Annotated in this window: 55 protein-coding genes and 2 tRNA genes (2 of these 57 only partly in view); 33 read left to right on the forward strand and 24 right to left on the reverse strand. The window is 68.0% G+C overall.

Annotation, left to right across the window (positions count from 1 at the left end; translation table 11 throughout):
- The 6 genes from BN948_RS05390 to BN948_RS05415 all read left to right on the forward strand — a co-directional run.
- Window positions 1-253: the final stretch of a phosphotransferase gene (locus BN948_RS05390; protein WP_009519225.1), read on the forward strand. It extends 833 nt beyond the left edge of the window; the window shows 253 of its 1,086 coding nt (coding positions 834-1,086); its start codon lies off the left edge, out of view; its stop codon occupies window positions 251-253.
- Window positions 254-287: 34 nt separating this feature from the next.
- Complete coding sequence (locus BN948_RS05395; RefSeq protein WP_009519224.1) at window positions 288-1,547, forward strand: acyl-CoA dehydrogenase family protein; 1,260 nt, start codon at window positions 288-290, stop codon at window positions 1,545-1,547.
- Between the two features lie 14 nt (window positions 1,548-1,561).
- A complete protein-coding gene (locus BN948_RS05400; protein ID WP_009519223.1) occupies window positions 1,562-2,266 on the forward strand; it encodes a glutathione binding-like protein in 705 nt (234 codons plus the stop codon).
- Window positions 2,267-2,342: 76 nt separating this feature from the next.
- A tRNA-Pro gene (locus BN948_RS05405) sits at window positions 2,343-2,419 on the forward strand.
- A 62-nt stretch (window positions 2,420-2,481) separates the two neighbouring features.
- Window positions 2,482-2,558 (forward strand) — tRNA-Arg (locus BN948_RS05410).
- A gap of 79 nt (window positions 2,559-2,637) precedes the next feature.
- The gene (locus BN948_RS05415) at window positions 2,638-3,555 is read left to right on the forward strand and encodes a LysR substrate-binding domain-containing protein (protein ID WP_009519222.1); all 918 of its coding nucleotides are present in this window, start codon (window positions 2,638-2,640) and stop codon (window positions 3,553-3,555) included.
- On the opposite strand, the gene BN948_RS05420 is transcribed toward BN948_RS05415, so the two are convergent.
- From BN948_RS05420 to BN948_RS05440, 5 genes are all read right to left on the reverse strand, one after another.
- On the reverse strand, window positions 3,536-4,444 hold the full coding sequence (locus BN948_RS05420; protein ID WP_081921883.1) for an NAD(P)-dependent oxidoreductase: 909 nt from the start codon (window positions 4,442-4,444) through the stop codon (window positions 3,536-3,538). The two genes, BN948_RS05415 and BN948_RS05420, sit on opposite strands and share 20 nt — an antisense overlap.
- A gap of 11 nt (window positions 4,445-4,455) precedes the next feature.
- Complete coding sequence (locus BN948_RS05425) at window positions 4,456-5,454, reverse strand: Bug family tripartite tricarboxylate transporter substrate binding protein (protein ID WP_009519220.1); 999 nt, start codon at window positions 5,452-5,454, stop codon at window positions 4,456-4,458.
- Window positions 5,455-5,480: 26 nt separating this feature from the next.
- Window positions 5,481-6,959 carry an aldehyde dehydrogenase gene (locus BN948_RS05430; protein WP_009519219.1) on the reverse strand — a complete coding sequence of 493 codons (1,479 nt, stop codon included), beginning with the start codon at window positions 6,957-6,959 and terminating at the stop codon, window positions 5,481-5,483.
- A gap of 111 nt (window positions 6,960-7,070) precedes the next feature.
- Window positions 7,071-8,174 carry a flavin reductase gene (locus tag BN948_RS05435; RefSeq protein ID WP_009519218.1) on the reverse strand — a complete coding sequence of 368 codons (1,104 nt, stop codon included), beginning with the start codon at window positions 8,172-8,174 and terminating at the stop codon, window positions 7,071-7,073.
- Window positions 8,171-8,485, reverse strand: a complete 315-nt coding sequence (locus BN948_RS05440; protein ID WP_035620732.1) for a hypothetical protein — start codon at window positions 8,483-8,485, stop codon at window positions 8,171-8,173. The genes BN948_RS05435 and BN948_RS05440 overlap by 4 nt, the downstream gene beginning before the upstream one ends.
- 118 nt (window positions 8,486-8,603) lie before the next feature.
- Here BN948_RS05440 and BN948_RS05445 point away from each other — a divergent pair, with 118 nt between their 5' ends.
- The 13 genes from BN948_RS05445 (at window position 8,604) to BN948_RS05505 (ending at window position 22,803) form a co-directional block, all read left to right on the forward strand.
- A complete protein-coding gene (locus BN948_RS05445) occupies window positions 8,604-9,965 on the forward strand; it encodes an LLM class flavin-dependent oxidoreductase (RefSeq protein ID WP_009519217.1) in 1,362 nt (453 codons plus the stop codon).
- A 14-nt stretch (window positions 9,966-9,979) separates the two neighbouring features.
- Window positions 9,980-11,362, forward strand: a complete 1,383-nt coding sequence (locus BN948_RS05450; protein WP_009519216.1) for an acyclic terpene utilization AtuA family protein — start codon at window positions 9,980-9,982, stop codon at window positions 11,360-11,362.
- Window positions 11,359-11,670: a DUF4387 domain-containing protein gene (locus tag BN948_RS05455; RefSeq protein WP_009519215.1), complete on the forward strand. Its 312-nt coding sequence runs from the start codon at window positions 11,359-11,361 to the stop codon at window positions 11,668-11,670. The genes BN948_RS05450 and BN948_RS05455 overlap by 4 nt, the downstream gene beginning before the upstream one ends.
- Window positions 11,671-11,690: 20 nt before the next feature.
- Complete coding sequence (locus BN948_RS05460) at window positions 11,691-13,097, forward strand: MmgE/PrpD family protein (RefSeq protein WP_009519214.1); 1,407 nt, start codon at window positions 11,691-11,693, stop codon at window positions 13,095-13,097.
- Window positions 13,098-13,208: 111 nt separating this feature from the next.
- The gene (locus BN948_RS05465) at window positions 13,209-14,120 is read left to right on the forward strand and encodes a LysR family transcriptional regulator (RefSeq protein ID WP_009519213.1); all 912 of its coding nucleotides are present in this window, start codon (window positions 13,209-13,211) and stop codon (window positions 14,118-14,120) included.
- Window positions 14,121-14,302: 182 nt separating this feature from the next.
- On the forward strand, window positions 14,303-15,475 hold the full coding sequence (locus BN948_RS05470) for an ABC transporter substrate-binding protein (RefSeq protein WP_009519212.1): 1,173 nt from the start codon (window positions 14,303-14,305) through the stop codon (window positions 15,473-15,475).
- Between the two features lie 41 nt (window positions 15,476-15,516).
- A complete protein-coding gene (locus BN948_RS05475) occupies window positions 15,517-16,386 on the forward strand; it encodes a branched-chain amino acid ABC transporter permease (RefSeq protein ID WP_009519211.1) in 870 nt (289 codons plus the stop codon).
- Between the two features lies 1 nt (window position 16,387).
- Complete coding sequence (locus BN948_RS05480) at window positions 16,388-17,377, forward strand: branched-chain amino acid ABC transporter permease (RefSeq protein WP_009519210.1); 990 nt, start codon at window positions 16,388-16,390, stop codon at window positions 17,375-17,377.
- Window positions 17,374-18,156 (forward strand): ABC transporter ATP-binding protein, encoded by a 783-nt coding sequence (locus BN948_RS05485; RefSeq protein WP_009519209.1) that lies wholly within the window; start codon window positions 17,374-17,376, stop codon window positions 18,154-18,156. Before BN948_RS05480 ends, BN948_RS05485 begins: the two co-directional genes overlap by 4 nt.
- The gene (locus tag BN948_RS05490) at window positions 18,143-18,853 is read left to right on the forward strand and encodes an ABC transporter ATP-binding protein (protein WP_009519208.1); all 711 of its coding nucleotides are present in this window, start codon (window positions 18,143-18,145) and stop codon (window positions 18,851-18,853) included. The genes BN948_RS05485 and BN948_RS05490 overlap by 14 nt, the downstream gene beginning before the upstream one ends.
- Window positions 18,854-18,855: 2 nt before the next feature.
- Window positions 18,856-19,902: an amidohydrolase family protein gene (locus BN948_RS05495; RefSeq protein ID WP_009519207.1), complete on the forward strand. Its 1,047-nt coding sequence runs from the start codon at window positions 18,856-18,858 to the stop codon at window positions 19,900-19,902.
- Window positions 19,903-19,933: 31 nt separating this feature from the next.
- Window positions 19,934-21,523 carry an MFS transporter gene (locus BN948_RS05500; RefSeq protein ID WP_009519206.1) on the forward strand — a complete coding sequence of 530 codons (1,590 nt, stop codon included), beginning with the start codon at window positions 19,934-19,936 and terminating at the stop codon, window positions 21,521-21,523.
- Between the two features lie 23 nt (window positions 21,524-21,546).
- Window positions 21,547-22,803, forward strand: coding sequence for a CaiB/BaiF CoA transferase family protein (locus BN948_RS05505; protein ID WP_009519205.1), 1,257 nt, complete (start codon window positions 21,547-21,549; stop codon window positions 22,801-22,803).
- A 7-nt stretch (window positions 22,804-22,810) separates the two neighbouring features.
- On the opposite strand, the gene BN948_RS05510 is transcribed toward BN948_RS05505, so the two are convergent.
- The 9 genes from BN948_RS05510 to BN948_RS05550 all read right to left on the reverse strand — a co-directional run bounded on the left by BN948_RS05510 (window position 22,811) and on the right by BN948_RS05550 (window position 32,502).
- Window positions 22,811-24,040: an amidohydrolase family protein gene (locus BN948_RS05510; protein WP_009519204.1), complete on the reverse strand. Its 1,230-nt coding sequence runs from the start codon at window positions 24,038-24,040 to the stop codon at window positions 22,811-22,813.
- Between the two features lie 69 nt (window positions 24,041-24,109).
- Complete coding sequence (locus BN948_RS05515) at window positions 24,110-25,651, reverse strand: acyl-CoA synthetase (protein ID WP_009519203.1); 1,542 nt, start codon at window positions 25,649-25,651, stop codon at window positions 24,110-24,112.
- Window positions 25,648-26,847 (reverse strand): CaiB/BaiF CoA transferase family protein, encoded by a 1,200-nt coding sequence (locus tag BN948_RS05520; protein ID WP_009519202.1) that lies wholly within the window; start codon window positions 26,845-26,847, stop codon window positions 25,648-25,650. The genes BN948_RS05515 and BN948_RS05520 overlap by 4 nt, the downstream gene beginning before the upstream one ends.
- 3 nt (window positions 26,848-26,850) lie before the next feature.
- Entirely contained in the window at window positions 26,851-27,825 is a 975-nt protein-coding gene (locus BN948_RS05525; protein WP_009519201.1) for a Bug family tripartite tricarboxylate transporter substrate binding protein, read from the reverse strand.
- A 40-nt stretch (window positions 27,826-27,865) separates the two neighbouring features.
- On the reverse strand, window positions 27,866-28,717 hold the full coding sequence (locus tag BN948_RS05530) for a MaoC/PaaZ C-terminal domain-containing protein (protein ID WP_009519200.1): 852 nt from the start codon (window positions 28,715-28,717) through the stop codon (window positions 27,866-27,868).
- A gap of 11 nt (window positions 28,718-28,728) precedes the next feature.
- Window positions 28,729-29,709, reverse strand: coding sequence for a Bug family tripartite tricarboxylate transporter substrate binding protein (locus BN948_RS05535; protein WP_009519199.1), 981 nt, complete (start codon window positions 29,707-29,709; stop codon window positions 28,729-28,731).
- Entirely contained in the window at window positions 29,706-30,893 is a 1,188-nt protein-coding gene (locus BN948_RS05540) for an acyl-CoA dehydrogenase family protein (RefSeq protein ID WP_009519198.1), read from the reverse strand. The genes BN948_RS05535 and BN948_RS05540 overlap by 4 nt, the downstream gene beginning before the upstream one ends.
- Window positions 30,894-30,919: 26 nt before the next feature.
- Complete coding sequence (locus BN948_RS05545) at window positions 30,920-32,107, reverse strand: lipid-transfer protein (RefSeq protein ID WP_009519197.1); 1,188 nt, start codon at window positions 32,105-32,107, stop codon at window positions 30,920-30,922.
- Window positions 32,104-32,502, reverse strand: a complete 399-nt coding sequence (locus BN948_RS05550; RefSeq protein WP_050980689.1) for a Zn-ribbon domain-containing OB-fold protein — start codon at window positions 32,500-32,502, stop codon at window positions 32,104-32,106. Before BN948_RS05550 ends, BN948_RS05545 begins: the two co-directional genes overlap by 4 nt.
- Window positions 32,503-32,801: 299 nt before the next feature.
- Here BN948_RS05550 and BN948_RS05555 point away from each other — a divergent pair, with 299 nt between their 5' ends.
- Entirely contained in the window at window positions 32,802-33,476 is a 675-nt protein-coding gene (locus BN948_RS05555) for a TetR/AcrR family transcriptional regulator (protein WP_009519195.1), read from the forward strand.
- A 65-nt stretch (window positions 33,477-33,541) separates the two neighbouring features.
- Here the strand turns inward: BN948_RS05555 and BN948_RS05560 are convergent, their stop codons facing one another.
- The gene (locus BN948_RS05560; RefSeq protein WP_009519194.1) at window positions 33,542-34,138 is read right to left on the reverse strand and encodes an ATP-dependent Clp protease proteolytic subunit; all 597 of its coding nucleotides are present in this window, start codon (window positions 34,136-34,138) and stop codon (window positions 33,542-33,544) included.
- A 55-nt stretch (window positions 34,139-34,193) separates the two neighbouring features.
- Between BN948_RS05560 and BN948_RS05565 the strand changes: the two genes are divergently transcribed.
- From BN948_RS05565 to BN948_RS05580, 4 genes are all read left to right on the forward strand, one after another.
- Window positions 34,194-34,979, forward strand: a complete 786-nt coding sequence (locus BN948_RS05565; protein ID WP_009519193.1) for an RNA polymerase sigma factor — start codon at window positions 34,194-34,196, stop codon at window positions 34,977-34,979.
- Between the two features lie 121 nt (window positions 34,980-35,100).
- Window positions 35,101-35,427 carry a DUF1330 domain-containing protein gene (locus BN948_RS05570; protein WP_009519192.1) on the forward strand — a complete coding sequence of 109 codons (327 nt, stop codon included), beginning with the start codon at window positions 35,101-35,103 and terminating at the stop codon, window positions 35,425-35,427.
- Window positions 35,428-35,562: 135 nt separating this feature from the next.
- Window positions 35,563-36,018 carry a fasciclin domain-containing protein gene (locus tag BN948_RS05575; protein WP_009519191.1) on the forward strand — a complete coding sequence of 152 codons (456 nt, stop codon included), beginning with the start codon at window positions 35,563-35,565 and terminating at the stop codon, window positions 36,016-36,018.
- 62 nt (window positions 36,019-36,080) lie between these two features.
- Complete coding sequence (locus tag BN948_RS05580) at window positions 36,081-37,607, forward strand: cryptochrome/photolyase family protein (protein ID WP_009519190.1); 1,527 nt, start codon at window positions 36,081-36,083, stop codon at window positions 37,605-37,607.
- A 48-nt stretch (window positions 37,608-37,655) separates the two neighbouring features.
- Here BN948_RS05580 and BN948_RS05585 read toward each other — a convergent pair whose 3' ends face one another.
- A complete protein-coding gene (locus BN948_RS05585) occupies window positions 37,656-40,028 on the reverse strand; it encodes a catalase (RefSeq protein ID WP_009519189.1) in 2,373 nt (790 codons plus the stop codon).
- Between the two features lie 128 nt (window positions 40,029-40,156).
- On the opposite strand from BN948_RS05585, the gene BN948_RS05590 reads away from it, so the two are divergent.
- The 6 genes from BN948_RS05590 to BN948_RS05615 all read left to right on the forward strand — a co-directional run bounded on the left by BN948_RS05590 (window position 40,157) and on the right by BN948_RS05615 (window position 45,333).
- Window positions 40,157-40,645, forward strand: a complete 489-nt coding sequence (locus BN948_RS05590) for a flavodoxin domain-containing protein (RefSeq protein ID WP_009519188.1) — start codon at window positions 40,157-40,159, stop codon at window positions 40,643-40,645.
- Between the two features lie 121 nt (window positions 40,646-40,766).
- Window positions 40,767-41,954, forward strand: coding sequence for an ABC transporter substrate-binding protein (locus tag BN948_RS05595; RefSeq protein ID WP_035620736.1), 1,188 nt, complete (start codon window positions 40,767-40,769; stop codon window positions 41,952-41,954).
- Window positions 41,955-42,021: 67 nt separating this feature from the next.
- Window positions 42,022-42,885 carry a branched-chain amino acid ABC transporter permease gene (locus BN948_RS05600; RefSeq protein ID WP_009519186.1) on the forward strand — a complete coding sequence of 288 codons (864 nt, stop codon included), beginning with the start codon at window positions 42,022-42,024 and terminating at the stop codon, window positions 42,883-42,885.
- Entirely contained in the window at window positions 42,882-43,865 is a 984-nt protein-coding gene (locus BN948_RS05605) for a branched-chain amino acid ABC transporter permease (RefSeq protein ID WP_009519185.1), read from the forward strand. The genes BN948_RS05600 and BN948_RS05605 overlap by 4 nt, the downstream gene beginning before the upstream one ends.
- Window positions 43,862-44,623: an ABC transporter ATP-binding protein gene (locus tag BN948_RS05610; RefSeq protein WP_009519184.1), complete on the forward strand. Its 762-nt coding sequence runs from the start codon at window positions 43,862-43,864 to the stop codon at window positions 44,621-44,623. Before BN948_RS05605 ends, BN948_RS05610 begins: the two co-directional genes overlap by 4 nt.
- Window positions 44,623-45,333 carry an ABC transporter ATP-binding protein gene (locus BN948_RS05615; RefSeq protein ID WP_009519182.1) on the forward strand — a complete coding sequence of 237 codons (711 nt, stop codon included), beginning with the start codon at window positions 44,623-44,625 and terminating at the stop codon, window positions 45,331-45,333. Before BN948_RS05610 ends, BN948_RS05615 begins: the two co-directional genes overlap by 1 nt.
- 619 nt (window positions 45,334-45,952) lie before the next feature.
- Here BN948_RS05615 and BN948_RS05620 read toward each other — a convergent pair.
- Window positions 45,953-46,729, reverse strand: coding sequence for an IclR family transcriptional regulator domain-containing protein (locus BN948_RS05620; protein ID WP_009520461.1), 777 nt, complete (start codon window positions 46,727-46,729; stop codon window positions 45,953-45,955).
- 145 nt (window positions 46,730-46,874) lie between these two features.
- Between BN948_RS05620 and pobA the strand changes: the two genes are divergently transcribed.
- Both pobA and BN948_RS05630 read left to right on the forward strand, forming a co-directional pair.
- Window positions 46,875-48,062 (forward strand): 4-hydroxybenzoate 3-monooxygenase, encoded by a 1,188-nt coding sequence (pobA, locus tag BN948_RS05625; RefSeq protein ID WP_009520460.1) that lies wholly within the window; start codon window positions 46,875-46,877, stop codon window positions 48,060-48,062.
- Between the two features lie 83 nt (window positions 48,063-48,145).
- Window positions 48,146-49,036 carry a CoA transferase gene (locus tag BN948_RS05630; protein ID WP_009520459.1) on the forward strand — a complete coding sequence of 297 codons (891 nt, stop codon included), beginning with the start codon at window positions 48,146-48,148 and terminating at the stop codon, window positions 49,034-49,036.
- Between the two features lie 60 nt (window positions 49,037-49,096).
- On the opposite strand, the gene BN948_RS05635 is transcribed toward BN948_RS05630, so the two are convergent.
- Together BN948_RS05635 and BN948_RS05640 are read right to left on the reverse strand one after the other, a co-directional pair.
- Window positions 49,097-49,699 carry an ATPase gene (locus BN948_RS05635; protein WP_009520457.1) on the reverse strand — a complete coding sequence of 201 codons (603 nt, stop codon included), beginning with the start codon at window positions 49,697-49,699 and terminating at the stop codon, window positions 49,097-49,099.
- On the reverse strand, window positions 49,696-50,046 hold the full coding sequence (locus BN948_RS05640; protein WP_009520455.1) for a TA system antitoxin ParD family protein: 351 nt from the start codon (window positions 50,044-50,046) through the stop codon (window positions 49,696-49,698). Before BN948_RS05640 ends, BN948_RS05635 begins: the two co-directional genes overlap by 4 nt.
- 101 nt (window positions 50,047-50,147) lie before the next feature.
- Between BN948_RS05640 and BN948_RS05645 the strand changes: the two genes are divergently transcribed.
- Window positions 50,148-50,822, forward strand: a complete 675-nt coding sequence (locus tag BN948_RS05645) for a DUF1294 domain-containing protein (RefSeq protein ID WP_009520454.1) — start codon at window positions 50,148-50,150, stop codon at window positions 50,820-50,822.
- 21 nt (window positions 50,823-50,843) lie between these two features.
- Here BN948_RS05645 and BN948_RS05650 read toward each other — a convergent pair whose 3' ends face one another.
- The 5 genes from BN948_RS05650 to BN948_RS05670 form a co-directional block, all read right to left on the reverse strand.
- Complete coding sequence (locus BN948_RS05650; RefSeq protein ID WP_009520453.1) at window positions 50,844-53,171, reverse strand: YgiQ family radical SAM protein; 2,328 nt, start codon at window positions 53,169-53,171, stop codon at window positions 50,844-50,846.
- A gap of 121 nt (window positions 53,172-53,292) precedes the next feature.
- Window positions 53,293-53,874: a GAF domain-containing protein gene (locus BN948_RS05655; RefSeq protein WP_009520451.1), complete on the reverse strand. Its 582-nt coding sequence runs from the start codon at window positions 53,872-53,874 to the stop codon at window positions 53,293-53,295.
- 27 nt (window positions 53,875-53,901) lie between these two features.
- Window positions 53,902-54,363: a MarR family winged helix-turn-helix transcriptional regulator gene (locus BN948_RS05660; RefSeq protein ID WP_009520450.1), complete on the reverse strand. Its 462-nt coding sequence runs from the start codon at window positions 54,361-54,363 to the stop codon at window positions 53,902-53,904.
- The gene (locus tag BN948_RS05665) at window positions 54,353-54,550 is read right to left on the reverse strand and encodes a hypothetical protein (RefSeq protein ID WP_009520449.1); all 198 of its coding nucleotides are present in this window, start codon (window positions 54,548-54,550) and stop codon (window positions 54,353-54,355) included. Before BN948_RS05665 ends, BN948_RS05660 begins: the two co-directional genes overlap by 11 nt.
- Window positions 54,547-55,335, reverse strand: the end of a protein-coding gene (locus tag BN948_RS05670) for an FAD-dependent monooxygenase (RefSeq protein WP_009520448.1). The gene runs 804 nt beyond the window's last position; the window shows 789 of its 1,593 coding nt (coding positions 805-1,593); its start codon lies beyond the right edge, outside the window; it ends in the stop codon at window positions 54,547-54,549. The genes BN948_RS05665 and BN948_RS05670 overlap by 4 nt, the downstream gene beginning before the upstream one ends.

Genomic DNA, 55,335 nt, shown 5'->3' on the forward strand with positions numbered 1-55,335 from the left:
CTCGCTGGGCATCCCCAGCGAGCAGGACTACATCGCCCGCTATTGCGAGCGCACCGGCTTCGCCACGCCCGCGCAACTGCAGACCGACTGGTCCTTCTACCTCGCCTACAACATGTTCCGCCTCGCCGCCATCCTGCAAGGCATCGCCAAGCGCGTCGAAGCGGGCACCGCCTCCAGCGCGCAGGCCGTGAAGTCGGGCGCCGGCGCGCGCCCGCTCGCGGAAATGGCCTGGCGCTTCGCCAACGGCCACTGAGCCGCCCTGCCCCACACACCCCCCAGGAGATCACATGGAATTCGACTACAGCGACAAGGTCAAGGGCCTGCGCGAGCGCCTGCTCGCCTTCATGGACGAGCACATCTACCCCAACGAGGCGCGCTTCTTCCAGGAGATCGAGGCCAATCGCGCCAAGGGCAATGCCTGGGTGCCCACGAAGCTCATCGAAGAGCTCAAGCCCAAGGCACGCAAGGCCGGGCTGTGGAACCTCTTCCTGCCGCGCAGCCCGCGTGCGCCCGAAGGCCTCTCCAATCTGGAATACGCGCCGATGTGCGAGATCATGGGCCGCGTGCCCTGGGCGCCCGAGGTCTTCAACTGCTCGGCGCCCGACACCGGCAACATGGAAACGCTGGAGCGCTACGCCAGCGAGGCCCTGAAGGACCAGTGGCTGGAGCCGCTGCTCAAGGGCGAGATCCGCTCGGCCTTCCTGATGACCGAGCCCGAGGTGGCCTCCAGCGACGCCACCAACATCCAGTGCCGCATCGAACGCGATGGCGACCACTACGTCATCAACGGCCGCAAGTGGTGGTCCTCCGGTGCGGGTGACCCGCGCTGCGCGGTCTACATCGTGATGGGCAAGACCAACCCCGACGCGCCGCGCCACTCGCAGCAGAGCATGATCGTGGTGCCGTCGAACGCGCCGGGCATCACCGTGCTGCGCCCGCTCTCCGTGTTCGGCTACGACGATGCGCCGCACGGCCACATGGAGGTGGTGCTGAAGAACGTGCGCGTGCCGGCCGAGAACATCCTGCTTGGCGAAGGCCGCGGCTTCGAGATCGCGCAAGGCCGCCTGGGCCCGGGCCGCATCCACCACTGCATGCGCTCCATCGGCGCGGCCGAACGCGCGATGGAATTGATGTGCCAGCGCCTCAACAGCCGCGTCGCCTTCGGCAAACCGGTGTCGGCGCAGTCCGTCTGGCATGAGCGCATCGCCGACGCGCGCTGCCGCATCGAAATGGCGCGCCTGCTCACGCTCAAGGCGGCCTACATGATGGACACCGTGGGCAACAAGGTGGCCAAGGCCGAGATCGCGATGATCAAGGTGGTGGCGCCCAACATGGCCTGCGACGTGATCGACATGGCGATCCAGGCGCACGGTGGTGGAGGCGTGAGTGGGGACTTTCCTTTGGCCTACAGTTACGCCAGCCAGCGCACCCTGCGTCTGGCCGACGGGCCCGACGAGGTGCACCGCCAATCCATCGCCAAGCTCGAACTCGCCAAGCACATGGCCGTGCCCGGCGAGGTCGAGATGCCCATCACACGAGGCAGTTGAAAGGATCCCCGCCGATGATCGACGTCCACTCCTGGGCCACGCCCAATGGTCACAAAGTCCACATCATGCTGGAGGAATGCGGCCAGCAACTGGGACGTGACTGGCAGGTGCACGCGGTCAACATCGGCGCGGGCGACCAGTTCAAGCCCGACTTCCTGGCCATCAGCCCGAACAACAAGATCCCGGCGATCATCGACCCCAACGGCCCAGGCGGCCAGCCCATCAGCCTGTTCGAATCGGGCGCGATCCTGGTGTACCTGGCCAGCAAGTTCGACCGCTTCCTGCCCAAGGGCGACCGCGAGCGCTTCAAGGTGCTGGAGTGGCTGATGTTCCAGATGGGCGGCGTGGGCCCCATGCTCGGCCAGGCGCACCACTTCCGCCTGTACGCGCCCGAAAAGATCGAGTACGCCATCAACCGCTACACGAATGAAGCGAAGCGCCTGTACGGCGTGATGGACCGCCAGCTCGCGGGCCAGGAGTGGATCGCGGGCAACGAGTACACCATCGCCGACATCGCCATCTTTCCCTGGCTGCGCAGCTGGCAGAACCAGGGCATCGACTGGGCCGACTTCCCGAACCTGAAGGTGTGGTTCGACCGCATCGCCGCGCGGCCCGCGGTGCAGCGCGGCGTGGCCGTTCTGGCCGACGCGCGCAAGCCGCTCACCGACGACAAGTCGCGCGACATCCTGTTCGGCAAGACGCAGTACGAGAAGCGCTGAAGCGCGCCCCGCCAGAGCCTGGGCCGCATGCTCGCCAAAAGCGGGCCGGGTTCTGCGGGTAGAATCCGCGCCTTGTCGGAGCGTAGCGCAGCCTGGTAGCGCATCTGCTTTGGGAGCAGAGGGTCGCGAGTTCGAATCCCGCCGCTCCGACCATTTCACGAAACGAACAAAGGCCCACCCCCGTGGGCCTTTTTTCCAGCGGCAGCCGCACCGCACTGCCCGTAGCTCAACTGGATAGAGCAGCTGCCTTCTAAGCAGCAGGTCGGGGGTTCGAGTCCCTCCGGGCAGGCCAGAATCCCATTTGAATTCAACCGCTTACGTGCAGCCCGACATTGAGGCTGCAGAATCTTGCCTCCGAGGAGACAAGCGTCATGGATATCAAGCAACTTCGCTACTTCGTCATGGTGGCGGAGGAGTTGAGCTTCAGCAAAGCCGCGACGCGCCTGCACATGTCTCAGCCGCCACTGTCTCAGCAGATCAAGGCGCTCGAAGAGGAAATGGGCGTCGAACTCTTCGTACGAAATCGTCGGGCGGTCAGGCTGACCGAGGCCGGACAGGTTTTCCTGAGGGAATCCCGCGTCCTGCTCGATCAGTTCCGTACTGCGGTCAACGTGGCCATCAACGCCAGTCGCGAAAATGTGGGCACCCTGCGCCTGGGTGTCGCCACCTCAGGGCTGTTCAGCGTGCTGCCCACGCTGCTGGCGCTGATCCGCGCCGAGTACCCCAAGGTCGATGTGCAGCTCAGCGACATGCAGTCCGAGGCGCAGATCCAGGCCTTGTCCCAGGGCATGCTCGATCTCGGTATCGTGCATGTGAGCCCACAGAAGCTGAGCCTCACGCGGCACCCCGTGCACAGTGAGAACCTGAGCCTGGTCATGCCAGCTTCGCACCGGCTGGCCGCCAGCCCGGATGTGCCTCTGTCCGAGTTCGCGGACGAACCCATGGTGGCCCTGTCCCGCATCCATGCGCCCACGGTGTTCGACGCCGCCATCGCGTGTTGCGCCGAGGCGGGCTTCAGCCCGCTCATCAAGCACACGGCGCGCAGTCCGTTCACCATCTTCCAGATGGTCCGCATGGGGTTCGGCGTCGCCCTGGTGCCGCGCTCCTACCGCTTTGGCGACTACCCGGGCGTCGTGTTTCACGATCTGCCCGCCAGCGACCTGGGGCGCATCCGCATGGAGCTGGTGTGGGACGAGCGCCGCGGCGCCTCGCTCGCCCGCACCTTGGCGCAGCGGCTGGCGCCTCGGTTGGCCGAGGCGCTCGGCACGCTCAGGCCGCCGGCCCCTTGACGCGCCCGTCCACCAGTTGCACCAACACCGGGTGGTAGTTCAGGCCGAAACCCGCGGCCTTCACCTGGCCGAGCATGTCGTGCGTGTAGGTGGCGATGTGGGGTTCGAAGCCCCCCTCGCGCGCCAGCGCCAGCGCCAGCGACGCATCCTTGATCGCGTAGTCCACCGGGAAGATCTTCTCGGGGAAGGTATCGGGCACCATGTATTTCATGCCGTGGTTGCGCAGCACGAAGCTGTCAGCCGATCCCTTGGACAAGGCCTCGAAGAGCGCCTTGCCGTCCATCCCGGCGCGCCGCCCGATGGTGATGACCTCCGACAGCGCGTTCACCGTCATCATCACCGTGATGTTGTTGAGGATCTTCACGATCTGGCCACAACCGGTCTCGCCGCAATGCAGCACGTCGCTGCCCATGTGGGACAGCAATGGCAGCAGGCCATCGAACAGGTCTTGCGTGCCGCCCACGGTGATGAACAGCGTGCCCTTGACCGCGGCCTCCGCGGTACGCGCCACGGGTGCGTCCACGAAGGCCACGCCAGCCGCTTCGAGTTTCTTTGCGAGGGCGCGAGTGCGCGCCACTTCGCTGGTGCTCATGTCGACGATCAGGCGCGGCCGCGGGTTCGCGGCCAGCAGTTCCTCGCACACGCTCTCCACCTGAACGATGGAGGGCAGCGAGAGGAACACGATGTCGGCGCTGGCGCCCACGCCCGCGATCGAACCGGCGTCGCGCGCGCCCGCTGCCACGGCGGTCGCCACGGCCTCGGCGGAGCGGTCATTCACGTGGACGGGCAAGCCCGATTTGCGCACGAGGTTGGCGCACATGGGGCTTCCCATGACGCCGAGGCCGATGAAGCCGATGTTCTTGGGGGGAAACAGGTCTTTGGTGTTCACGGTGTGCTCCTTCACTCGTTCACGCGGATCTTGGCGGTCGCAATGACCTCCTTGTAAATCGCCACTTCATTGCGGATGAATGCGCTGAACTCCGCGGGCGAGGACACCACCGGCTGGAAGAACATGGCGCCCAGGCGCGACGTCACGGCCGGGGCCTGCATCGCTGTTCGGATCTCGCCGTTGAGGCGATCGACCACCTCCTTGGGCGTGCCGGCGGGCGCCCAGAAGCCGTACCAGCTGGGCATGTCGAAGCCGGCGTAGCCGCTCTCGGCCACGGTCGGCAGATCGGGCAGTTCGGGCAGGCGCTTGGCCGTCGTGACGGCCAGCGCTTTCAAACGGCCGGCTTTCACGTGCGGGTAGCCCGAAGCCATCGGTTCGACCATGGCCGCCACGTGCATGCCGATCAGGTCCGTGAGCGCCGGGCCACCGCCCTTGTACGGAACGATGGGCATGTCCACCTTCGCGCGCATCTTGATCACCTCGGCCGCCAGGTGCCCCGCCGCGCCATAGGCGGCAGTGGCCCACTGCACGCGGCCCGGGCGCTGCTGGGCGTCGCCCAGCAGATCCTTCAGGCTGTTGTAGGGGCTCTGGGCGGACACCAGCACCAACTGGGGCAAGGCACCGAGGTAAGTGATCGGCGTGAAGTCCTTCTCGAGGTCGTAGGTCGGCGTGCCCATGATCATGGGGTTCACCACCTGCAGAGAGGCATTGAGCAGGATGGTGTAGCCGTCGGCGGGCGCGCGCATGGCCGCCTGTGCGTCCAGCACGCTGCTGGCGCCTGGCTTGTTCTCGATGATCACCGGCTGGCCGAGCTGTTGCTGCAAGGTCGGCTGCAGGGCGCGCGCCACGGTGTCCACCGAACCACCGGGCGGAAACGGCACCACGAGCTTGATGGTCTTGGCGGGATAGGCCTGAGCCCAGGCGCTGCCGATCGAGCAAGCCAGGGCGCCTGCCGCGCCCGCCAGGACAGAGCGGCGCCGAAGATTCGCTGATGGGGCGTAGTGATTCATGTCTGTCTCCTGTGTTGTCTCGTCCATTAGTTCTTGATCGCGAACGGATCGCGTTCGGCGTCGGAAAAATCGATCATCACGTTGCGCGTGGTGAGGTACTCGTGCAAGCCAGCCTCGCCGCGTTCGCGGCCGATGCCCGACTCCTTGAATCCGCCGAAGGGCGCCTGGGCCGCCAGCGCGCGGTAGGTGTTCACCCACACGCTGCCCGCCTGCATTTCCCGGCTCACGCGCATCACGCGTCCGATGTCGCGCGACCAGATGCCCGCGGCCAGGCCGTAGCGGCTGTCGTTGGCGAGCCGGGTCGCCTCGGCCTCGGTGTCGAAGGGAATGATGGCCAGCACCGGGCCGAAGATCTCTTCCTGCGCCAGGTGGCTGTCGTTGCTCACGTCGGCGAACACCGTGGGCTGGATGAAGTAGCCGCTGTCCAGGCCGGGGCCGGTGGCGCGCGCGCCACCGGTGACGAGCCGCGCACCCGCAGCCTTGGCGTTCTCGATCGCGGCGAGGATGCGGCGAAACTGCGGCTCGTTGGCCACGGTGCCCATCTCGGTCGCCGAGTCCAGCGGGTTGCCGAGCTTGATCATCCCGGCCCGCTCGGCCACACGGCGCACCACTTCGTCGTACACCCCACGCTGCACCAGCAGCCGTGAGCCTGCAACACAGGTCTGCCCGGTGGCGCCGAAGATGCCCGCCAGGGCGCCGACGACGGCCTTGTTGAGGTCGGCGTCGTCAAAGATGATGTTCGGCGACTTGCCGCCCAGCTCCAGCGTGACCGGCACCAGGCGGCGGCCTGCGGCGGCCGCGATCTCGCGCCCCACGCCCGGGCTGCCCGTGAAACTCACACGCGCCACTTCGGGTGCATTGACCAGGGCGCGGCCAACCTCGGCGCCACCCGTGACCACGTTGAAGACGCCCGGCGGGAAGCCCGCCTCTTTGACCAGTTCGGCGAACTCCAGCGTCGACACCGAGGCGTGCTCCGAGGGTTTCACCACCACGCAATTGCCCGCCGCCAACGCGGGCGCCAGCTTGTTGGCCAGCAACGAGAGCGGCGAATTCCAGGCGGTGATCAGGGCCACCACGCCATAGGGCTCGTACACCATGTAGTCGAGGGTGTCGCGTTGGTCCAGGGGAATGTGCTGGCCATAGAGCTTGTCGGCGTAACCGGCGAAGAAGCGCAACTGGCGCCCAACCCATTTCATCTGCGAATGGGTTTCTCGCACGATCTTGCCGTTGTCCGTGGACTCGATGTCCGACATGCGCTTGGCCGATCCTTCGATCAACTCCGCGAGACGGATCATCAGCGCCGCGCGCTGCACGCCCGAGGTCTGGCGCCAGTGTTCGCGGTAGGCGCGGCTGGCCGCCCGGACCGCCGCCTGCACGTCGGCTTCACTGGCGTCGGGCACCTCGGCCCACACCGCACCGGTGTAGGGGTTGACGCTGGGCATCATGCGGCCGCTTCGCGGTGCGACGGATTGGCCGTCAATATGCAGGCTGTACTGCTTGGTCACTGGGTCTCCTTCTGAAATGTCTGCCTGAGGCAGTGGGCTGTTGGCCGCCCGGAATGCGCCCCACTCTAGGAGGCCGCGCCGGCACCGTCCAATATCGATTTCGTCCTTCTGCTATTCGGTTTTGATTGCCTGTACCGCCGCCACCGGTGAAGTGGTATGCCCCATGCGCGCAGACAGCCGCCGCGCGGCGCCCAGCAGGGCGCAGGGCACCTCGCCATACCAGTCCGAGCGCAACCGGTCGGCCTGGCAGGTGGTGGACAAGGCCATCACCATGCGTCCCTGGGCATCGAACACCGGCGCACTGAAGGCGTTCACGGTGACCTGGTGCCGCTGCGAGGGCGCCTTGCCAATGGCTCGGGCCAGACCATGCTGGCGCGCCTCAGCCACCCGGCGCTCGAAGTCGCCCGTATCGGCGTTGCTGGCCGCGCGGCGCAAACTCAACTCCTCTTCGATGCGCCGCTTCACCTCGGGCGAATCGGAGAACGTGGCGAACGCCAGGCCGGTGGCGGACTGCGTGAGGCTGACCACCACGCCGGTCTGCAGATAGGGGCTCACAGGGTTTTTCGAGGGCTCCCATCGCACCATCGTGGGCCCGTGAGAACCCCAGACGGCCAGGCCCAGGGTGCGCTGGCCGATCTCCTCGCACACCTGCGCCAGAGCGGCGCTGCCGAGCCGGACGGCTTCGATCGACGCAAGGTTGCAGACACCGTTGTCGACGCCGACAGTGCCGCCCAGGTCGTGCGCGAAGGTCACCATATATTTGCCCTGGGCAAACGCCAGCGAGCCACGGTCGGAGCGCTTGAAGCGCTCGATCAGCCCGATGAAGATGGTGTGGTCGCCTCCGGGGTAGGCCGCCACCTTCAGGCACTCCAGGCTGGCCGCGGTGCCATCGATCACCGGCACGCCGCCCAGGCCGGCGTGGGTGGTGATGTCCTTGAACTTGTCGATGCCTGACCTGGCGAACTGGTTGGCCACCCGCACCTGATCGTCCGCCATGATGTTGACCACGAAGCGCTCGGCGTCGCGAAACGCCGCGTGGCTGCTGGAGGTATTGGACTGGCTCCAGAGGATCAGCGGCGGATCCAGCGACACCGAGCTGAACGAATTGGCGGTGACGCCATAGGCCTGACCCGCGGCGTCGATGGTGGTCACCACGGTGACGCCAGTGGGGAAGGCGCCCAGCACCTGGCGCAGTTGCTTGCTGTCGAAGTTCATGCCATCAACCCCCGGAACGCCAGCCGCATGTCGCGTTCGTGGCGGCGAAGGCGCTCGGCCTCATCGGTCACCGGGGGCCGCGGCGCCCACGCATCGCGGGTCACGAGCGGATCCCCGCGGCGCCGGCGAGATACCGCCTTGCCGGCGACGGTGGATCGGAAATCCTCTGCTTGGGCCTCTGCTTCTGCACGCTGCACTTTGCACTCCTGGGTGACGACGGGGCGCAGTGTGGAACGCGCACTGGCCAGCAACAAATCGCGCGCATCAATGGAGCTATACGCGGCAGCAATGAATGCCTCGATCGGCCGCACTTATTTGCTCGGCCAATAGGTTCATCAGGGTCGAGAAATTGCCTTGGCTGGGCGGCCACCGAATACTTGCCCGCACCCGCCAACCGGCGAGTCAACACACCACGCAGGAAGACAAGCAATGTCGAAACCCTCTCGTCAGATGACGCTCATCGCGTTCATGCAGGCCCAGAACTGCACCAACTACGCCGGCTCCTGGCGTCACCCGTCGAGCATGACGGACTACCTGACACCCGAGTACTACCAGCGCGTCGCGCGCACGCTGGAAGAAGGCAAGTTCGACATGGCGTTCTTCGACGACCGCCTGGCCATCCCCGACATCTACGGCGGCAACCACCGCGACACCGTCAAGTACGGCGTGCGCGCCTTCAAGCTGGAGCCGACCTCGGTGCTGATGGCCATGGCCATGGCCACCTCGCGCCTGGGCCTGGGTGCCACCTACTCAACCAGCTATTACGAGCCCTTCCACATCGCCCGCCTGTACGCGACCCTGGACCTGATGACCAAGGGCCGCGTGGCCTGGAACGTGGTCACATCGATGAACGACTCGGAGGCATTCAACTTCGGCAAGGAAGACCACCTGGAACACGACCTGCGCTACGACCGCGCCGACGAATTCATGGAAGTGGTCATGGGGCACTGGGACACCTGGGAGGACGACGCGATCAAACCCGACAAGGAAGCGGGCACATTCGCCAATCCGGACAAAGTCCATCGCCTGGACCACGTCGGCCAGTACTTCAAGTCGCGCGGCCCCTTGCCCGTGCCGCGCTCGCCCCAGGGCCATCCGGTGATCCTGCAGGCCGGCCAGAGCGGCCGGGGCCTGGCCTTTGCCGCGCGCTGGGCGGAGGTGGTGTTTTCCAAGTACCCGACGCTGGACAACGGCAAGAAGCAGTACCAGGCGCTGAAAGACGGCGCGTCCAATGCGGGCCGCGACCCGGGCACGCTGAAGATCGCGCCGGAGTTGAAGATCATCGTGGGCGAGACGGAGAGCATCGCCAAGGAAAAGCGCGAGCTCATCGCCAGCCTCTCGCGCCCCATCGACGGCCTGACCATGATGGGCGAGACGCTCAACATCGACTTCTCGGGCCGGCCCTACGAGCAGCCGTTCACCGACGCCGAGCTGGCCGCCATGTCCTGGCAGAGCCTGCGCGACAAGGTGGTGCAGGTCAGCGGCAAGAAGAACCCCTCGGTGCGCGACTTCGTCGAGGCCTCCGGCCGTGGAACGCTCAATGACGGACCCGTGTTCTGCGGCACCGGCACCCAGGTGGCGGACCAAATGGAAGAGTGGTTCAAGACCGCCTGCGACGGCTTCGTGCTGTCGGGCACGACGGTGCCGGGCACCTACGAGGACATCGTGCGCCTGGTCGTGCCCGAGTTGCAAAAGCGTGGCCTGTTCCGCAAGGAATACGCCGGCAATACCTTGCGTGAAAACCTGGGCGTGCGCCGGCCGTACGCCGGCGACTGGAAGCGCAAGGCCTGATGGGATCCGACGCCATGAGCCAAGCCACCCCTGAAGTGCGCATGATGTCGGCCAGCGGCATCCTGGGCTACGGATTCCCCGAAGCCTCACTGGAAGCCGCGCTGGCCCGCGAGCCCCACATGATCGGCGTCGACGGCGGCAGCTCCGACCCCGGCCCCCACTACCTGGGCTCGGGCAAGACGCTGAACTCGCGCCTGGCGATGAAGCGCGACCTGTCCCTGCTGCTGCGCGGCGCCATCCGCAAGGGCATTCCCATGATGGTGGGCACCTGCGGCGGTGCCGGCGGCGAGCCCCACCTGCAGGTGTGCGCCGACATCATCCGCGAGGTGGCGCGCGAACACGGCCTGAGCTTCAAGATGGCACTGATCCACGCCGAGCAGGAGAAAGGCTTTCTGCTGGAGCAACTCGCGGCGGGCAAGATCCGCCCCCTGGGCGGCGCGCCCGCGCTGCAGGCCAGCGACATCGAAGGCGCCGAGCGCATCGTCGGCATGATGGGCCCGGAGCCCTACCGCCAGGCCCTGGCCGCGGGCGCGCAGGTCATCCTTGGCGGCCGGGGCACCGACCCGGCGCCCTGGGTGGCGCTGGCCATGCACCACGGCCTGCCGGCCGCGCCAGCCTGGTACGCCGGCAAGATGCTCGAATGCGCCTGCAACGCCGCCATCCCCAAGAAGCACGACTGTCTGCTGGTCACCGTGGGCGAGGACTTCGTGCAGGCCGAGCCGATGAACCCCGAGCTGCGTTGCACGCCGATGTCGGTGGCGGTGCAGGCGCTGCACGAGAACGCCAGCCCGGTGACCCGCTACGAGCCGGGCGGCATCGTCGACAGCCAGGACTGCGAGATCAGCGCGGTGAACGAGCGCGTGGTCCGCATCACGGGCATGGACTGGAAGCCCGCGCCCTACTCCATCAAGCTCGAGGGCGCGCGCCGCGTGGGCTTCAGCGCCTTCACCGTGGCAGCCACGCGCGACCCGGGCCTGATCGGCCAGATCCACAGCTTCCTGGAGTTCGTGCGCGAATCCACCGCCACCAAAGTGCGCGCACTGGGCATTGCGACCGAGGACTACCGCCTGGTGCTGCGCGTGTACGGGCAGGACGGCGTGATGGGCGAGTGGGAGCCGGTGAAGGACACCCAGGCCCTGGAGCTGTCCATCCTGGCCGAAGTGGTGGCCTCGACGCAGGAGGTGGCCAACGCCGTGCTCTCGCTGGCACGCGTGACCTTGTTGCACTCCGACTTTCCGGGCCGCATGTGCCGCGAGGGCAACATGGCCTTTCCCTTCTCGCCCTCGGACATCGAGCGCGGCGCGATCTATGAGTTCATGCTCCAGCACGTGCTGGACATCGACGACCCGCTGCGCATGTTCCCCATCGAATACGAAACCGTCGGAGCCACGCAATGACACGCCTGAAGGACATCGCCAAAGCCTGCAAGAGCAAGAACGCCGGGCCCTTTCACGTGACACTGGACATCATGTTCGACGACGCCACCCTGTTCGAGCGCGTGCGCCGCACCGGCACCATCCGTGCCGAACTGATCGCCTCGCTCTATGGGGTGCCGCTCGATCAGGTCCAATTCACCGAGTACCCGCCCGCCCTGGCCTGGAAGGCCACCATTCCCCGCCGCATCCCCTCGGGCGCCATCGGCGACACCGACATCTACGGCGCGCAGCAGCACGCCCCGTTGCTGGACATCGACGTCGCCATCTGAGCCCGCCCCAAGAGACCCGCATGTCCAAGCTCCCCGACACCCCCGTCACCTTCCCCAACATTGCCGAGCAACTGGCGCGCTTCGCCACCGACCTGCGTGGCGAGGAATTGCCCCCCGCCGTGTGGGCCAAGTCGGTGCACCACATCGTCGATGCCATCGGCCTGGGTTTTGCCTCGCACCACTTTCCCTTCGCAGCGCCCGGCCTGGCCGGCATCGCGGCGGCCGGCGCCACGGGCGAAGCCTGCGTCATCGGCAGCCCGCTGCGCCTGTCGGCGCGCGACGCCGCCATGGCCAACGGCTACCTCATGCACGGCCTGGATTTCGACGACACCCACCCGGCCAGCATCGTGCACCCCACGGTGGCCTGCCTGCCGGCCGCGCTGGCGCTGGCCGAGACGCGCGACCTGAGCTGGGGCGAACTGCTCGCAGCCTACGCGGGTGGCATGGAGACCTGCATCCGCCTGGGCCAGTCGGTCAACGGCGGCTTTCACCACGCGGGCTTTCACGCCACCGGACTGCTGTCGCATTTCAGCGCGGCGGTGGTGGCCAGCCGCCTGCTGGGCCTGTCCGCCGAGCAGTGCATCGGCGCGCAGGGCATCGCGGCCAGCACAGCCTCGGGCGTGCAGGTCTTTCTGGAGAACGGCGCATGGACCAAGCGTCTGCACCCCGGCTGGGGCGCCATGGCCGGCATCAGCGCCGCGCACCTGGTGCAGCAGGGCTTCAAGGCGCCGCTGCGTCCGTACGAAGGCAAGTTCGCCTTCTTCGAAACGCACATGCAGACGCACGTGGGAGAGGTCGACTTCGCGTCCATCGCCAAGGGCCTTGGCGAGCGCTGGACCCTGCTCGACACCGCCATCAAGCCCTACCCCGTGTGCCACTTCATCCACGGCTGCGCCGAGGCCGCCCTGCAACTGCACGCCGAACTGCTGACCCGAGGGCCGGTCGCACGCATCACCTGCGAGCTGCCCGAGGCCACGCTGCCCATCGTGGCCGAGCCGGCGGCCGCCAAGGCCGTGCCGCGCAGCGACTACGAAGCCAAGTTCAGCGCGCCCTTCGTGGTGGCGGCCTGCCTGCTCAAGGGGCGCTTCGGGCTCAAGGAGCTGGAAGACGACAGCCTGGTGGACGCCGAGACCCTGGCGCTCACGCAGCGCGTGCGCTGCATCAAGGAAGAAGGCTCGCCGTTTCCCAAGTATTTCTCCGGCGCGCTCACGGTCGAGTTCGAGACCGGCGAGGTGCTCACGCGCCGCGTGCCGGTCAACCTGGGCAGCGGCGAACGCGCGCTCACGCGCGAGGACATCGTCACCAAGTTCAAGGGAACGGCCGGCATCGTGCTGGCGCCCACGCGCCTGGACGCCGTGCTCGGCGCCCTGCTCGAGGCCAGGCCGGACACGCCGGTGCGCGCCATCACCCGCCTGCTGGGCCAATAGCCATTCACACCGTGGCGCGCGCCGCCCTGGTGTAAGCTCCGCCCGGCTTTGCAGCCCCCAACGCACGCCCTCCGGCGTGCGTTGTCGTCTGGGCTGAAGCGCCAGGCTCCCTTGAACAGACACCCGCAGCTGCGTTTCCATTTACCCGAACTCGAGACCTTCCTGGTCGTGCTCGAGGAGGGCAGCTTCAGCCGCGCCGCCGAACGGCTGTGCGTCTCCCAACCCTCGGTCTCCAGTCGCGTCAAGCGGCTGGAAGACGTGCTGCGGGTCAAGCTCATCGAGCGCACCACACGCAGCGTGCAGGCCACCGAAGACGGCGAGCTGCTGCGCAACGCCGCGCACGAAGCACTGGCGGGCCTGTACGCCGTGCTGGGCCAGTTCCGCGACCGCTCCGAGGCAGCGCGCAATCGCGTGGTGATCGCAGCCACGCCCATGCTGGCGGCCACCTACCTGCCAACGATCATCCACTCGTACAGCGAGCGCTTCCCTGACGTGCAAGTGGTGCTTCGCGACATGCCCTTCGATGCGCTTCTCAAGGCAGTGGGCGACGGCTCGGCGGACATCGGCGTGACCGCCGTTGATGGCGACTACGACAACCTGCAGTTCCAGCCCTTGGCCGAAGAACCGGTGGTGCTGGTGGTGCCGGCGAATCACCCGCTGGCCGCGCAGCAGCGCGTCACGCTGGAGATGATCTCGCGCCACCGCATGATCTTCCTGGACCGCTACACCAACCTGCGCGAGCGCCTGGCTGGTGAATTCGCTCGCTTCGGCGCGGTCCTCGAGGCCTCGACCGCCTCCACCCTGCCCACGCTGATCGGCATGGTCGACGCGGGCCGTTGCATGGCCTTTTTGCCGCGCTCCATGGCGCAGATCAACGCGCGCGAAACTCGCACCCTGGTGGAGCTGGCCGACTTCAAGGCCGTGCGCAGCTACGGCAGCATCATCGCGCGACGCAGCGTGCCCACGGCGGCGGTGAAGAGCTTTCGCGACCACCTGCACCAGCACTTCGAACCGCAGGTCTAGCCAAGCGCCACACGACGCTTTCCGTTGAAGCCCGCGCCCGCTCAGGACCGCGGGCTTCGTTTATTTGCCAGCGCAATATATGCATACGGATTCTTGATTGTCCTTCTCGTGCCCTCGAAGACAAGAATGCGTCGCCGCCACAGGACCCCCTGCGCGGCGACATCACATTCCCAGGAGACACGATGAATCGCATCCGGAACGGCGCCTTGCTCGCCACCCTCGCCGCCACACTGGCCCTGCCCGTCGCGGCCCAGGAGACCCTCAAGATCGGCGCGCCCGTCACGCTGTCCGGTCCTGGCGCGGCCTGGGGCCAGGCCATGCGCAACGCTGCCGAGCTGGCGGCCGACAAGGTCAACGCCGCGGGTGGCCTGGAAGTGGCGGGCAAGAAGTACAAGGTGCAGATCGTTTCGTACGACGACAAGTACCAGGCCGGCGAGGCCGTCACCGTGTCCAACCGACTGGTGTTCGAGGACAAGGTCAAATTCTTCATCGGCCCGACCGGCTCCGCACCCACGCTGGCCGTTCAACCGATCACCGAGAAGAACGGGGTGCTCATCAGCACGCTGGGCTTCACGCCCAAAGCCCTGGGCCCAGACAAGCCGCTGAGCTTCCGCCCTGTGATCACAACGCTGGAGTTCGCCGAGGCGCAGATCCAGTGGCTGGTGAAGTCCCTGGGCGTGAAGAAGGCCGGCGGCCTGTTCCCCAACGACGAGTCCGGTCAGGTGATCGCACGCGATCTGGAGGCTGCTTACAAGAAGGCCGGTGGTGAGCTCTCGGCCAAGGAGTTCTTCGAACGCGACCGCGTGGACTTCGTGCCGCTGCTCACCCGCATGCTGGCGCGTGGCATCGACGCCATCGAGCTCGATGGCAATTCGCCTGGCACCGCGGGTCTGATCGCCAAGCAGGCGCGCGAACTCGGCTTCAAGGGCCGAATCGTGCGCACGGGTGGCCCGGCCACGGCCGAGATCATCGGCGTGGCCGGCAAGGCGGCCAGCGAGGGGATGATGGTGCACGCGGTGCTGGACCCCAACCTGCCCAGCACCAAGGCCTACCTGGACCTCTACAACGCCAAGTACAAGTCGGCCCCCAACGGCTTCAGTCCCGCCTACTACGACTTCACCGGCATGCTGTTCGAGGCCATGAAGCGCGCGGGCACCGTGACCGACGCGGCGCAAGTGGCCAAGGCCCTGGAATCCATGAAGGACTACGAGGGCGCGCTCGGCAAGCTCGGCTGGACCGGCAAGGCCAGCTACGGCATCGACCACCAGATGGCCGTGCCCTTCTACATCGCGGAGATCAAGGACGGCGTCGAAGTCATCCGCGCCCGCTGCACCGTGGCCGCTGGCTGCAACTGAGGCCGCGGTCTCCAGACAGGAAGAGCGAAGCGAGATTCGACATGGATTGGCATCTTCTCCTCGGGCAGGCAACGGTCAACGGACTGGTCGTCGGCCTGCTGTACCTGCTCATGGCGGTGGGGTTCACCCTGGTATTCGGCGTGATGCGCATGGTGAACTTCGCCCACGGCGAGTTCTACATGCTGGGCGCGTTCGCCGCCTACACGCTGGTGGTCCATCTCGCACTGCCCTTCCTGCTGGCGGTGGCGCTCAGCGTGGTACTGGCGATCGTCTTCGGCAGCCTGGTCGAGTGGCTCATCCTCAAGCCCTTCCGCAAGGACGAGCTGAACGGGATGATCGTGACCATCGGCATCGCGCTGATCCTGCAGAACCTGGCGCTCATGGTGTTCGGGCCGGACCCGGTGTCCATGCCCCCCATTGCCGAGGGCTCCTCCACCGTCCTGGGCGTGACGGTGGCGAACTCGCGCCTCACCGTGGTCGGCTTCGCCATCGTGGTGCTGTTGCTGCTCTACGCCTTCCTGCGCCATTCGGCCATGGGGCGTGGCCTGCGCGCCGTGGTGGAGGATGCCGACATCGCCGCCATCCAGGGCGTGCGATCGCGCCTGTACTACCCGCTGGGCTTCGGCATCGGCATCGGCCTGGCGGCCATCGCCGGCGCGCTGATGGCGCCCCTGTTCTCGGTCTCGCCCTTCATGGGCCAGACCCCACTGCTCAAGGCCTTCATGGTCGTGATCCTCGGCGGTCTGGGCAGCATACCGGGTGCCGCCATCGCCGGCCTGTGCCTGGGCCTTCTGGAGAGCTACTCCTCGCTGTTCCTGAGCAGCAGCACGGCCGACATGCTCATCTTCATTCTGGTGGTCGTCGGCATGCTGGTCTTCCCGCGCGGCCTGATCGGCAAAGGGGAAGCCTGAGATGACGACCCAACTAGCCCACCCGCCGGTTGCCCCGGCGGCCAACCCCATGCAACGTTTCAAGCCCTGGCAACTGCTGCTCGCATTGCCGCTTCTCGCACTGGCCATCTGGCCCTGGACCGCGGGGCAGTTCGTGCTGCACCTGGCCATCCTCACCTGCATCAACGTGGTCATCGTCAACGGCCTGTCCTTGATTGACCGCACCGGTCAGCTCTCATTCGGGCATTCGGCACCGGTCGCCCTGGGCGCCTATGCCTCGGTGCTGTTGGCCACGCAAGGCGGCCTGGGCATCCTCGGCGGCGCCGCGCTGGGCCTGGTGTTCGTGGCGGTGGTGGCCGCCGCGCTCGGCTGGGTCATCCTGCGACTGCGTGGCGTCTACTTCGTGCTGGTGACTTTTGCCTTCGCCGAACTCGTGCGCCTGATCGCGCTGGACGCCATTTCGCTGACGGGTGGCGCCAACGGCATCGCGGCCATCGCCCCGCTGCAGATCGGCGGCTTTGCCTTCGACACGCGTGCCCGCTTCTATGCCCTGGCGCTGGCGCTCGCCCTCGCCTCCCTGGGCTTCATGCTCTGGCTGTTCAAGCGCCCCATGGGTCAGGCCATGAACGCCGTGGCGGCCAACCCGGCCCTGGCGGAGTCCACCGGCCTGAGCGTGCTGCGCATCCAGATCGTGGCCTACGTCGGTGGTTGCGTGTTGGCCGGTCTCGGTGGCGTGCTGACCGCGCGCTACATCGGCTTCATCTCGCCCGAGTCCTTCAACACCAGTGCCTCGGTGGCATTCATCACCATGCTGGTGATCGGCGGGCGCAAGTCGCTGTACGGACCGATCCTTGGTGCCGTGGTCCTGACGCCCTTGCCCGAGCTCTTTCGCGGTGCGGTGCAGACGCAGCACATGTTCTATGGCGCGGCGCTGATCCTGATCCTGCGCTTCCTGCCGGGCGGCATCGCCAGTGTCGTGGCACGCGTGTCGCGCAAGGGAGGTGCCCAATGACGCCCCCCTTGCTGCAAGTGAAAGGACTGGCGCGGCACTTCGGCGGCCTGGCCGCGGTGAAGGACCTGAGCTTCTCGGTGGAGAAGGGCCAGATCGTGGGACTGATCGGCCCCAATGGCGCGGGAAAGACCACGGCCTTCAACACCATCAGCGGTGTGCTGCCGCCCACCCGCGGCCGGGTGGTGTTCAACGGCCAGGACATCAGTGGCCAGCGGCCAAGCATCATCGTGGCGCACGGCCTGGCGCGCACCTTCCAGTCCACCACCACCTACGCCGACGCCAGCGTCGAAAAGAACATCGAGTACGCCCTGCTGTCGCGCATCCGCGGCTCTGCGCCGCAGCGCCTGATGCGCCGCAGCAGCCACCTGCTGGGCAGCGACCAGATCGGCGAGGAGATCAATCGCATCATCGGCATCGTGGGCATGCAGGCCTGGCGACACGCCGAGGCCGGCACCCTGGCCTACGGTCTGCAGAAGAAGCTGGGCATCGCCATCGGTCTGGCGGCACGCCCCTCCATGCTGCTGATGGACGAGCCCGCGGCCGGCCTCAATCACGAGGAATGCAATGAGCTGACGCGCCTGCTGCGCCAGCTGCGCGACGAGCACGACATGACCATCCTGCTGGTGGAACACCACATGGCCATCGTCATGGAGATTTGCGAGCGCATCGTGGTGCTGGTGCACGGTGAAAAGATCGCCGAGGGCACACCGGAGGAACTGCGCGTGAACCCCGCCGTTGTGGAAGCCTACCTGGGAGCCCCTGACTATGCCCATGCTTGAGGTCGACAAGATCAGCGTCCGCTACGGACAACTGGAGGCCGTGCGCTCGGTGAGCTTCAAAGTCGCGGCCGGCGAGCTGGTGGCGCTCATCGGCTCGAACGGGGCGGGAAAGAGCAGCACGCTGAAGGCCATCGCCGGCCTGGTTCCGGTGGCTCAAGGCAGTGTCCGTGTCAATGGCGCGGAAGTGCAACGCATGCCACCCGAGCAGCGCGTGCACCTGGGCGTGGCCCTGTCGCCCGAGGGGCGGCGTCTGTTCGGCCGCATGAGCGTGCTGGACAACCTACTGATCGGCGCGCACACCGTCAAGTCGAAGGCCGAACGCGAGCAGACACTGCGGCAGGTCTACGAGCTGTTCCCGCGGGTGCAGGAGCGCCGGTCCCAGCTGGCCGGGTCGCTGTCCGGTGGGGAACAGCAGATGGTGGCCATCGGCCGCGCACTGATGGCCCGGCCCAGGTTGCTGATGCTGGACGAGCCCTCGCTGGGCATCGCGCCCAAGGTGGTGGCCGAGATCGCCGACGCCATCCGCCGGCTCAACCAGGCCGGCATGTCCATCGTGCTGGTGGAGCAGAACGCGCGCCTGGCGCTCAAGCTGGCCCACAACGCCTACGCGCTCGAGCATGGCGAGGTGGTGAAGGCCGGCAAAGGTCAGGAGATGCTGGACGACCCGTACGTCCGCAAAGCCTATCTGGGGGTGTGAGCATGAGCGAAACGACATCGACACCCGGGCTGATGCAGATCGCCCACCGCCAGCCCACGGGCACCTGGCTGCAAGCCAGCCGCGAAGAGGCGCTCGACCCCGATCGCCGCATCATCGACGCGCACCACCATTTCTCCGAGCACTGGGGAGGCTACATGCCGCCCGATCTTCTGGAGGACTTCCGTGGGCACCGGGTCGAAGCGACCGTGTATGTGCAATGCGCCTGGAAGTACCGCACCGGTGGTCCGGAGGCCCTCAAGCCCGTGGGCGAGACCACGGCCGTGATCGAGGTCACCGAGGACATCAACCGGCGCCAGAGCCGCACCCAGGTGGCCGCCGCCATCGTGGGCTACGCGGACTTGCGCCTGGGCGCCGCGGTGGACGAGGTGTTGAGCGCGCAGGTCGAGGCTGGCCAGGGGCGATTTCGCGGCGTTCGCAACAGCGGCGCTTTTCACGACAGCTTCAAACACGGCGTGCTGGCCAGGCCAATGAAGGGCCTCTACGGCGATGCGGCCTTCCGCGCGGGCTACGCCCGCCTGGCCCGACATGGCCTGAGCTTCGACGCCTGGATCTACCACCCACAGCTGAACGAGGTGATCGATCTGGCCCGCGCCCATCCCGAGGTGCCGCTGGTCCTCGATCACATCGGCGGCGTGCTGGGTGTGGCCGAGTACCGCGATCGACCGGACCTCGCCAGCCGCGAATGGCTGCCAGCGATGAAAGAGCTGGCGAAGTGCCCGAACGTGTTCATGAAGCTCGGTGGCCTGGGCACCGCCGTGTTCGGCTATGACTTCGCCGACCGGCCGCAGCCGCCCTCTTCGCAGCAACTGGTCGACGCGTGGCGGCCGTGGCTGGAACCCGCCATCGAGCTGTTCGGCGCACAGCGCTGCATGTTCGAGAGCAACTTCCCCGTGGACCGCAGTGCGGCGGGCTACGGCGTGGTGTGGAACGCCTTCAAGCGCCTTGCGGCCGGTGCCAGCGAAGCCGAGAAGCAGTGGCTGTTCGCCGGCACCGCCAGCCACGTGTACCGTATTCCGATGGCCGCCTGAGAGCGTTTCCGGGTGAGCGGGACCAGCGCGCATGCCCCGGCCTGAGGAGGACCCGTCGCCCTGGGCGCCCTTGCGGCGCCCGGTCTTTCGCATGCTCTGGCTCACTTGGCTGGCCGCCAATGTGAGCCAGTCGATGAACGATGTGGCGGCGGCGTGGATGATGAGCTCGCTCACCACCTCGGCGCTCTGGGTCGCCCTGGTGCAAACCGCGGCGACCCTGCCGATGTTTCTGCTGGGCCTGCCCAGTGGCGCGCTGGCGGACAACCTCGACCGCCGGCGCTACTACCTGTTCACCCAACTCTGGGTAGCGGTGGTGGCGCTGGTGCTGAGCGCCATGGTCTTCATCGGCGCCATGACACCGGGGCTGCTGCTGGCCCTGACCTGCGCCAATGGCGTGGGCATGGCCATGCGCTGGCCAGTGTTCGCGGCGGTGGTGCCGGAGCTGGTGCCGCGTGCACAGCTCCCGGCGGCACTGGCCCTCAACGGCGTCGCCAACAACGGCTCGCGCATCCTGGGGCCCTTGGTCGCGGGCGGGCTGATCGCCAGCGCCGGCAGCGCCTGGGTGTTCGTGGCCAATGCGGTGTTGGCCTTGACGGCGGCGGTGGTGGTCGTGCGCTGGAAGCGCGAACACCGGCCACATCCCCTCGGGCGCGAGCGCCTTGGAACGGCGATGCGCGTGGGCCTGCAATACGTGAGCCAGTCCGAGCCCATCAAGGGCGTGCTGCTGCGCATCGCCAGCTTCTTCTTCCACTCGACAGCGCTGCTGGCGCTGTTGGCCGTGGTCGCGCGAGATCACCTCGGTGGTGGGGCCGCGGCCTTCACCGTGCTGCTGGCCTCCATGGGCGCCGGCGCGATCGCCGCGGCCGCCATCCTGCCGCGCCTGCGTCGGCGCTACACCCGCGATGCCTTGGTGCTGCGTGGTGTGGCGGTTCAATCGACCGCCATGGCGGTGGTGGCGATGGCCCGCGACCCCTGGGTGTCGGTTGCCGCGATGTTCGTGGGTGGCATGGCCTGGATCACGTCCGCGAACACCCTCAGTGTCTCTATCCAGCTGGCCCTGCCGGATTGGGTGCGCGCGCGTGGCATGTCGATCTACCAGATGGCGATCATGGGATCGAGCGCCGCCGGCGCGGCCCTGTGGGGCCAGGTGGCCGGCTGGACCAGCGTGCAGACCAGCCTGCTGGCCGCCGGGGCGAGCGGCGTGACGGCAATGCTCCTGGCGCAAAGGTGGATGCCCCACCAGGGCGCGCCAGAGGATTTATCTCCGCAGCGGGTGGTGCCCGCGCCCTCTGTGGCACAGCCGCCAGCGCGCGGGCGCGTGATGCTCACCATCGAGTACCAGGTGGCGCCCGAGCGCGCCGCGGCGTTCCGGACCCTGATGCTGGACGAGGGCCGGCGCAGCCGATTGCGCCAGGGGGCCTTGTCCTGGGAGTTGCTGCACGACATGAACGAGCCAGGCCGATTCGTCGAACTGGTCGTGGACGAATCCTGGGCCGATCACCTGCGGCGGGCCGAACGCGCCTCCGCGGCGGACGCGGCGCTCAGGGATCGCCGGCTGGCGTTCCACATCGCGCCTGAGCCACCGAAGGTGGCGCGGTGCCTGATGGAAACCAGCACCTAGGACGACCGAAAGGAATGCTCCCCATGATTGACAGCGGCGTCGCCAACTTTCCCGCCCATGTGCCGCGACCTGAAGGTGCCCCCCTGGCCCTGGAAGGCGTAAGCGTCATCGATTTCAGCCACTTCCTCGCGGGCCCCGTCGGCACCATGATCCTGGCGGATATGGGTGCGGACGTGGTGAAGATCGAACCGCCCGGCCGCGGCGACGAGTTCCGCCACTACCCGCCGGTACCCGAGGAGACACCGGGCCAGGGCGCTCCCTACATGTGGGCGAACCGGAACAAGCGCAGCCTCGCGATCAACCTGAAGACGCCGCAAGGCCTTGAGCTGGTGAAGGCGCTCATCGCCAAGGCCGACATCGTCTGTGAGAACTTCTCCACCGGTGTCATGGACCGCCTGGGCCTGGGCTACGAGGCGCTGGAAGCGGTGAACCCAGGGCTCATCTATTGCTCGGTGTCGGCGTACGGGCGCGACGGCGCCTTCAAGGACCGCCTCGGCTTCGATCCGATCGCCCAGGCGGAGAGCGGCTTCATGTCATTGAACGGCTACCCCGACCGCGAGGGCGTTCGCACGCTGTCGCCGGTCATGGACATCAGCACCGGCATGATGGTGTGCAACGCCATCCTGGGCGCCCTGCTGGCCCGCGCGCGCACCGGGCGCGGGCAGCGCATCGAGCTGGCCCTGATCGACAACGCCGTGCTGATGACGGGCTACGTGCCACTGCAGCACCTCTACAGCGGCAGCGCGCCGCAGCGCCACGGCAACATCAGCCCGGACACCTGCCCCTCGGGCGTGTTCATGAGCCAGGACAAGCCCTTCTACCTGAACTGCGGCAACGACAAGATCTTCCAGCGCCTGGCGCGCCAGGTGCTCGATCGGCCGGACCTGGCCGACGACCCGGTCTACGCCGATCGCAACGGCCGCATGGCGCGGCGCGCGCAGCTGTTCGAGCTGATGAACGACATGTTCTCGAAACAGCTGTGGTCGTTTTGGCAGGCACGCATGCGAGACGCGCAGGTCCCCTGTGGCGAGGTCCGCAGCGTCGGCGATGCCCTGCGTTCGCCCGAGGCACGCGAGCGCCAACTGGTCACGCGGATCGAGCACCCGGTGCTGGGCTGGATCCCCAACGTGCGCCTGCCGATCCGCTACTCGGACACCCCGCTCGCCGACCCGCGGCCGGCACCGGCGGTGGGGCAGCACACCGACGAGCTGCTCTCGGAACTGCTGGGCTACGACGCGCCAGGCATCGCCTCCTTGCGCGCCAGCGGCGCCTTGGGCTGAGCGCCGCCTACTTCGCGGCGTACTTTGCGCTCAGTTCCTTGAACCCGAACACGCGGGCCGCGTTCTCACCCAGCACCTTGCGGCGCGAGGCCTCGCCGATGCCACCCATCTGGCGCTCGATGGCCTCGGGCGAATGCGGCCAGGTGCCTTCGTGGTGCGGGTAGTCATTGGCCCACAGGCAGTTGTTCTCCAGCCCGTGCGACTCCATCAGCGCCAGGCCAGCCCGGTCCTCGCCGAAGGTGGCGAAACCCTGCGCCTTGAAGTAGTCGGACGGCAAGGCCTTGAGCTTCGGTTTGACCCAGAAGTGGTGCTTCTGGTACGCCTCATCCATGGCGTCCAGCATCCACGGCAGCCATCCGATGCCGGCCTCGACACTGCCGAAGCGCAGACCCGGGAAGCGCTCGGCCACGCCGGACGCGCAGATGTTCACCAAGGGTTCCATCGTCGGAGACAGGGAGTTCACCACGTAGTTGACGACCGCGCCGCCCAGGCCACGCGTGGTGCGCGGGTCCTTGCCGGTGGAGACGTGAAAGCTCACGGGAACGTCGGCCTCGACGAAGCGTGCCCACATCGGATCGAAGTCGGTCTTGTTGTAGTTCAGCTCGTTCGTCTTGGGCGGGCCGAACAGGGGCTTGCAGGGCAACGTGAAGTGGCGGAATCCCAGTTTCAGGCAGCGGTCGATCTCCTTCATCGTGCTCGTTATGCTGCCCGTGGCAAGCGCGGCGGCCGGCGAGAGCCGATCGACATAGGGACCAAAGGTCTCCCAGGCCCAGGTGTTGTACACGTGGCACTGGGCGTGCGCGAACTCGGGGTCGAACGTGTACCACATGGCCAGGCCCTTGCCCGGGAAAATGACCTCACCGTCGACGCCGTCCAGCGCCAGGTCCTTGAGCCGCTGCTCGACATTGGGTCCGGTCTCGGTGGCCGTGGCCCCGGCCCGGGAGCGCACCAGGTCCTCGCCCTCCAGACGGGCCAGGATCAGGCGATCGGGTTCCTCGGAGGCTTCCATCTTGCGCCACTGGACGCCCTTGTCGTCCACCCAGACCTTGGGCAGCCGGTCCTTGTACCTGGCGTCGATGCGCTCGGCCCAGAGGTTGCCGGGCTCGTTGGCGTGCGTGTCCGCCGAGAGGATCAGGTACTTGTTGGGCGCCTGTGGGCGCGGCGAGCCGACCCATCCGGTCGCGCCGGGGGTTTGCAGGCGCCACTCATTGGCTTCGTTGACGAGAATCTCGCTCATGGCATGCGTCTTTCGTGCGGTGGGGGATGGGTGGGGCGCTCGGGTCCTCGACGAGGGCGGCCAGCCGCGCTAGATGCGGCGTTCGATGCCCTGCCAGTAGGGCTCTCGCAAACGGCGCTTGATCAACTTGCCCGCATCGTCGCGCGGCAGCGCGTCGCGGATCTCGATGGTGCGGGGGATCTTGTAGCGGGCGAGCCGCTGCCCCAGCAGGGCGCGCAGGCGCTGATCGAACCCGGCCTCGGACACGCCGGGCGCACGCACCACGAGCGCCAGCACGGCCTCGCCGTATTCCGGGTCGGGCACACCGAAGACGGCGCAGTCCTGGACCTCGGTCGATTCCAGGAGGGCAGCCTCGATCTCCGCGGGATAAATGTTGACGCCGCCCGAGATGATCATGTCCCGCTTGCGGTCGCAGATGTACAGGAAGCCGTCCTGGTCGAGGTAGCCGACGTCACCGCCGGTGATCAGGCCGTTGCGGCCGATCTGGCGGCGCTCGTCCTCGCGCTTGTGGAAAGTGAAGTCGGGGTAGAAGTCGAGCCCGACGTAGATCTCGCCGGGCTCACCCGGCGGCAACAAGGCACCGTCCTCGCCGACGATCTCGACACGCGCGCCGTCGATGGGGCGCCCCACCGTGCCGCGGTGGCTCAGCCATTGCTCGCTGTTGCACCAGGTGACCACGCTGGACTCGGTGGTGCCGTACCACTCGTTGATGATCGGCCCCCACCAGGCGATCATCTCGGCCTTCACCTCCGGAGGACAGGGAGCGGCCGCGTGGTAGACCTGTTGCAGGGAACTCAGGTCGTAGCGCTGTCGCACCGCCTCGGGCAGGCGCAGCAGGCGCACGAACATGGTGGGCACCATCACCAGGGTGGTGGCACGATGCGCTTCGATCAGGCGCAGCAGTTCTTCGGCATCGAACTTCTCCATCAGCACCAGGCGGTCCGCTACCTTCAGCCCGCGCGAGGCGAACACGTTCGGGGCCGCGTGGTACATCGGTGCCGGCACGATCAGCCGGATGCCGGGCACCAGCCCATAGACCTTGGCACGCATGGCCTCGATGCGTTTCATCTGCTCCGGCGTCGCGGGCAAGCGCTTGACGCCCTTGGGGCGGCCGGTGGTGCCCGAGGTGTAGATCACGCTTTCCACCGGTGTGCCAGGCACGCCGCGCCAGGGCTCGTGCCGGGCCAGCCAGTGATCCCAGAGCGTGAGGTCCGGTGGCATGGAAGCCGCGTCCTCCGGCACTTGGTAGGCGCGACGGATCCCGGGGTCGGTCGGCACCACCACCAGCGTGCGTCCTTCGGCCCGAAGCCCCTGAACGTCCACCAGTCGCAAGAGGTCGTCGTGCACCACCAGCACCTTGGCGTCGCAATCGTGGACGACGTAGTCGATCTCGCTGGGCGCCAGGTGCCAGTTGAGTGGCACCGCGTAGGCGCCCAACAAGGCGGCGCCGGCCCCCGCTTCCAGAAAGGCAAAGTCGTTGCGAAGCAGCAGGGCCACCGCGTCGCCCGCTCGCACCCCCGCGGCGACGAATCCTGTGGCCGCGCGCGCGGCGCGATCTTCAACTTGCGTGGTGTCGCGGCTTCGTGTCCCGACGTGTACCGAACGTGTCATGGCGATGTGAAAGCTGTTGATGAATCCGGGGCCACTCGCTGGTGCTCGATCGCTTGCACGACCGAACCCATGGCGAGCAGGCGCCCCACTTCGGAGGCCGTGAAGCCCCATTGCTCCAGCGCCGTCCGGGTGTGCTGCCCTGCCCGCGGTGCCGGACCGGCCACCTGCGCCGGTGTGCGGCTGAAGCGCGGCGCGGGCGCCGGCTGCGCGAGTCCGTCCACCTCCACGAACGTGTTGCGGGCCACGTTGTGGGGATGCCGCTGCGCCTCATGGAGGTCGAGAACCGGCGCAAAGCAGGCGTCCGTTCCTTCGAGCAGCGCGCTCCATTCGTCGCGCGTCTTGCCCTTGAACACGGCCGCCAGGCGAGACCGCAGCCATGTCCAGCCGGCCGGGTCGTTCTGCTCGGGCAGGTCCTCGCCGTCCAGGCCCAGACGGACAAGCAACTCCCCGAAGAACCTGGACTCGATGGCACCGATGCAGATGTGACGGCCATCCGCCGTCTCATAGCTGTCGTACCAGGGGCGCCCGCCATCGAGCAGGTTGCAGCCTCGCTCATGCGTCCAGGCATCGCGCGCAAATGCGCCATGCAGGAACGTGAGCAGCGAACTGGCGCCGTCGACGATGGCGGCGTCGACCACCTGACCCTGACCCGACTGGCGAGCTTCCAGCAAAGCACAGGCGATGCCGAACGCCAGGTAGAGCGCCCCGCCGCCGAAGTCGCCCACCAGGTTGAGCGGGGGCACGGGCTTGCCGCAACCGTTGCCGATCGCGTGAAGCGCACCTGTGAGGGCGATGTAGTTGATGTCGTGGCCGGCGGCCTGGGCCAGTGGCCCTTGTTGACCCCAACCCGTCATGCGGCCATAGATCAGTCTGGGCCGGACCGCCAGGCACGCATCCGGACCCAGGCCGAGCCGTTCCATCACGCCCGGACGGAAGCCCTCGATCAGCACATCAGCGGACGCCACCAGGCGCATGACGGTGGCAGCACCTTCGGGGTGCTTCAGGTCGACGGCGATCGAGCGCCGGCCCCGGTTCATTGCCTCGAACCGGGGATCGCGCTCGCTGGCCGCGTCCACCGCATCGGCCCGGTCGATCCGCAGGACCTCCGCGCCCATGTCGGACAGCAGCATGGCGCAGAAAGGCCCCGGGCCGATCCCGGCCATCTCGACCACCTTGATGCCGTGAAGAGGTCCCATGCGCTATTCGATCTTGACGCCGAGCTGGGGGATCAGGTCTTTCCATGCGCGGTCTTCCGCCTTCACGATATCGCCCATCTGCGTGGTCGTGCCATCGCCCAGCGCGTGATCCAGCCTGGCGAACTTCTCCTTCACGTCCGGGTCCGCCAGGGCCGAGCGCAGGGCGCCGTTGAGGGCCGCGACAACCGGGGCCGGGGTGCCCACCGGGGCCAGCAGGCCGTACCAGGCCTGCGCCTCGAAGCCCGGGATCACGCTGGACACCAGCGGGATGTTCGGACGACGCGCCATCGGATCGCGCGAAGCCACGCCCAGCAGCTTGAAGTGGCCCGATTCCACCAGACCCAGGTTGTCGGCCGTGGGCGTGGTGAACATCACCTTGGTCTCGCCGGAGCGAAGGGCCATGGTCATCTGCGGGCCGCCCTTGTAGGGCACGTGCAGCAGCTTGATGCCCGCCGCGCGCGCAAAGCGCTCGGCCGTGACGTGCCCGAACGACAGCAGGCCCGCGTTGCCACACTCGATGCCCTGCGGCTGGGTCTTGGCGTACTCGATGAACTCGCGCAAATTGTTCACCGGCACGCTGCTGTTCACATAAACCAGCATGGGCGTCTGGGAGATCAGGCCGATCGGCACGAAGCTGGTGATCGCGTCGTAGGTCGGCTTGGAGGTCGCGTAGCGGGCAATGACCTGGCCAGGGTTGATGAACAGCTGCGTATAACCGTCGGCCGGTGAGGTGGCGACGAACTGGGCACCGATCGCGCCAGAGGCGCCCGACTTGTAGTCGACCACCAGTGGCTGCCCCAGGCGCTTGGCCATGTGCTCGCCGACGGTTCGGACGATGAAGTCCGACAGGCCACCGGCCGCATAGGGAATGATGATCTTGAAGGGCCTGTTCGGGAAAGTCTCCTGGGCGTTGGCCCAGGCGGGCGCGATCGCCGATAGCAGCAGCGTGGAAAAGTGTCGTCTCCGGATCGTTTTCATTCTTCACTCCAGCCTTTGTCGCGTGGGGGTTGAACGGTGGCTACCGCGTGAGCTCGAGCTGGCCGCGATCCAGCACGGTCACGTTCCTCTCTGGCACACGGACGCGCCACTGGAAGTGGGGCCCTTTGCCGAAGAACTCGAACCGCAGACGCTCGCCCGGGTACACCGGGCTTGCGAAGCGGATGGACATGGACTTCAGCCGTTGCGGCTGGTTGTCGCAGAGCAGTCGCAGCGCGGCGCGGCAAGCCATGCCCAGCGAGCACATGCCATGCACGATGGGCTCCCGGAACCCGGCCTGGCGCGCGATGGCCGGGTGGGAGTGCACGGGATTGAGGTCGCCGCTCAGACGGTAGATCAGGGCCGCGTTGCGGGCGACGTCGAGTTCCAGCGCGTGATCGGGCGCATCGCCCGTGACCGCGGGCGGCGTCTCGGGCGGCACGCCGAAGCCCCCGTGGCCACCATCGCCGCGCAGGAAAACGGCTTGCCGGATCGTCGCGTACGGCACGCCGTCGGGGTCGGTCACTTCCTTCTGCAGGAAGACAGCGGCACCCTTGTCCTTGCCCTTGTCGTCCACCGCGACCACCCGAGACGTCGACTTCACCGTCCCTTCGGGTGGCAGCGACCGGTGGATCGTGAAGGCCACCTGCCCGTTGAGCAGCCGCACCCAGTCGATCGCCAGCGACGGGTCGGCGAACCAGAACCCGGGGTAGGCCAGGATGGCGCTCATGGAGGGCACGGTCTGCTGGTCCGTCTCCAGCACATAGCGCAGATCGGGTTCATCCACAGGGTCCGCTCCGTAGCCGAGCCCCAACGCGTAGAGGCTGGAGTCGCGCCAGGTGTAGGTCTGTACAGCGTCGGGAATCCGGAAGGCTTGCAGTTTGTCGAGGTTCATGCGGTGACCACTCAGTCGATGCGGATGTTTGCCTTCTTGATGACGTCGGCGTTCTGGGCGAGCTCGGCGTTGATCTGCTCAAGAAAGGCCTGGGGCGACTTGAGCGAGACGCGTCCTTGCGCGTGCAGACGGGTGCGGATGGCCGGGTCCTTGCCCAGTTCGGTCATGGCCTGGTGCAGCGCGTCGATCACCTTGGGCGGTGTGCCGGCGGGTGCGACCAGACCAAGCCAGGCGCTGAACTGAACCGAGGGGTAGCCCAGTTCGGCAACCGTGGGCACGTCCGGCAGGTCTTCCCAGCGCGTGTTTTCGGACACCGCCAGCGCGCGCAGCTTGCCCGCCTTCACCTGCGGCACGGCCGACAGGGTGTCGAAGTTGAAGTCGACCTCGTTGGACAGCAGCGCCAGTTGCATCGGCGTGCCGCCCCGGTAGGGCACGTGGGTGGCCTTGAAGCCCGCAGCGCTGATCAATTGCTCCGAGGCGATTTGCAGGAAGTTGCCATTGCCGCCGGAACCGAAGGTCAGGGGCGGGTTCTGCTGCGCCTTGCCCAGGGCCACGAAGTCCGCGAGCGTGCGCACATTGGCCATCTTCGGGTTTGTCGGGTTGATGGTGAGCACCAGCGGGTAGGTGGTGATCGTGGTGATGGGGGCGAAGTCCTTCGGCACGCTGTAGCCGAGGTTCTTGTAGAGCAGCGGGTTGACGGTGAGCGAGCTGGTGTTGGACACCAGCAGCGTGTAGCCGTCGGCCTTGGCCCGGGCGACGGTTTCCGTGGCCAGCGCGCCGTTGGCACCCGTCTTGTTCTCCACGATCACAGGCTGGCCGAAGCGCTTGGCCAGGCCGTCGGCCAGGGTGCGGGCGACCACGTCCACCGTGCTGCCGGCGGTGAAGCCGACCAGCAGCCGGATGGGGCGGTCCGGGTAGTCCTGCGCGCTGGCTGCGCCCGCGAGGACAAAGAAGCCAAGCGCCGCGCAGAGGGTTCTCTTGGTCTGGTTCATGTCGTGTCTCCTGTGGTTTTGGACGGGGAACGCTCGGCCGCGAACAAGGAGCGGCCAATGATCTGCTTCATGACCTCGATGGCACCGCCGCCGATGCGCGTGAGGCGGGCGTCGACGAAGGCGCGCGCGATCGGGTACTCGCGCATGTAGCCGTAGCCACCGAAGAACTGCAGGCACTGGTCGATGGCCTTGCCTTGCAACTCGGTGGACAGCAGCTTGACCTTGGCGGCGTCGATGGGCCCGAGCTCGCCGGCCATGAACTGGGTGATGCACCAATCGGTGAACACGCGCAGCGAGGTGGTTTCGGCCGCGAGCTGCGCGAGCACGAACTGCGTGTTCTGGAAGTCGGCGATGGTGCCGCCGAAGGCCTTGCGCTCGCGGGTGTAGGCCACGGTCCAGTCGATCACCGATTCGCAGACGATGGTGCTGCGCACGGCCTGGTTGAGCCGCTCCTGCGCCAGCTTGGTCATCAGCATGCGAAAGCCGTTGTGCTCCTGCCCGAGCAGGTTGCTGGCGGGCACGCGAACGTTGTCGAAGAAGAGCTCGGCCGTGTCCTGCGCGTGCGTGCCGATCTTCTCGAGCGCGCGGCCTTTCACGAAGCCGGGCCGGTCGGCCTCCACGATGATGAGGCTGATGCCGTTCTTTCGAGCGTCCTTGTCCGTCTTGGCGGCCAGGACGATCAGGTCGCACATCATCCCGTTGGTGATGAAGATCTTCTGGCCGTTGATGACGTAGTCGTCGCCCTCGCGCTGTGCGCGGGTCGTCATGGCCTGCAGGTCGCTGCCGGCACCGGGTTCGGACATGCCGATGCTGCCGATGACCTCGCCGCGCGCCATGCGCGGCAGCCAGTGGCGCTTCTGCTCTTCCGTGCCCCAGGTGCGGATGTAGGCCGCCACCATCTCCGAATGCACCATGAAGCCGGTGCCGGGTCCGCTCAGGCCCAGGCGCCAGAGCTCTTCGACGACGACGACGCTGTGCAGCCAGTCGCCGCCCGGGCCGCCGTATTCCTCGGGCAGGTCGCAGCACAGCAGGCCCATGCTGCCGGCCTTGAGCCAGATCTCCCGCGGCATGCGGCCTTGTCGCTCCCAATCGGCGTGGTGGGGCTGGATTTCGGTTTCGACGAAGCGGCGCACCGCAGCGCGAAAGGCCTGGTGCTCATCGGTGAAGAAAGAACGTTTGATCATTGCTCGTGCTGTGGAGGGGAAAGGGTTCAATGGACGCCCAGCAGCAGAGCGCTGGTGGGCAGACCGGTGCCAGCGGTGACCAAGGCGGTTTGCGCGCCCTTCACCTGGTTCACGGCTTCACCGCGCAACTGGCGCACGGCCTCGGCGATGCCGTTCATGCCGTGCAGGTAGGCCTCGCCGAGCTGGCCACCGTGCGTGTTGGTCGGCATCTGGCCGTCGAGGTCCAGTCCGCCGTCGCGAACGAAGTCCGCGGCCTGGCCGGGCTTGCAAATGCCCAGTTCTTCCAGCTGCAGCAGGATGTAGGGCGTGAAGTGGTCGTACAGGATCGCCAGGTCGACATCCTTCACCGAGCGACCCGATTGGCGTTCCAGCTCGCGCGCGGCGATGCCGAGTTCGGGGACGCGCAGCAGGTCGCCCTCGTAGAAGGGCATCATCACGTAGGGCTGGTTGCTGGCGCCCTGGGCCGCGCCCTGCACCACCACCGGTGGCTTGCGCAAGCTGCGCGCGCGCCCCGCGCTGGTGACGACGATCGCTTGCGCGCCGTCGGTCTCCTGGCAGCAATCGAGCAAACGCAGCGGCTCGGCGATGAGGCGCGAGGCCTGGTGGTCTTCCAGGGACAGCGGCCGCTGGTAGAAGTGCGCCTTCGGATTCGTCGCCGCATGGCGCCGGGCGGACACCGCCACCTGACCGAACGCGGCCGACGTGAGGCCGTGGGTGTGCAGGTAACGCTGCGCGATCAGGGCCGTCCAGCTCGCCGGTGTGCGCAGGCCGTGCGGGGTGGACCACGAATAGCGCAGCGCCTCGGTGGTGGGGGCTTGCGTGTCAGAGAGCGCGCCCGACCCCAGCCGGAAGCCGGAGCGTTCATTGAAGGCGCGGTAGCACACGACGACCTCGGCCAGACCGGTCCGCACCGCCTGGCAGGCTTGCAGCACCGTGCCGCAAGCGCCGCCACCGCCGTAGTTCACGCGGCTGAAGAAGCGCAACTGCCGAACGCCAAGCCCCTGGGCGATGAAGGCTTCCGGGTTGGTGTCCAGCGTGAACGTCACCAGTCCATCGACCTCTTCCGGCGCGATGCCCGCATCGCGCAATGCCGCGAGCACCGCTTCCATGGCGAGCCTCCATTCGGAGCGCCCCGAGTTCTTCGAGAACTCCGTGGCGCCTATGCCCACGATGGCGCTGCCGAAGTAGCCTTGTTGGCTCGAGGTGGCGGTCATGTGGCCTCCGGGCAGATGACCGGCAACGCGAAGCCGCCCTCGCAATCGAAGAAGTCCACCTTCACGCGCATGCCGATGCGCCAGGACGTCGGGCCGTCCTGCAGCACGGCCACCAGACGGGTCTGCTCGTCGAGTTCAACGATGCCCACGCCGTAGGGCCGATCGAAGGACTCCACCAGCGGTGCGTGCACGGTGGTGAAACTGAAGAGCACACCCTTGCCAGGCGACGGGACGAAGTCCCAGTCGAAGCTGTGGCAGCGGGGGCACACCGGCATCGGCGGATGCCGAAGCGTGCTGCAGCCGCAGCAGCGCTGAATCACCAGTTGGTGGCGATTGGCCTGCTCCCAGAAGAAGGCCGTGTCCTGGGTGGAAGGCGGTTTCGGCCGGCGAGGCAAGTCACTCCTGGCGGAGCGCTGGTTTGACGAAGGCGTCGAAGACATCAGGAGACTCTGTGGTTCAAATGCTTGGCCGCATTCTCATCCGGAGTCATAGTTGACTCCTAATTAGAGTTGCGTATGCACTTATTGGCAGAACCAATGAGTGACCATGTAGGTCTATGAAACCTATGAGAAACCTAGTGAAATCCCTGATGTCACGCGCGTGAGGCGCCACCCCTTCTCTCGCGGAGGGTTAGGGTTTTCCTTTAATCAGGAAGCTACAATGACTCTTATTTTCTTGAATGTTGACTGTGCCGATGACCACCACCGTGCCCTCGCTTGAGACCCCGGACCCCGCGCCTGGCGACCGCCCCGTGCGACGTGGCCCACACGCACTGCGGCGCGAGTTGACGCGCGCCCGCGTGTTCGAGTCGGCGATCGCCTGCCTGCACGGGAAGGGCTATTCGGGGGCGAGCACCCTGGCGGTGGCGCAGCACGCGGGCATCAGCCGCGGCGCCCTGATCAAGCAGTTCCCCACCAAGGCAAGCCTCTACGCCTCGCTGGTCGAAGCCTTGCTGGATGAGATACGCGAAGAAACGCTGGCGGAGATTCGCCGCTTTCCACCGGGCCTGCCCCGCGCCATGGCGCGGGTGGACCACATCTGGGCCCTGTACAAGCAACCGAAGGCGTTTGCGGTGCTGGAGGTCATGCTCGGCGCCCGCGGCGATCCCGAGCTCTCCGAGCGCCTGGCGCAGGTGGGGCGCTCCCGACAGCAGATCGAAAAGCAGCTGCTGGGTGATGACTTCGAGGCCATGGGCATCAAGGACCGCCGCACGGCAGGCCTGGCCGTTCTGCAAATCGTCGCCACCGTGCGCGGCCTGGCGATGGAGCGCTTGATCAACAAACAGAGCCCGTCGTTGGACGCCGCGTTCAATCTGCAACGGGCACAAACCGAGGCACTGCTGAAGTCCCTGATGGAACAGTCGGTCTGACGCTCGCCCGCGTCAAGCGCCTGACGCCCCCGAGCGCCCCTCTCCAAATGGCGGGATGTCCTCGCTCAGCGCCACAACTCCTCCCGGCGCCGAATGACCCGCGACGCCAGGCCGTAGGCCACCGCCTCCTGCGCCGGCATCCACAGGTCACGCTCGATGTCCTGGCGCACCCGCTCGATGGGCTGGCCGGTTTCACGCGCGATCACCTCGGCGATGCGCTCGCGGGCCTTGAGGATCTCCTGGGCCTGAATCGCCATGTCGCTGGCCGCGCCGCCCGCCCCGCCGCTGGGCTGGTGGATCAGGAAGCGCGTTTGCGGCAGGCAGACGCGGCGTTCGCGGGCCGCGCCCAGGTAGAGGTGCGTGGCGGCGCTGCCCACCCAGCCCGTGCCGACCATGTGCACCGGCGAGGCCACGAAGCGCACCACGTCGTGGATCGCGTCGCCCGACTCGAGGTGGCCGCCTGGCGAGGAGACGATCATGGTGATCGGCGCGCTCGACTCGGCGTCCAGCGCCAGCAGCTTGCGCACCGTCTCCGAGGCCAGCGCGTCGGTGATGGTGCCGAACACCAGCACCGTGCGGGCACGAAAGGCCTTCTCTTCCAGGAAGGCGCCGTCGTGTGGGTTGGCGGGGCGGGTGGGTGTGTCGGTGTCCGGGGAAAGCATGGGAATGGCTCCTGTGTGTTAGCTTCATCCGGTAAACGAACGAGCGGGCCTTTGCGTGACACCTCCAATCGATTCCCACCCCCTGGTCGATGACGAAGCGCTTCGCCGCCGCCTGATCGGCCTGGCGCGGCACTGGCTGGCGCACGGCGGCGAGGCCGAAGACCTGGTGCAGGACACCTGGCTGCGCACGGCGCAGGGCCCCCTGCCGCCCGACGCCAGCGGCCGCGAGGCCTGGCTGGTCACCGTGTTGCGCCACCTGTGCGTCGACGCCTGGCGGCGGCGCCAGCGCTACCACGCCCTGCTGGAGCAAGCGGTTGAGCACGGTGCGCCGGCCGTGGAGAGCGATGCGCCGCAGGAATTGGCCGAGCAGGCGCAGCGCGTGGAACAGGCCTTGCGGCACGTCGTCAACACCCTGTCGGCGGCCGAAGCCGCGGCCGTTCTGCTGGTCGAGGCCTTCGATTTCAGCCACGCGGACGTGGGGCGCCTGACCGGGCGCAGCGAAGCGGCCTCGCGTCAGCAACTGCACCGGCTGCTGCAGCGCCTGCGCCGGCCGGCCTCGCCGGCGCCTGCAAGGGACGAGGACACGGACTGCCTGCTGGCCCTGTGCCAATGGGCGCTGGCGCAGCGCGACCCGGCGGGGCTGGTCGCCGTGTTGCGGGTGTCGAGTCCCCAGGCAATGGCCATGTCCGCTCCACCCGGGCACCACGGGTCCGGGGAGCACGCCAGCGCACCGGCCACGCGCCTGGTCCAGTTCGACCGCTTCCTGGCCCTGCGCGTGGAGACGCCCGAAGGGCTGGTGGCCTGCCTCCCCCTGGGCGAGGCGCTCAGCGAGACCGCCTGAGCAGCCCGCGGACCGGGGCCATGACCTCACAGGTCATCGCCAGCCGGAACTCCGCACGGGAAGATGAACGCAAGCCAAGGGACGTCCCAAGGCACCTTCATCAACCCACCGGAGATCAGTCATGAGTGCTTACGCCATCGCCCACCTGCGCCACGTCGAGTGGGGTCCGGACATCGTCACCTACGTCCAGAAGATCACCGACACGGTGGACGCGCACGGCGGACGCTTTCTCGTGCACGGGCACAACCCCGAGGTGATGGAAGGTCCTTTTCCGGGGCACCTCGTGGTCATCGAGTTTGCGTCGATGGAGCAGGCGCGCGCCTGGTACCGGTCAGACGCCTATCAGGCCATCCTGCCGCTGCGCACGCAACACGCCGATGGTGTCGCGGTGCTGGTGCAAGGGGTGGCGCCGGGCTATCGGGCGTCCGAGCTGCTGGCCAAGTACTGATGGCCTTGGGGCGCGACCGCGCGCCCCAAGGCCGGGCGATGGGGTGAACCAAGGAGCGCAACGCTGCGTACAAGCCGGTGCCGCCGACCTGCGGCCAACCCGTGCCTCCATCCACCCTTGAACCCGGAGATCCCCATGAAGAAAACCCTCATCGCTTCCCTGCTGGCTTTCGGTGCCCTGGCCACGGCGCACGCCAAGGACATCGTCGACACCGCCGTGTCGGCGGGCTCGTTCAAAACGCTCGTGACCGCTGTTCAGGCGGCCGGGCTGGTCGACACACTCAAGGGCCCCGGCCCGTTCACCGTGTTCGCGCCCACCGACGAGGCCTTCGCCAAGATTCCCAAGGCGCAACTGGACGCGCTGCTCAAGGACAAGGCCAAGCTGACCTCCGTGCTCACCTACCACGTGGTGCCCGGGAAGGTGATGGCCAAGGACGTCAAGGCCGGCAAGGTGAAAACCGTGCAGGGCAGCGAGCTCACCGTCGGCACCAGCGGCGGTGTGACGGTGGACAACGCCAAGGTGGTGTCCACGGACGTGGTGGCCAGCAACGGTGTCATCCACGTGATCGACACGGTCATCATGCCCAAGTGATCGGTGCGGGGCCCATTCGCGCCCGATACACACGGGCCGGGTGAACGACGACGAGGCCGCGCGTGAAGACGCCCTGCCAGCACCTCGTCGTCGTTCTCGGTGACCAGCTCGATCGCGACGCCTCGGCCTTCGATGGCTTCGACCCCGCGCGGGACCTCGTGTGGATGTGCGAGGCGGTCGAGGAAAGTACCCACGTCTGGAGCAGCCAGCAGCGCATCGTCATGTTCCTGTCGGCGATGCGGCATTTCGCGGCCGCGCTGGAGGCGGATGGCGTGCCGCTGCACTACGAGACCTTGCGCGAAGGCAGCCTCGCCGATGCGCTGCGCGAGGCCATCGCACAAGCCAAGCCGCAGCGCGTGAGGCTCACGCAGCCGGGCGACTGGCGCGTGCTGCAGGCGCTGCGTCAGGCCGCGGGCACGACCCCGCTGGATGTGCTCGAGGACCGCCACTTCCTGTGCAGCGCCGCCCGCTTCGCGGCGCACGCGCGCGGGCGGCGTCAGTTGCGCATGGAGTACTTCTATCGCGAGATGCGGCGCGAGCACGGCGTGCTCATGGACGGCGACCAGCCCTGCGGCGGCACCTGGAACTTCGACGCCGACAACCGAGCGTCCTTCGGGCCGAACGGCCCGGGCTTCCTGCCACCGCCCACGCGCTTCGATCCCGATGCGAGCACGCAAGCGGTGATCGCGCTCGTGCAGGCCCGCTTCGCCGGGCACCCCGGCCAGGCCGCGCCCTTTGGCTGGCCCGTCACGCGGGCGCAGGCCCTGGAGGCGCTGCGCGCATTCGTTGACGAGCGCCTGGAACACTTCGGCCGATGGCAGGACGCGATGTGGACCGGTGAGCCCTGGCTGTACCACGCGCACCTCTCCGCCGCGCTCAACCTCAAGCTGCTCAACCCGCGCGAGGTGATCGCCGCCGCCGAGGCGGCGTGGCGCTCGGGTCGCGTGCCGCTGTCGTCGGCCGAAGGCTTCATCCGCCAGATCCTGGGCTGGCGCGAGTACGTGCGCGGCATCTACTGGCTGCGCATGCCCGACTGCGCCGAGGACAACGCGCTGGCGGCGCGGCACGACCTGCCCGCGTGGTACTGGAACGGCGACACGCCGATGCGCTGCCTGGCCGACGCCATCGACCAGACGCTGCGCCACGGCTACGCGCACCACATCCAACGCCTCATGGTCACGGGCCTCTACGCTTTGCTGCACGGCGTGCGGCCGCAGCAGGTGCACGCTTGGTACCTCAGCGTGTACGTGGACGCGGTGGAGTGGGTGGAACTGCCCAACACCCTGGGCATGAGCCAGTTCGCCGACGGCGGCCTGCTCGCCAGCAAGCCCTACATCGCCACCGGCCGCTACATCGAACGCATGAGCGACCACTGCCGCGCTTGCCGCTTCGATCCTGGCGAGCGCGTGGGCGAGCGCGCCTGTCCCTTCACCACGCTGTACTGGGATTTCCTGCTGCGCCACGAGACACGGTTCGCCTCGCATCCGCGCCTGGCGGCGCAGGTGAAGAACCTGGCGCGCCTGGACGCGGCGCAACGCGACGCCATCCGCGCGCGGGCGCGGGCGGTGCGAGAGGGACGGTTTGCCTGAGAACCGCCCACGCGGTACCTCGTGGCCAGGCCTTCAGGCGTCTCAGCCTCACACCGCCGGCGGATCCGTCTCGCGCTCAGGGTGCCGGTGCCGCACGATCGCCGCGATGAAGGCGTCCAGGCCCGCCTCACCGTCCGCCAGCACCAGGCCCGGGTCCGGATCGCCCGTGGGTGTGGTGGTGGGCACGCCCGCCATGTCCAGCAGCGTCTGCGCCGCGCCCACCAGCAGCAGGGCCTTGCCATGACGGTAGCCGTCCTTGAGGGACTCCATGGTGTGGCCGTCCTGCGCGAGCGTGGCCACGCCCTCCTCGCCATCGGGCCAGGCAAGGGCGTCGTACAGGAAGCCCGGGTTGTTTTCCAGCGAGGCGGTGGCCTCCAGGTCCACGCCGTCGGCCCCGCGCACGCGGCCCACGCGCGGCGCCACGAACTCGGCCACCGCACCCTCCGCGGACAGCACCGCCTGCAGGCGCTCGGCCGCGGCGCCCTGCACCCCGTGGGCCACCACCAGCGCCACGCGACGCCCGGCCAGGCTGCCGTCGCCCGGGCGTGCCATCAATGAGAGCGCCGGCGACTGCGTCACCTCGGGCTTGGCGGGCCTGGCCAGGGCGCGCGGCAGGGGCGCGGGCAGTTCGTCCATGCCCAGGCCATCGGCCACGGCCTGCGCCAGGGACTCGGACGCATTGCGCAGCGAGGCCACCATGCGCGTGCGGATCGCCGGCACCGTGACCTTGCTCAGCTCGAAACGGAAGGCCGCCGCGATGTGCGCCTGCTCCACGGGCGTCTGGCTCTCGTAGAACAACGCGGCCTGGGTGTAGTGGTCGGCAAATTTTTCCGGTTTGGCCCGCACCTTGCCCTGCTCCTCCTCGGCCAGGATGCGCGCCGGCACCGACACGAAGCCTTGCGCCGCGCCGGCCTGAAACGGGCAGCCGCCTCCCAGCGAATTGGGCTCGTAGGACACGCGGCCGCGGTGGATGGTCTGGCGGTGCATGCCGTCGCGCTGGTTGTTGTGCACCGGCGCCAGGGGCGCATTGATCGGAATCTCGTGGAAGTTGGGCCCGCCCAGGCGGCTGATCTGCGTGTCCACATAGGAATGGATGCGCCCGGCCAGCAGCGGGTCGTTGGAAAAATCGATGCCCGGCACCACGTTCGCGGTGCAAAAGGCCACCTGCTCGGTCTCGGCGAAGAAGTTGTCGGGGTTGCGGTTGAGCACCATGCGCCCCACCGGCCGCAGCGGCACCAGTTCTTCGGGCACGATCTTGGTTGCGTCCAGCACGTCGAAGCTGAACTGCTCGGCCTGCTCCTCGGTGAACACCTGCAGGGCCAGCTCGTACTCGGGGTAGGCCCCGGCGTCGATGCGCTCCCAGAGGTCGCGGCGGTGGTAGTCGGGGTCGGCACCGGAAATCTTCACCGCCTCGTCCCACACCAGCGAGTGCGTGCCGGCCTTGGGGGACCAGTGGAACTTCACGAACACCGACTCGCCCGCCGCGTTCACCAGCCGGTAGGTGTGCACGCCAAAGCCCTGCATGGTGGCGTAGCTGCGCGGAATGGCGCGGTCCGACATCACCCACATCAGCATGTGGGTGGACTCGGGCATGAGCGAGACGAAGTCCCAGAAGGTGTCGTGCGCGCTGGCGGCCTGCGGCATGCCGTGGTGCGGCTCGGCCTTCACCGCGTGCACCAGGTCGGGAAACTTCATCGCGTCCTGGATGAAGAAGACCGGGATGTTGTTGCCCACCAGGTCCCAGTTGCCCTCATCGGTGTAGAACTTCACCGCGAAGCCGCGCACGTCGCGCGCGGTGTCCTTGGAGCCGCGTTCGCCCGCCACGGTGGAAAAGCGCACGAACACCGGCGTGACCTTGCCCTTCTCCTGGAACGGCGCGGCGCGCGTGAGTTCGGTGAGCGGCTCGTAGCACTCGAAGTAGCCGTGCGCCGCCGAGCCGCGCGCGTGCACGATGCGCTCGGGAATGCGCTCGTGGTCGAAGTGCGTGAGCTTGTCGCGAAGGATGAAGTCCTCCAGCAGCACCGGCCCGCGCAAACCGTACTTCAGCGAGTTCTGGTTGTCGGCGATGGCCACGCCCTGGTTGGTGGTGAGGGCCTGCCCGGCGGCGTCCGCGCGCACGCGGTCCAGTCGGCCGTGGACGGCGTTGACGCCCTCGGCGGCCTGGTCACCGGTTTTCTCCGAGGTGTTGGCCTCGGACACGGTGCTGCCGGTCGGCAGCGGGCTTCGGGGCTGGGCTGTGACGCCTTTGGGCGGCGTCAGGCCCTGGGAGAAGCCATGTTCCAGCGGCTTGTTGTCGTTCGAGGGAATGGCCTTGGCCAGGTCGTCGGTCTGCTGCGCCTTGCGCCGCAGGATCTCGCCGGCGGCAGACGTTTCGCCGGACCGGGCCTTCGCGCTCGGTCGGGTGGGAGGGGATTTCGCCATGGGGTTCTCCGGTGATGGTCTCTCGCGCCTCGCGCGAATCCCCACCCTTGGCAAGCGGCACGCCCACCCGGGCCGGCTACGGGTTAACCCGGTGCGCCTGGCCCAAAACATGCACTAAAGTGCGTGTCATGCCATCCGCCGCCGCCACCAAACTGCTCGTGCTCGTGGGCACCGTGTCCGACACGGCGACTGCTGTGGCGCAAGCAGTCGAGATGGCGTGCGCCGATCAGGTCGCCACCATCGAGGTGCGGATGATGGACGGCCTGGACCCCGGCATCTTCGACGAAGATGCACTTTACGTCATATGTTGTTCCACCCACGGCGCGGGTGACGTGCCCGACAACGCCCAGGCCTTCTACGCCGCGCTCGATGCGCAACCGCGCTTCCTGGGCCATGTGCGCTTCGGCGTCATCGCCTTGGGCGACAGCGCCCAGTACCCCCAGACCTTCGCCAACGGCGGGCGGCGCTTCGACGAACGCCTGCGCGACCTGGGCGCCGTGCGCGTGGGTGAGCTGTGCGTGCTCGACGCCTCCACCGAGACCGACCCGGAGTCGGCTGGCGCGGCCTGGTGCCGCGAATGGCTGGCGCAGGCGTTCGCAGCCAGCGAAGCCTCATGAACGCCCAAACAATTCGCAAACGAATTATTCAGACCTGAAGCGACTAGGGTAATTCTGTATCGCCAAGCCCTGTCCCCCCACCTACAGTGACCTGCAGTCCGCTCAACCCCAGGAGAACCAGATGACCTCTCGCCGCCTCGTCCTGACCCGCAGTGCCGCCGTCATTGGCGCCGCGTCCACCGGCCTGCTGTTGCCCCAGATCGTGCGCGCCCAGTCCGACAAGGTGCGCGTGGGCTTCATGCTTCCCTATACCGGCACCTTCGCGCAGCTCGGCGTGGCCATCGAGAACGGCTTCCGCATGGCCGTCAACGAACAGGGCGGCAAACTCGGCGGACGCGAGATCGAGTTCTTCAAGGTCGACGACGAATCGAACCCCGCCAAAGGCATCGAGAACGCCACCCGCCTGGTGCAGCGCGACAAGGTCGACGTGCTGGTCGGCACCGTGCACTCCGGTGTGCAGATGGGCATCCACAAGGTGGCGCGCGAATCGGGCGTGCTCAACCTCATCCCCAACGCCGGCGTGCACATCGCCACGCGCGCCCAGTGCGCCCCCAACGTGTTCCGCACCTCCTTCACCAACAGCCAGCCCACGCTGGCCCTGGGCAAGCCCATGATGGACAAGGGCCACAAGAAGGCCGTGTGGATCTCCTGGGCCTATGCCGCGGGCGACGAGGCCTTCGAGGGCTTCGAGAAGAGCTACACCGAAGCCGGCGGCCAGATCATCAAGAAGCTGAGCCTGCCCTTCCCCAACGTGGAGTTCCAGGCCCTGCTGACCGAGATCGCCTCGCTCAAGCCCGACGCGGTGGCCTGCTTCTTCGCCGGCGGCGGCGCGGCCAAGTTCCTGCGCGACTACCACGCGGCCGGCCTGAGCAACAACATCCAGCTCTGGGGCTCGGGCTTCCTCACCGAAGGCGTGCTCGACGCCGCCGGTGACGCCGCCAACGGCGTGCTCACTACCATGCACTACAGCGACTCGCTGGACACGCCGCGCAACAAGAAATTCCGCCTGGACTACGCCAAGGCCTTCAAGCTGCAGCCCGACGTGTACGCAGTGCAGGGCTACGACACCGGCCTGCTGCTGGTCAAGGGCGCCAACGCCGTCAAGGGCGACATGGAGAACAAGAAGGCCCTGTACGCGGCCATGGGCGGCGCCGAAATCGACAGCCCGCGTGGCAAATGGAAGATGAGCCCCGCGCACAACCCGATCCAGGACATGTGCCTGCGCCGCGTGGAGAACCGCGAGAACAAGGTGATCGGCATCGCCGGCAAGGCCATCGCCGACCCGGCCACCGGCTGCCGCATGGCCTGAACCTTGCATTCACCCGCGTCCGACCGGCGCCCACGCGGCGCCGGTTTTGCGTCGGCTTGCTGAAACGATGGACTTCGCCAACTTCCTCATCCAGTTGCTCAACAGCGTCCAGTACGGGCTGCTGCTGTTCATGCTGGCCGCCGGCCTCACGCTGATCTTCGGGATCATGGGCGTGGTCAACCTCGCGCACGGCAGCTTCTACATGATCGGCGCCTACCTGGCCTGGTACTTCACCTCCCTGCTCGGCAGCCTCACGCTGGCCATCGTGCTGGGCACGGTGCTCGCGGTCGTCTTTGGCTGGCTGCTGGAGTGGCTGCTGTTCCGCCACTTCTACCGGCGCGACCACCTCGACCAGGTGCTGCTCACCTTCGGCCTGATCTACATCTTCGAAGAGATGCGCTCCATCTTCTGGGGCGACGACGTGCACGCCGTGCAGGTGCCCGAGGTGCTGAACTGGTCCATCCCGCTCACCGAGAACCTCTCCTACCCCGTCTACCGGCTCGTCATGTCGGGCGTGTGCCTGCTGCTGGCCGTGGGCCTGTACCTGCTCATCAGCAAGACGCGCCTGGGCATGAAGATCCGCGCCGGCGCCTTCAACCGCGAGATGACCGAATCCCTGGGCGTGAACATCCGCCTCATCCACGGCGTGGTGTTCGCGCTCGGCGTGGGCCTGGCCGCCATCGCCGGCATGATCGCCTCGCCCATCGCCAGCGTGTACCCGGGCATGGGCAGTTCGGTGCTCATCATGTGCTTCGTGGTGGTGGTCATCGGCGGCATCGGTTCGGTGCGCGGCGCGCTCGTGGCGGCGCTGCTGGTGGGCCTGGTGGACACCTTCGGCAAGGTGCTGGTGCCGCAGATCGCCGGCATGGCCGTCTACATGCTGATGGCCTTGGTGCTGCTCTACAAACCCGAAGGGCTCTTCAAGCAATGAGCACGGCAAAAGCCCAACTCGAAAAACTGCCGCGCAGCATCCAGTTCGTGCTCGCGCTGGGCGCCATCGCGCTGGCGGTGTTTCCGCTCGTGCCCATGGACGGCGGCGACTTCTACCTCGGCATGCTCTCGCAGATGATGATCCTGGCCATCTTCGCGATGAGCCTGGACCTGCTGCAGGGCGTGACCGGCCTGGTCTCGCTGGGCCACGCGGCCTTCTTCGGCATCGCGGGTTATGCGCTGGCCTTCCTCACGCCGCCCGACGCGCCGATCGCGCTGTGGTGGTCGCTGCCGCTGGCCGCCGCCGGGGCGGGCCTGGCCGCGCTCATCATCGGCTTCTTCGTGGTGCGCACGCACGGCATCTACTTCATCATGGTGACGATGGCCTTCGCGCAGATGGTCTTCTACCTGGTCTTCGACAACAAGGCCCTGGGTGGCTCGGACGGCATCTACGTGAACTTCCGTCCCGACGCCACGGCGCTGGGCATCGACCTGGACAACAAGCTCGTCTTCTACTACTTCACGCTGGTGCTGCTGCTGGGGCTGTACTTCGCGCTGCGCCGCCTGCTGTTCTCACCCTTCGGCCGCGTGCTCGCGGGCATCCGCGTGAACGAGCACCGCATGCGCGCCGTGGGCTACGGCACCTTCGGCTACAAGCTCACGGCCTTCACGCTGGCCGGCGCGCTGGCGGGCGTGGCGGGCTACCTGTGGGCCGCGCAAACCGGCTTCGTCAACCCCGAGCTCATGGGTTTCCACATGAGTGCGCACGCGATCATGATGGTGATCCTGGGCGGCATGGGCAACTTCGCGGGGGCCATCGTCGGCGCCTTCGCCTTCGAGTACGTCATGCACCTCTTCAAGGACATGACCAAGCACTGGCAGTTGCTCATGGGCGGCTTCATCGTGCTGGTGGTGATCGTGGCGCCGCGCGGGCTGCTGGGCCTGGTGGAGCGCTTCACGCGGCGCGGGGGCAAAGCATGAGTGAACTGCTGCTCTGCGCGAAGCACCTCACCAAGCGCTTTGGCGGGCTGGCCGCCGTCAACGACGTCTCGGTCGATCTGCACCGCGGCCGCATCCACGCGGTGATCGGCCCCAACGGCGCGGGCAAGTCCACGCTGACCAACCTGCTCTCGGGCGACCTGCCGCCCACCAGCGGCCAGATCGACCTCAACGGCCAGTCCATCACCGGGCGTTCGCCCGAGCGCATCGCGCGCCAGGGCCTGGGCCGCAGCTACCAGAAGACCAACATCTTCCTGCCCTTTACCGTGTGGGAGAACGTGCGCCTGGCTGCGCAGTCGCGCGAACGACACGCGGCCTTCAACCCGCTGCACTGGTTCAGCGCGGCGGGCAAGCTCTCGGCGGTGAACCAACGCTGCGAACGCGCACTGGAGCTCGCGGGCCTCACCGCGCGCGCCAACACGGTGGCCGCCGCCATCAGCCACGGCGAGCAACGCCAGCTCGAGATCGCCATGACGCTCGCCACCGAACCCACCGTGCTGCTGCTCGATGAGCCGCTGGCGGGCATGGGCGCGGCCGAGGCAGAGTCCATGGTGGCGCTGCTGCAGCGCCTCAAGGCCGAGCACGCCATCATGCTGGTGGAGCACGACATGGACGCGGTGTTCGCACTGGCCGAGGTGCTCACCGTCATGGTCAACGGCCAGGTCATCGCCAGCGGCACGCCGGTCGAAATCCGCAACGACTCGGGCGTGCAGGCCGCCTACCTGGGAGAGGAGCACTGATGACGGCCCTCATCGAAGCCAAGGGCCTGCACACCCACTACGGGCAGAGCCACATCCTGCGCGGGATCGACTTCCAGATCGGCGCGGGCGAGACCATCGGCCTGATGGGACGCAACGGCATGGGCAAGACCACGCTGCTCAAGTCGCTGATGGGCATCGTCAAGCCCAGCGGTGGCACGGTGCAGGTGAAGGGCAAGAACATGACCGGCGCCACGCCCTATGCCGTGGCGCGCGAAGGCATTGCCTACGTGCCCGAGGGGCGCGGCATTTTCGGCAACCTGAGCGTGAAGGAAAACCTGGTGATGGCCGCGCGGCCCGGCACCAAGGGCCAGCGCGAGTGGACCTACGAGCGCGTGCTCGACACCTTCCCGCGCCTGGCCGAGCGGCTGAACCACGGCGGGCAACAGTTGAGCGGCGGCGAGCAGCAGATGCTCACCATCGGCCGCGCGCTGATGACCAACCCGGACCTGCTCATCCTCGACGAGGCCACGGAAGGCCTGGCCCCGCTGATCGCGCGCGAGATCTGGCGCATTTGCGGCCTGATCCGCGAGAGCGGCATCAGCAGCGTGATCGTGGACAAGAACTGGAAGCACGTGACGCAGATCACCGACCGCAACGTGATTCTGGTGAAGGGCGAGGTGGTGTTCGAGGGGACGACTCAAGCGCTGCTTGCGCAGCCGGGCTTGCTGGAGCAGCACCTTGGGGTCTGACCCCCTTTGTCTCTGACCCCGTTTGTCTCAGGTGTGGGCGTTCGCCGCGTTTCGCGCCTCTGCTTCGCGAGGGCCGCTGGTGCGTGTGCCCGTTCTCCGGCCCACGCTCGCGCAGAAGCGCCCGAGCGCTCCACCGGGCTGGCGTCACCACCGCGATTGGCGCGCCCTCTCTGTGGCAAGCGCGAATGGGGCCTGCGCCCGGACACCCACACCATCGACCCCAGTAGCGCCCTGGTCAGCCAAAGAAGACCGGACTTCCCTGGCTCGGCGATTAAATGGAATCTGACCCCAATTAAGGGGCTCGAATCTGACCCCAATTAAGGGGCTCCGCATTTCTGGTGGTGCGCCAGGGCGTCACTCTCGACGGCTGGTGGGGTTCGCGGGCGCAGGCCCCATTCGCGCTTGCCACAGAGGCGGGGCTCAAACCACGGTGGTAACGCAGGCCCGGTGGAGCGCACGGGAACATCTGCGCGAGCGTGGGCCGGAGAACGCGGACCACGCCAGCCGTCAGCGCGAGGTCTCACCGAGAAATCAGAGCGAGGTCTAACCGAGAAGTCAACGCGAGGACGAGGAGCGAAATGCCACGTCAACCAGCGAACGCGGACAACGCGCAGAGAAACTAGAGCAACGGCCGCAACTCCCGCGCCGCATCCATCAGCACCGGCAGCAGTTCGCGCCGCATCGCCGCCGCGTCCATGCGCCCCGGCGACACCACCACGTTGAGCGCGGCCAGGGTCTGCCCCTTCATGTTGCGCAGCGGCACCGCCAGCGCGATCACACCCAGCTCGTGCTCCTCGCTGGCGATGGCGAAGTCGTCGCGTCGCACCGCGTCGATCACCGCGCGGAAAGCCTTGAGGTCGTCGGTCGTGTGCGGCGTCAGGCGCGGCAGTACCCGGCCCTTGAGCCAGGCCGCGAAGGCCGCGCGCGGCAGCGCCGCCAGCAGCACACGCCCCGTGGACGTGGCGTGCGCCGGCATGCGCGAGCCCAGATGCAGGCCATAAGGCATCAGGCGCGGCGCCCCCGGCGCGGCGCTGCGCGCCACGATCACCGCCTCGTCGCCGTCCAGCACCACCGCCGAGAACGATTCGCGCGTGGCCGAGGCCAGGCGGTTCAGCGTGGGCTGCACCAGGCGCGGCAGGCGCGCGGACGACAGGTAGCTGCCCGAAAAACGCAGCACCTTGGGCGAGAGCCAGTAATGGCTGCCGTCCGTGTCCAGGTACCCCAGGTGGGCCAGGGTGAGCAGGTGCCGCCGCGCCGCCGCGCGCGTGAGGCCGGCGCGTTCGGCCGCCTGCGTGGCGTTCAGGCGCTGACGCTCGGTGTCGAAACTCTCGAGCACGGCCAGGCCCTTGGCCATGCCCTCGATGAAGTCGGCCTTGGCGATGGACGGTTCGGGCATGGCCGGTACCTTTTCGTTGTCCCAGGAATTGCGCGATGATCGCACAAAGCGCGCGGTGATCGCGCAAAGCTCATGGCCGATGATTGTGGCCGGTGCCGGGGCGCCCTAGCCTGCGGGCTTCGCCAGATCCCCGGAGACAAGACCCATGCGAACCCAGGTCGCCATCATCGGCGCCGGCCCCTCGGGGCTGCTGCTCGGCCAGTTGCTGCACAAGGCCGGCATCGACAACATCATCATCGAACGCCAGAGCCCCGACTACGTGCTCGGCCGCATCCGCGCCGGCATCCTCGAGCAGATCATGGTCGACCTGCTGCACGAAGCCGGCGTGGGCGACCGTGTGGCCAAGGAAGGCACGGTGCACCACAGCATCGAGCTGGTCTACAAGAACACGCGCCACCCGATCGACGTGACCGGCCTCACCAACGGCAAGGTGGTCACGGCCTACGGCCAGACCGAAATCACGCGCGACCTGATGGACGCGCGCCAGGCCGCCGGCCTGCCCACCGTCTACAACGCGGCCAACGTCAGCATCCACGATTTCGATGGCGCCAAGCCCAGCGTGCGCTACGAGAAAGACGGCCAGACGCACGAGCTGCAGTGCGACTTCATCGCCGGCTGCGACGGCTTCCACGGCGTGTGCCGCGCCACCGTGCAGGACTCGATCACCGAGTACGAGAAGGTCTACCCCTTCGGCTGGATCGGCGTGCTGGCCGATGTGCCGCCGGTGTCGCCGCACGCGGTGGTGTACGCCAACAGCGAGCGCGGCTTCGGCCTGTGCTCCATGCGCAGCCTCACGCGCAGCCGCTACTACGTGCAGTGCCCCATCGACGACAAGGTCGAGCAGTGGAGCGACGACCGCTTCTGGGACGAGCTGCGCCGCCGCCTGGACCCGGCCATGGCCGAGGCCATCGTCACCGGCCCGAGCATCGAGAAGAGCATCGCGCCGCTGCGCAGCTTCGTCGCCGAGCCGATGCGCTTCGGTCGCCTGTTCCTGGCGGGCGACGCCGCGCACATCGTGCCGCCCACGGGCGCCAAGGGCCTGAACCTGGCGGCCAGTGACGTGAAGTACCTCTCCACCGCCTTCATCGAGCACTACGCGGAGAAGAGCGACGCCGGCATCGACCACTACTCGCAGCGCGCGCTGGCGCGTGTGTGGCGCGCCGAGCGCTTCAGTTGGTGGCTCACCTCGCTGATGCACCGCTTCCCCGACACCGGCGGCTTCGGCCAGAAGGTGCAAGAGGCGGAGCTGGAGTACCTGGTGAACTCGGAAGCGATGTCGCGTTCGCTGGCCGAAAACTACGTGGGCCTGCCCCTGGACTTCGGCCGGCGCTAGTTCTCTGTCGCGCACGGGCGCTCGCACCGAGCGGGGCGCCGTTACAGTGGCCGCACCGTCAACCGACCTGCGGCCACTCTTCCATGCCCACCACCCGAAGCCCCCAGCCCCTGCGCGGCGTGCGCGTGCTCAGCCTCGCGCTCAACCTGCCCGGCCCGGCCGCTTTCATGCGCCTGCGCGCCATGGGCGCGGCCTGCACCAAGCTGGAACCGCCCGCGCGCGAGGGCGCCAGCGGCGACCCGATGGGCCAGTACAACCCACCGGCCTACGCGCAGATGCACGAGGGCGTGAAGGTGCTGACGGCCGACCTGAAGACCGAGGCCGGCCAGGCCGCGCTGCACAAGCTGCTGCTGCGCACCGACGTGCTGCTGACCTCGTTCCGTCCCTCGGCCCTGACCAAGCTGGGCCTGTCGTGGACGGCGCTGCGCAAGCGCTACCCGGCGCTGGCGATGGTGGCCATCGTGGGCGCACCCGGCGAACGCGCCGAGGAGCCGGGTCACGACCTCACCTACCTGGCCGACGCGGGCCTGGTGACCGGCCTGGACCTGCCTGCCACGCTGTTCGCCGACATGGGCGGCGCGCTGATGGCCGCCGAGGCCGTGCTCAAGGCCGTGCTGCTGCAACGCACCACCGGGCGCGGCAGTTTCCATGAAGTGGCCCTGTCCGACGCGGCGTCCTGGCTGGCCCTGCCGCGCACCTGGGGCCTGACGCAGCCGAAGGGCGCCGTGGGCGGCGCGCACGCGGGCTACCGCGTGTACCCCTGCAAGGACGGGCGCGTGGCCGTGGCCGCGCTGGAGCCGCACTTCGCGGCCGCGCTGTGCGAGGCGGCGGGCGTGGCCGATGGCCAGCGCATGAAGACCCTGTTCGCGCCCGCCACGCATGAGGCCATCGCCCGCTTCCTGGCGGGGCGCACGCGCCAGCAGCTCGACAAGCTGGCGGCCGAGCGCGACATCCCCCTGCACACGCTGGCCTGACACACGCGCGGCCCGCTGTGGGTGGTGTCGTCCGCCCCGGCGGGCGCTCGCAAGGCCTTGTCAGTGCACCAGCAGTCCCTGCGCCCAGCGCGGCAAGGGGTCCAGCGTGAAGGTGGGCACACCCCGGCGCAGGCGCGCCACCAGCCGCGGCGGCACGATGTCCTGCCCGCGCCTGGCCGTGGTATCGAACAACAGGCTCAGATCGGCCAGCGGCACGGCCTGTGCCAGGTGTTCAAGCGTGCGCGGGTAGCGCGCCAGGATGCGGTCCGCCGGCACCGTGTGCCCGCCCTGCTCCACGCGCTGCGCCACACGGTCGGGCAACTGCTTCGGGTCGTCCACGCACACCACCAGCAGCACCACCTGGAAGCCCGCCGCACGGGCCGCGCGCATCAGCTCCACCTTGGAGGGATGGGAGAACACCGTCTCGCTCACGAAGGACTGGCCGGCGTGCAGCAGTTGCTCGCGCCGCGCGTCGGCCCACCGGCGCGCCTCGGTGGAGCGCTGTCGCGCATCGCTGATGTGGCCGAGCGCGCTGGCTTCGTGCAGGTCGGCGTTGACGAATTCGATGTCGGCCGGGATGAGGCCCGAGGCCACGGCCGAGCGGTACAGCGTGGACTTGCCCGCGCCGTTGGGCCCGGCGAGCAGGTAGAAGACCGGGCTCAAGCCGCGCGGCGCGCCCGGGTCGAGGTGGCGGCAGGCACCCGTCGGCGATCGGCCTGCACCGTCTGGCGCACGGCCTGCGCCAGGCCACCGCTGTCAGCCGCTTCGGCGAAGCGGGCCTCGATCGCGTCAAGGTTCGCTTGGTCCTGGGCCTGGGCGTCGTAGCGGGCGATGGCTTCGCGCGCCTCCAGCACGGTGAGGCCGGTTTCCTCGGTGATCTGGCCCAGCGTGGCCCAGTACTCGATCTGGCCGGCCACCGAGCGGCGCTGCGCCTCGGCGGCGCGGCGTGCCTGATCGACCAGGCTGGCGGGCAATTTGACCGAAGAGAAGTTGGGCGACGGGGAAGACATGGCGGGCTCCATCACAGCAGCGTCAATATGGCGCATTTTGCGCCATAAAGTCTCGGCTCGCAAGGCCGACAATCCTTGAGCGATCACCCCGCCCGAAGGCCATGAAGAAGCAAGGCACCATCGTTCACTGGGACGCCGAGCGCGCGTCCGGTTTCATCCGCAGCCCCGACACCGCCGCCGAGGTGTATTTCCACCTGCGCGACTACGAGGGCCCGCACCCCATCGCGCCCGGCACGTCGGTGGTCTACGAGGAGATCGTCATCGGCGGCAAGGGGCCGCGCGCCCTGTCGATCAAGCTGCCGCCGCCTCCGCCCCTGCGCGAGGCCGGCGCGCCCGCCCAGCCGGCGTCTGAACCAGTGCTGGCCGCGGCGGGCGTGTCCAAGGCCCAGCGCTGGCGCGAGGCGCGCGCGCAGCGCCGCCAGACCCAGGTGGCCCTGGGCCTGCTGGGCGGCTGGCTGCTGCTGTGGCTCATCGGCATCGGCTTCGGCCGCTTTCCCTGGGTGGTGCTCACCGGCGTGGTGCTGGTGAACATCGCCACCTTCTTCCTGTACTGGCGCGACCAGCACGTGATGACCGAGGGCGGCGCGCCCTGGCCCATCGAGCACCTGCACGCGGCGGCGGCGCTGGGCGGCTGGCCCGCGGCCTGGCTGGCGCAGCGGTCGCTGCAGCACCGGCTGGACGAGAAGCGCTTTCAGCAGACCTTCATCGCTTGCGCGGCGTTCAACGTGCTGGCCTTGCTGGCCTGGGTGACGTGGCCGCTGTTCGCTGGCGGCTGATCACCCTTCCCTGCAGCGCGCTCAGCGCGGCTTGGGCCGCCGCGCCGCGCCCGTGCCGGCGCGCGGGGGCAGGCCGGTGTGCTGCGTGAGCAGGCGGCCTTTGGTGGGGGTGGCGGGTGCCGCCGGCGCGCGTCCGGCCGGCGTGCTGTTCTTGCGCCGCGCGCTCTGGTAGGCGCCGTCGGTGACCGGCTGGAACGAGGGAATGAGGTGGTGCTTGCCATTGCCGATGAGGTCGGCACGGCCCAGGGCCTTGAGCGCCTCGCGCAGCAGGGGCCAGTTGTTCGGGTCGTGGTAGCGCAGGAAGGCCTTGTGCAGGCGGCGGCGTTTCTCGCCGCGCACGATGTCCACGCGCTCGCCGCGCTCGTCGCGGTGAATGCCCTTGAGCGGGTTCAGGCCCGAGTGGTACATGGCCGTGGCGGTGGCCATGGGGCTGGGGTAGAAGGTCTGCACCTGATCGGCGCGGAAGCCGTTCTTCTTGAGCCACAGCGCCAGGTTCATCATGTCCTCGTCGCTGGTGCCCGGGTGCGCGGCGATGAAGTACGGGATGAGGAACTGCTTCTTGCCCGCCTCTTCGCTGTACTTCTCGAACATCTGCTTGAAGCGGTCGTAGCTGCCGATGCCGGGCTTCATCATCTTCGACAGCGGCCCGCTCTCGGTGTGCTCGGGCGCGATCTTGAGGTAGCCGCCCACGTGGTGCTGCACCAGCTCCTTCACGTACTCGGGGCTCTTGATGGCGAGGTCGTAGCGCAGGCCGGAGCCGATGAGGATTTTCTTGATGCCCGGCAGCGCCCGCGCGCGGCGGTAGATGCGCACCAGCGGCCCGTGGTCGGTGGTGAGGTTGCTGCAAATGCCAGGGTACACGCAGCTCGGCTTGCGGCAGGCGGCCTCGATCTGTGGGCTGGCGCAGCCCAGGCGGTACATGTTGGCCGTGGGGCCGCCCAGGTCGCTGATGACGCCGGTGAAGCCCTCGACCTTGTCGCGGATTTCCTCGACCTCTTTCAGGATGGAGGCCTGCGAGCGGCTCTGGATGATGCGGCCTTCGTGCTCGGTGATGGAGCAGAAGGTGCAGCCGCCGAAGCAGCCACGCATGATGTTCACGCTGAAGCGGATCATTTCCCACGCGGGGATCTTCGTCTCGCCGTCGTGGCGGCCGTTCGCGTCGGCGTAGGCCGGGTGCGGGCTGCGCGCGTACGGCAGGTCGAACACGTGGTCCATCTCGGCCGTGGTCAGCGGGATCGGCGGCGGGTTGATCCACACGTCGCGCGCGGTGGCGCCGTCGCCATGCGCCTGCACCAGGGCGCGCGCGTTGCCGGGGTTGGCCTCGACGTGCAGCACGCGGTTGGCGTGGGCGTAGAGCACGGGGTCGCTCTTCACCTGCTCGTAGCTGGGCAGGCGAATGACGCTGCGATCGCGCGGCGGGCGTTTGGCCTTGCCCTGCAGGGCGGGGTTGGGCACGAAGTTCAGCGGCTGGATCGCCGCGCCCTGCGGCGCGGCCATGCTGGCGGGGGCTTCGTCCTTCGCACAGGAACCGCCTTGAGATTGCGCCTGCTCGCTCGTCGTCTGGTACGGGTTGATGTGCGCATCCACCGGCCCGGGCTGGTCGACCTCGCTCGAATCGATCTCGAACCAACCCTCGGCCGACGGATCGCCCGGCCGGCGCACGAAGGCCGTTCCGCGCACGTCGGTGATGCACTCGATGGGCTCGCGCGCCGCGAGCCGATGTGCCACTTCCACCAGCGCGCGCTCGGCGTTGCCGTAGAGCAGCAGGTCGCACTTGCTGTCCACCACCACCGAGCGACGCACCTTGTCGCTCCAGTAGTCGTAATGCGCGATGCGGCGCAGGCTGCCCTCGATGCCGCCGAGCACGATGGGCACGTCCTTGTACGCCTCGCGGCAGCGCTGGCTGTAGACGATGGCGGCGCGGTCGGGCCGCTTGCCGCCCACGTCGCCGGGTGTGTAGGCGTCGTCGCTGCGGATCTTCCGGTCGGCGGTGTACCGGTTGATCATCGAATCCATGTTGCCGGCTGTCACGCCCCAGAACAGGTTGGGCTTGCCCAGCGCCTTGAATGCCTCGGCGCTCTGCCAGTCGGGCTGGGCGATGATGCCCACGCGAAACCCCTGCGATTCAAGCACGCGGCCGATGACCGCCATGCCGAAGCTGGGGTGGTCCACGTAGGCGTCGCCGGTGACGATGATGATGTCGCAGCTGTCCCAGCCGAGCGCGTCCATCTCGGCCCGGCTCATGGGCAGGAAGGGCGCGGTGCCGAAGCGCTTGGCCCAGTAGGGCCGGTAGCTGGTGAGCGGCTTGGCGTTGCGCGCGAAGAGGGAGACGTCGATGGGGGCGTTCATGGGTGGGCGCGGACCCATGGGGGGAACGGCGAAGGGCGCGATTTTACCGGCGCCCCCTCTTTCGTGCCGGTCCCGGCCCATCACCGCACGAACGGGCCGGGCATGGAGCGTCCAAGCCGTCTCAGGACTTGAGCTTCCAGTCGGGCACGTTGGCCGGCATGGAGCGCTGCTGGCCGCGGCTCTCCAGCCGCTGAGCGGCCAGGCGCGCGGTGAGCTTGAGCTTGCTCAGGTCCTCGGGATTGGGCTGGCCGTGGGGCTCGAAGCTGAAGCAGCACAGGGTGCCGTAGACCTCGCCATTGGAGAGCACCAACGGCGTGCTGATGTGCGTGCCGATGGGAAACGGCAGGCCTTCGAGCAGCGGGGCCGCGGCCGGATCGCGCTTCGCGTCGGCGATGTATTGCGGCAGACGGCGATCCACCACGCGCTGGCACCAGCTCTCTTCCAGTGGCGCGCCCTCGCCTTCGGCGATCACGTTCACGCCGGGCGATTGCTCGACGCGGCGAAATACGCGCTGTCCGTCGACGAATTCGGAGACGAAGACCACATCCATATGCAAGCGCTCGCGCAGCAGGCGAAGCACTTCGCCAATGGAATGATCCAGCTCCACGTCGCTTTGATCGGACGTGGCCACCAGCAGTTCGGACACCTGCACGTCAATGGAGTCGGGACCGAAGTCCGTGGGGGCGAAGAGATTGCGTTTCATGCGCCGTTTATAGCGACGAAGCGCGTATCAGTGTGTTTCGCAGCCACCCGCCGAATGCGCGATCAGCCGGTCCACCAACGCCAGGAGTTGCCGCCGCTCCGCCGCACTCAGGCAGCCCATGATCTCGCGGTTGCGCCGGTCGATCAGGCGCAGGGCCCGTGCATGCAGCGCGCGCCCGGAGCGCGACAGGCGCAGCACCACGGCGCGCGCATCCGTCTCGCTGGGCGCCTTGATGGCGCTGCCGCGTTCCACCAGCATCTGCGCGGCGCGGCTGGCCTGCGCCTTGTCCAGGTGAGCGTGCGCGGCCAGGTCGTTCACCGACAGTGGTTCGAAAGAGCCGATGGCGGCAAGCGCGCGCGCCTCGGCCACACCCAGGCCCAGTTCGTTCGCGTAGGCGGCGGCGGTGGCGGCGTCGGTGAGCTTGCCCAGGCGGTGCAGGCGCCAGCTGAGCTGCTGTTCCAGCGGCAGGGGGGTGGTCTCAGTAGCCATGCAGGGGCTCCCGCAGGCAGCGCTCGCGCGCCTGCTCGATCAGGGGCAGCGCCTGCGCGGCGCCCTCCAGCCGGCTCAGCAGCGACAGGCTCAGCATGGCCAGCAGCAGCGGCGACTGCGCCTCGCCCACCTCGCCCATGGCGCGGCACAGCGCGGTGTATGTCGTGTCGAGGTCGGCGTCGGTCATTCCGTTACTCCAGTGGCTTGCAGGGCCGCGCGCAGGGGCGCGGAGTCCAGGCCGTGCCAGCGGCCCAGCACGTAGCCGTCGGGGCGCACCAGCACCAGGGCGGGCTCGCCTGGCGAATGCAGACCATAACGCCGCCAGGCCTGGCCGTGCGGGTCGGTACCGGGGGTGATCTGCAGCGGCTGCACGCCGGGCGGCAGGCCACCCAAGGGCGCGCCGTTGAACGCCAGCGCGACGAAGCCGTGCCCGAAGCGGGTGCTGAGGTGGAACGGCTGGCCTTGCGCGTCGCGCGACAACGCCTCTGGCGCGGGCGCGCCGGGTGCGGCCAGTGCGCTCGCCCATGCGCCCGATGGGCCCGATTCGCCCGACTCGCCGCCATTGAGCGGTGAGTCCGTGTAGCCGATGGCCGAGGACTGGCGCGGGTTGATCAGCGGGCGCACGGCCTCGTCGTCCTGCGCCAGGCGCAGCGCGGCCTCGCGCATCAGGCGAAAGGCGAAGTCCGGCGGCGCCATGAACTCGGTGCTCTTGGCGCCGTAGGCGATGTTTTCGCGCGTGGCGTGCACGCGCTCCACGCTGTAGCTGTCCAGCAGCGCCTCGGGCGACTCGCCGCGCAGCACGCGTGCGAGCTTCCAGGCCAGGTTGCCGGCGTCATCAAGGCCCGAGTTGAGCCCGCGCACACCGAAGATGGGCACCAGGTGGGCGGCGTCACCCGCGAAGAACACGCGGCCATGGCGATAGCTGGGCAGCGTGAGGCACTTGGCGTTGTAGATGGAGATCCACAGCGGCTC

The organism is Hydrogenophaga intermedia (assembly GCF_000723405.1).
Classification (GTDB): Bacteria; Pseudomonadota; Gammaproteobacteria; order Burkholderiales; family Burkholderiaceae_C; genus Hydrogenophaga; species Hydrogenophaga intermedia.

What these genes read in the sequence shown, in the direction of transcription:
- BN948_RS05600 (WP_009519186.1), top strand. Translation starts at nt 42,022, where the DNA reads ATGGACTTCGCCAACTTCCTCATCCAGTTGCTCAACAGCGTCCAGTAC.
- BN948_RS05590 (WP_009519188.1), top strand. Translation starts at nt 40,157, where the DNA reads ATGCCATCCGCCGCCGCCACCAAACTGCTCGTGCTCGTGGGCACCGTG.
- BN948_RS05460 (WP_009519214.1), top strand. Translation starts at nt 11,691, where the DNA reads ATGTCCAAGCTCCCCGACACCCCCGTCACCTTCCCCAACATTGCCGAG.
- BN948_RS05650 (WP_009520453.1), bottom strand. Translation starts at nt 53,171, where the DNA reads ATGAACGCCCCCATCGACGTCTCCCTCTTCGCGCGCAACGCCAAGCCG.
- BN948_RS05525 (WP_009519201.1), bottom strand. Translation starts at nt 27,825, where the DNA reads ATGAAAACGATCCGGAGACGACACTTTTCCACGCTGCTGCTATCGGCG.
- BN948_RS05645 (WP_009520454.1), top strand. Translation starts at nt 50,148, where the DNA reads ATGAAGAAGCAAGGCACCATCGTTCACTGGGACGCCGAGCGCGCGTCC.
- BN948_RS05615 (WP_009519182.1), top strand. Translation starts at nt 44,623, where the DNA reads ATGACGGCCCTCATCGAAGCCAAGGGCCTGCACACCCACTACGGGCAG.
- BN948_RS05435 (WP_009519218.1), bottom strand. Translation starts at nt 8,174, where the DNA reads ATGAACTTCGACAGCAAGCAACTGCGCCAGGTGCTGGGCGCCTTCCCC.
- BN948_RS05655 (WP_009520451.1), bottom strand. Translation starts at nt 53,874, where the DNA reads ATGAAACGCAATCTCTTCGCCCCCACGGACTTCGGTCCCGACTCCATT.
- BN948_RS05665 (WP_009520449.1), bottom strand. Translation starts at nt 54,550, where the DNA reads ATGACCGACGCCGACCTCGACACGACATACACCGCGCTGTGCCGCGCC.
- BN948_RS05585 (WP_009519189.1), bottom strand. Translation starts at nt 40,028, where the DNA reads ATGGCGAAATCCCCTCCCACCCGACCGAGCGCGAAGGCCCGGTCCGGC.
- BN948_RS05505 (WP_009519205.1), top strand. Translation starts at nt 21,547, where the DNA reads ATGATTGACAGCGGCGTCGCCAACTTTCCCGCCCATGTGCCGCGACCT.
- BN948_RS05415 (WP_009519222.1), top strand. Translation starts at nt 2,638, where the DNA reads ATGGATATCAAGCAACTTCGCTACTTCGTCATGGTGGCGGAGGAGTTG.
- BN948_RS05490 (WP_009519208.1), top strand. Translation starts at nt 18,143, where the DNA reads ATGCCCATGCTTGAGGTCGACAAGATCAGCGTCCGCTACGGACAACTG.
- pobA (WP_009520460.1), top strand. Translation starts at nt 46,875, where the DNA reads ATGCGAACCCAGGTCGCCATCATCGGCGCCGGCCCCTCGGGGCTGCTG.
- BN948_RS05560 (WP_009519194.1), bottom strand. Translation starts at nt 34,138, where the DNA reads ATGCTTTCCCCGGACACCGACACACCCACCCGCCCCGCCAACCCACAC.
- BN948_RS05570 (WP_009519192.1), top strand. Translation starts at nt 35,101, where the DNA reads ATGAGTGCTTACGCCATCGCCCACCTGCGCCACGTCGAGTGGGGTCCG.
- BN948_RS05480 (WP_009519210.1), top strand. Translation starts at nt 16,388, where the DNA reads ATGACGACCCAACTAGCCCACCCGCCGGTTGCCCCGGCGGCCAACCCC.
- BN948_RS05445 (WP_009519217.1), top strand. Translation starts at nt 8,604, where the DNA reads ATGTCGAAACCCTCTCGTCAGATGACGCTCATCGCGTTCATGCAGGCC.
- BN948_RS05520 (WP_009519202.1), bottom strand. Translation starts at nt 26,847, where the DNA reads ATGGGACCTCTTCACGGCATCAAGGTGGTCGAGATGGCCGGGATCGGC.
- BN948_RS05455 (WP_009519215.1), top strand. Translation starts at nt 11,359, where the DNA reads ATGACACGCCTGAAGGACATCGCCAAAGCCTGCAAGAGCAAGAACGCC.
- BN948_RS05660 (WP_009520450.1), bottom strand. Translation starts at nt 54,363, where the DNA reads ATGGCTACTGAGACCACCCCCCTGCCGCTGGAACAGCAGCTCAGCTGG.
- BN948_RS05495 (WP_009519207.1), top strand. Translation starts at nt 18,856, where the DNA reads ATGAGCGAAACGACATCGACACCCGGGCTGATGCAGATCGCCCACCGC.
- BN948_RS05425 (WP_009519220.1), bottom strand. Translation starts at nt 5,454, where the DNA reads ATGAATCACTACGCCCCATCAGCGAATCTTCGGCGCCGCTCTGTCCTG.
- BN948_RS05395 (WP_009519224.1), top strand. Translation starts at nt 288, where the DNA reads ATGGAATTCGACTACAGCGACAAGGTCAAGGGCCTGCGCGAGCGCCTG.
- BN948_RS05530 (WP_009519200.1), bottom strand. Translation starts at nt 28,717, where the DNA reads ATGAACCTCGACAAACTGCAAGCCTTCCGGATTCCCGACGCTGTACAG.
- BN948_RS05575 (WP_009519191.1), top strand. Translation starts at nt 35,563, where the DNA reads ATGAAGAAAACCCTCATCGCTTCCCTGCTGGCTTTCGGTGCCCTGGCC.
- BN948_RS05450 (WP_009519216.1), top strand. Translation starts at nt 9,980, where the DNA reads ATGAGCCAAGCCACCCCTGAAGTGCGCATGATGTCGGCCAGCGGCATC.
- BN948_RS05605 (WP_009519185.1), top strand. Translation starts at nt 42,882, where the DNA reads ATGAGCACGGCAAAAGCCCAACTCGAAAAACTGCCGCGCAGCATCCAG.
- BN948_RS05500 (WP_009519206.1), top strand. Translation starts at nt 19,934, where the DNA reads ATGCCCCGGCCTGAGGAGGACCCGTCGCCCTGGGCGCCCTTGCGGCGC.
- BN948_RS05555 (WP_009519195.1), top strand. Translation starts at nt 32,802, where the DNA reads ATGACCACCACCGTGCCCTCGCTTGAGACCCCGGACCCCGCGCCTGGC.
- BN948_RS05485 (WP_009519209.1), top strand. Translation starts at nt 17,374, where the DNA reads ATGACGCCCCCCTTGCTGCAAGTGAAAGGACTGGCGCGGCACTTCGGC.
- BN948_RS05475 (WP_009519211.1), top strand. Translation starts at nt 15,517, where the DNA reads ATGGATTGGCATCTTCTCCTCGGGCAGGCAACGGTCAACGGACTGGTC.
- BN948_RS05540 (WP_009519198.1), bottom strand. Translation starts at nt 30,893, where the DNA reads ATGATCAAACGTTCTTTCTTCACCGATGAGCACCAGGCCTTTCGCGCT.
- BN948_RS05470 (WP_009519212.1), top strand. Translation starts at nt 14,303, where the DNA reads ATGAATCGCATCCGGAACGGCGCCTTGCTCGCCACCCTCGCCGCCACA.
- BN948_RS05515 (WP_009519203.1), bottom strand. Translation starts at nt 25,651, where the DNA reads ATGACACGTTCGGTACACGTCGGGACACGAAGCCGCGACACCACGCAA.
- BN948_RS05535 (WP_009519199.1), bottom strand. Translation starts at nt 29,709, where the DNA reads ATGAACCAGACCAAGAGAACCCTCTGCGCGGCGCTTGGCTTCTTTGTC.
- BN948_RS05610 (WP_009519184.1), top strand. Translation starts at nt 43,862, where the DNA reads ATGAGTGAACTGCTGCTCTGCGCGAAGCACCTCACCAAGCGCTTTGGC.
- BN948_RS05545 (WP_009519197.1), bottom strand. Translation starts at nt 32,107, where the DNA reads ATGACCGCCACCTCGAGCCAACAAGGCTACTTCGGCAGCGCCATCGTG.
- BN948_RS05400 (WP_009519223.1), top strand. Translation starts at nt 1,562, where the DNA reads ATGATCGACGTCCACTCCTGGGCCACGCCCAATGGTCACAAAGTCCAC.
- BN948_RS05510 (WP_009519204.1), bottom strand. Translation starts at nt 24,040, where the DNA reads ATGAGCGAGATTCTCGTCAACGAAGCCAATGAGTGGCGCCTGCAAACC.
- BN948_RS05630 (WP_009520459.1), top strand. Translation starts at nt 48,146, where the DNA reads ATGCCCACCACCCGAAGCCCCCAGCCCCTGCGCGGCGTGCGCGTGCTC.
- BN948_RS05640 (WP_009520455.1), bottom strand. Translation starts at nt 50,046, where the DNA reads ATGTCTTCCCCGTCGCCCAACTTCTCTTCGGTCAAATTGCCCGCCAGC.
- BN948_RS05620 (WP_009520461.1), bottom strand. Translation starts at nt 46,729, where the DNA reads ATGCCCGAACCGTCCATCGCCAAGGCCGACTTCATCGAGGGCATGGCC.
- BN948_RS05595 (WP_035620736.1), top strand. Translation starts at nt 40,767, where the DNA reads ATGACCTCTCGCCGCCTCGTCCTGACCCGCAGTGCCGCCGTCATTGGC.